The organism is Enterobacter sp. AN-K1 (assembly GCF_020971765.1).
Taxonomy (GTDB): domain Bacteria; phylum Pseudomonadota; class Gammaproteobacteria; order Enterobacterales; family Enterobacteriaceae; genus Enterobacter; species Enterobacter hormaechei_C.
Map to the genome: position 1 here is coordinate 114,065 of NZ_CP087390.1, position 57,671 is coordinate 171,735.

Annotated in this window: 47 protein-coding genes, 2 tRNA genes and 2 pseudogenes (2 of these 51 running past the window's edge); 17 read left to right on the forward strand and 34 right to left on the reverse strand. The window is 56.1% G+C overall.

Going from position 1 to position 57,671, the window contains the following annotated elements; translation table 11 throughout:
• The 3 genes from galU to rssA all read right to left on the reverse strand — a co-directional run.
• Positions 1–275: the 5' portion of a UTP--glucose-1-phosphate uridylyltransferase GalU gene (gene galU / locus LOC22_RS00570; RefSeq protein WP_003856723.1), read on the reverse strand. 631 nt of this gene lie to the left of the window's left edge; only the first 275 of its 906 coding nucleotides appear in the window; it begins with the start codon at positions 273–275; the stop codon falls past the left edge of the window.
• A 199-nt stretch (positions 276–474) separates the two neighbouring features.
• Positions 475–1,488: a two-component system response regulator RssB gene (gene rssB / locus LOC22_RS00575; RefSeq protein ID WP_003856721.1), complete on the reverse strand. Its 1,014-nt coding sequence runs from the start codon at positions 1,486–1,488 to the stop codon at positions 475–477.
• Positions 1,489–1,577: 89 nt separating this feature from the next.
• Positions 1,578–2,480, reverse strand: coding sequence for a patatin-like phospholipase RssA (gene rssA, locus LOC22_RS00580; RefSeq protein ID WP_045339903.1), 903 nt, complete (start codon positions 2,478–2,480; stop codon positions 1,578–1,580).
• 113 nt (positions 2,481–2,593) lie between these two features.
• Here rssA and LOC22_RS00585 point away from each other — a divergent pair, with 113 nt between their 5' ends.
• From LOC22_RS00585 to LOC22_RS00600, 4 genes are all read left to right on the forward strand, one after another.
• Positions 2,594–3,058, forward strand: coding sequence for a YchJ family protein (locus tag LOC22_RS00585; protein WP_023303849.1), 465 nt, complete (start codon positions 2,594–2,596; stop codon positions 3,056–3,058).
• Between the two features lie 41 nt (positions 3,059–3,099).
• The gene (gene purU, locus LOC22_RS00590) at positions 3,100–3,942 is read left to right on the forward strand and encodes a formyltetrahydrofolate deformylase (protein ID WP_003856715.1); all 843 of its coding nucleotides are present in this window, start codon (positions 3,100–3,102) and stop codon (positions 3,940–3,942) included.
• 157 nt (positions 3,943–4,099) lie between these two features.
• Positions 4,100–4,184 (forward strand) — tRNA-Tyr (locus tag LOC22_RS00595).
• Positions 4,185–4,218: 34 nt separating this feature from the next.
• A tRNA-Tyr gene (locus LOC22_RS00600) sits at positions 4,219–4,303 on the forward strand.
• A 225-nt stretch (positions 4,304–4,528) separates the two neighbouring features.
• On the opposite strand, the gene narI is transcribed toward LOC22_RS00600, so the two are convergent.
• From narI to LOC22_RS00625, 5 genes are all read right to left on the reverse strand, one after another.
• Positions 4,529–5,206: a respiratory nitrate reductase subunit gamma gene (gene narI, locus LOC22_RS00605; protein WP_017693307.1), complete on the reverse strand. Its 678-nt coding sequence runs from the start codon at positions 5,204–5,206 to the stop codon at positions 4,529–4,531.
• Complete coding sequence (narJ, locus tag LOC22_RS00610) at positions 5,206–5,916, reverse strand: nitrate reductase molybdenum cofactor assembly chaperone (protein ID WP_017384242.1); 711 nt, start codon at positions 5,914–5,916, stop codon at positions 5,206–5,208. Before narJ ends, narI begins: the two co-directional genes overlap by 1 nt.
• Positions 5,913–7,448: a nitrate reductase subunit beta gene (gene narH, locus LOC22_RS00615; protein WP_017384243.1), complete on the reverse strand. Its 1,536-nt coding sequence runs from the start codon at positions 7,446–7,448 to the stop codon at positions 5,913–5,915. The genes narJ and narH overlap by 4 nt, the downstream gene beginning before the upstream one ends.
• Positions 7,445–11,188, reverse strand: a complete 3,744-nt coding sequence (locus tag LOC22_RS00620) for a nitrate reductase subunit alpha (protein ID WP_230239251.1) — start codon at positions 11,186–11,188, stop codon at positions 7,445–7,447. Before LOC22_RS00620 ends, narH begins: the two co-directional genes overlap by 4 nt.
• A 381-nt stretch (positions 11,189–11,569) precedes the next feature.
• Entirely contained in the window at positions 11,570–12,967 is a 1,398-nt protein-coding gene (locus LOC22_RS00625) for a NarK family nitrate/nitrite MFS transporter (RefSeq protein ID WP_017693303.1), read from the reverse strand.
• Between the two features lie 309 nt (positions 12,968–13,276).
• Between LOC22_RS00625 and narX the strand changes: the two genes are divergently transcribed.
• Both narX and narL read left to right on the forward strand, forming a co-directional pair.
• On the forward strand, positions 13,277–15,073 hold the full coding sequence (gene narX, locus LOC22_RS00630) for a nitrate/nitrite two-component system sensor histidine kinase NarX (protein ID WP_032669674.1): 1,797 nt from the start codon (positions 13,277–13,279) through the stop codon (positions 15,071–15,073).
• Positions 15,066–15,716, forward strand: coding sequence for a two-component system response regulator NarL (narL, locus tag LOC22_RS00635; protein ID WP_003856701.1), 651 nt, complete (start codon positions 15,066–15,068; stop codon positions 15,714–15,716). The genes narX and narL overlap by 8 nt, the downstream gene beginning before the upstream one ends.
• A 1-nt stretch (position 15,717) precedes the next feature.
• Here the strand turns inward: narL and LOC22_RS00640 are convergent, their stop codons facing one another.
• The 7 genes from LOC22_RS00640 to nasR form a co-directional block, all read right to left on the reverse strand.
• A complete protein-coding gene (locus LOC22_RS00640) occupies positions 15,718–17,136 on the reverse strand; it encodes a YchO/YchP family invasin (RefSeq protein WP_319023527.1) in 1,419 nt (472 codons plus the stop codon).
• 171 nt (positions 17,137–17,307) lie between these two features.
• Positions 17,308–19,785 carry a nitrate reductase gene (locus LOC22_RS00645; protein ID WP_060460337.1) on the reverse strand — a complete coding sequence of 826 codons (2,478 nt, stop codon included), beginning with the start codon at positions 19,783–19,785 and terminating at the stop codon, positions 17,308–17,310.
• Positions 19,782–23,768 (reverse strand): nitrite reductase large subunit NirB, encoded by a 3,987-nt coding sequence (nirB, locus tag LOC22_RS00650; RefSeq protein WP_072134650.1) that lies wholly within the window; start codon positions 23,766–23,768, stop codon positions 19,782–19,784. Before nirB ends, LOC22_RS00645 begins: the two co-directional genes overlap by 4 nt.
• A gap of 12 nt (positions 23,769–23,780) precedes the next feature.
• Positions 23,781–24,569 carry an ABC transporter ATP-binding protein gene (locus LOC22_RS00655; protein WP_017693299.1) on the reverse strand — a complete coding sequence of 263 codons (789 nt, stop codon included), beginning with the start codon at positions 24,567–24,569 and terminating at the stop codon, positions 23,781–23,783.
• 9 nt (positions 24,570–24,578) lie between these two features.
• Complete coding sequence (gene ntrB / locus LOC22_RS00660) at positions 24,579–25,457, reverse strand: nitrate ABC transporter permease (protein WP_230239252.1); 879 nt, start codon at positions 25,455–25,457, stop codon at positions 24,579–24,581.
• Positions 25,458–25,459: 2 nt separating this feature from the next.
• The gene (locus tag LOC22_RS00665; RefSeq protein WP_230239253.1) at positions 25,460–26,707 is read right to left on the reverse strand and encodes a CmpA/NrtA family ABC transporter substrate-binding protein; all 1,248 of its coding nucleotides are present in this window, start codon (positions 26,705–26,707) and stop codon (positions 25,460–25,462) included.
• 227 nt (positions 26,708–26,934) lie between these two features.
• Positions 26,935–28,107 carry a nitrate regulatory protein NasR gene (gene nasR, locus LOC22_RS00670; protein WP_230239254.1) on the reverse strand — a complete coding sequence of 391 codons (1,173 nt, stop codon included), beginning with the start codon at positions 28,105–28,107 and terminating at the stop codon, positions 26,935–26,937.
• A 73-nt stretch (positions 28,108–28,180) separates the two neighbouring features.
• Between nasR and LOC22_RS00675 the strand changes: the two genes are divergently transcribed.
• The 3 genes from LOC22_RS00675 (at position 28,181) to LOC22_RS00685 (ending at position 30,859) form a co-directional block, all read left to right on the forward strand.
• Positions 28,181–28,534, forward strand: coding sequence for a DsrE/DsrF/TusD sulfur relay family protein (locus LOC22_RS00675; protein WP_015570354.1), 354 nt, complete (start codon positions 28,181–28,183; stop codon positions 28,532–28,534).
• Between the two features lie 106 nt (positions 28,535–28,640).
• The gene (locus LOC22_RS00680; protein WP_230239255.1) at positions 28,641–30,425 is read left to right on the forward strand and encodes a methyl-accepting chemotaxis protein; all 1,785 of its coding nucleotides are present in this window, start codon (positions 28,641–28,643) and stop codon (positions 30,423–30,425) included.
• 194 nt (positions 30,426–30,619) lie between these two features.
• Positions 30,620–30,859: a hypothetical protein gene (locus tag LOC22_RS00685; RefSeq protein ID WP_015570352.1), complete on the forward strand. Its 240-nt coding sequence runs from the start codon at positions 30,620–30,622 to the stop codon at positions 30,857–30,859.
• Between the two features lie 30 nt (positions 30,860–30,889).
• On the opposite strand, the gene LOC22_RS00690 is transcribed toward LOC22_RS00685, so the two are convergent.
• Together LOC22_RS00690 and chaB are read right to left on the reverse strand one after the other, a co-directional pair.
• Positions 30,890–31,585, reverse strand: a complete 696-nt coding sequence (locus LOC22_RS00690) for a gamma-glutamylcyclotransferase (protein WP_017384255.1) — start codon at positions 31,583–31,585, stop codon at positions 30,890–30,892.
• A 177-nt stretch (positions 31,586–31,762) separates the two neighbouring features.
• A complete protein-coding gene (gene chaB, locus LOC22_RS00695) occupies positions 31,763–31,993 on the reverse strand; it encodes a putative cation transport regulator ChaB (protein ID WP_003856674.1) in 231 nt (76 codons plus the stop codon).
• 268 nt (positions 31,994–32,261) lie between these two features.
• Here chaB and chaA point away from each other — a divergent pair, with 268 nt between their 5' ends.
• Positions 32,262–33,362: a sodium-potassium/proton antiporter ChaA gene (gene chaA, locus LOC22_RS00700; RefSeq protein ID WP_003856672.1), complete on the forward strand. Its 1,101-nt coding sequence runs from the start codon at positions 32,262–32,264 to the stop codon at positions 33,360–33,362.
• A gap of 115 nt (positions 33,363–33,477) precedes the next feature.
• On the opposite strand, the gene kdsA is transcribed toward chaA, so the two are convergent.
• The 6 genes from kdsA to hemA are packed head-to-tail and all read right to left on the reverse strand — an operon-like array spanning position 33,478 to position 38,781.
• A complete protein-coding gene (gene kdsA / locus LOC22_RS00705) occupies positions 33,478–34,332 on the reverse strand; it encodes a 3-deoxy-8-phosphooctulonate synthase (protein ID WP_003856671.1) in 855 nt (284 codons plus the stop codon).
• 36 nt (positions 34,333–34,368) lie between these two features.
• The gene (sirB1, locus tag LOC22_RS00710) at positions 34,369–35,178 is read right to left on the reverse strand and encodes an invasion regulator SirB1 (RefSeq protein WP_006810913.1); all 810 of its coding nucleotides are present in this window, start codon (positions 35,176–35,178) and stop codon (positions 34,369–34,371) included.
• Positions 35,179–35,181: 3 nt separating this feature from the next.
• Positions 35,182–35,574, reverse strand: coding sequence for an invasion regulator SirB2 (sirB2, locus tag LOC22_RS00715; RefSeq protein WP_017384257.1), 393 nt, complete (start codon positions 35,572–35,574; stop codon positions 35,182–35,184).
• Positions 35,571–36,401 carry a peptide chain release factor N(5)-glutamine methyltransferase gene (prmC, locus tag LOC22_RS00720; protein ID WP_230239256.1) on the reverse strand — a complete coding sequence of 277 codons (831 nt, stop codon included), beginning with the start codon at positions 36,399–36,401 and terminating at the stop codon, positions 35,571–35,573. The genes sirB2 and prmC overlap by 4 nt, the downstream gene beginning before the upstream one ends.
• The gene (gene prfA, locus LOC22_RS00725; protein WP_023296764.1) at positions 36,401–37,483 is read right to left on the reverse strand and encodes a peptide chain release factor 1; all 1,083 of its coding nucleotides are present in this window, start codon (positions 37,481–37,483) and stop codon (positions 36,401–36,403) included. Before prfA ends, prmC begins: the two co-directional genes overlap by 1 nt.
• 41 nt (positions 37,484–37,524) lie before the next feature.
• Positions 37,525–38,781 carry a glutamyl-tRNA reductase gene (gene hemA / locus LOC22_RS00730; RefSeq protein WP_003856666.1) on the reverse strand — a complete coding sequence of 419 codons (1,257 nt, stop codon included), beginning with the start codon at positions 38,779–38,781 and terminating at the stop codon, positions 37,525–37,527.
• A gap of 201 nt (positions 38,782–38,982) precedes the next feature.
• Between hemA and lolB the strand changes: the two genes are divergently transcribed.
• The 4 genes from lolB to dauA all read left to right on the forward strand — a co-directional run bounded on the left by lolB (position 38,983) and on the right by dauA (position 43,337).
• A complete protein-coding gene (gene lolB / locus LOC22_RS00735; protein WP_003856665.1) occupies positions 38,983–39,594 on the forward strand; it encodes a lipoprotein insertase outer membrane protein LolB in 612 nt (203 codons plus the stop codon).
• A complete protein-coding gene (gene ispE / locus LOC22_RS00740) occupies positions 39,591–40,460 on the forward strand; it encodes a 4-(cytidine 5'-diphospho)-2-C-methyl-D-erythritol kinase (protein ID WP_017693293.1) in 870 nt (289 codons plus the stop codon). Before lolB ends, ispE begins: the two co-directional genes overlap by 4 nt.
• Positions 40,461–40,585: 125 nt before the next feature.
• On the forward strand, positions 40,586–41,533 hold the full coding sequence (prs, locus tag LOC22_RS00745) for a ribose-phosphate diphosphokinase (RefSeq protein WP_003856663.1): 948 nt from the start codon (positions 40,586–40,588) through the stop codon (positions 41,531–41,533).
• Positions 41,534–41,657: 124 nt separating this feature from the next.
• The gene (gene dauA / locus LOC22_RS00750; RefSeq protein ID WP_230239257.1) at positions 41,658–43,337 is read left to right on the forward strand and encodes a C4-dicarboxylic acid transporter DauA; all 1,680 of its coding nucleotides are present in this window, start codon (positions 41,658–41,660) and stop codon (positions 43,335–43,337) included.
• Here the strand turns inward: dauA and LOC22_RS00755 are convergent.
• Complete coding sequence (locus LOC22_RS00755) at positions 43,323–44,381, reverse strand: MerR family transcriptional regulator (RefSeq protein WP_045142730.1); 1,059 nt, start codon at positions 44,379–44,381, stop codon at positions 43,323–43,325. The two genes, dauA and LOC22_RS00755, sit on opposite strands and share 15 nt — an antisense overlap.
• A 119-nt stretch (positions 44,382–44,500) precedes the next feature.
• The gene (gene ychH / locus LOC22_RS00760; RefSeq protein WP_003856655.1) at positions 44,501–44,776 is read right to left on the reverse strand and encodes a stress-induced protein YchH; all 276 of its coding nucleotides are present in this window, start codon (positions 44,774–44,776) and stop codon (positions 44,501–44,503) included.
• Positions 44,777–45,050: 274 nt separating this feature from the next.
• Between ychH and pth the strand changes: the two genes are divergently transcribed.
• Positions 45,051–45,635 carry an aminoacyl-tRNA hydrolase gene (pth, locus tag LOC22_RS00765; RefSeq protein WP_006810922.1) on the forward strand — a complete coding sequence of 195 codons (585 nt, stop codon included), beginning with the start codon at positions 45,051–45,053 and terminating at the stop codon, positions 45,633–45,635.
• A gap of 126 nt (positions 45,636–45,761) precedes the next feature.
• The gene (gene ychF, locus LOC22_RS00770; protein ID WP_003856650.1) at positions 45,762–46,856 is read left to right on the forward strand and encodes a redox-regulated ATPase YchF; all 1,095 of its coding nucleotides are present in this window, start codon (positions 45,762–45,764) and stop codon (positions 46,854–46,856) included.
• A 71-nt stretch (positions 46,857–46,927) separates the two neighbouring features.
• On the opposite strand, the gene comJ is transcribed toward ychF, so the two are convergent.
• The 3 genes and pseudogenes from comJ to LOC22_RS00785 form a co-directional block, all read right to left on the reverse strand.
• A complete protein-coding gene (gene comJ, locus LOC22_RS00775; protein ID WP_230239258.1) occupies positions 46,928–47,410 on the reverse strand; it encodes a competence protein ComJ in 483 nt (160 codons plus the stop codon).
• A 292-nt stretch (positions 47,411–47,702) separates the two neighbouring features.
• Entirely contained in the window at positions 47,703–48,068 is a 366-nt protein-coding gene (locus tag LOC22_RS00780; RefSeq protein ID WP_032634362.1) for a hypothetical protein, read from the reverse strand.
• Positions 48,069–48,087: 19 nt separating this feature from the next.
• A pseudogene (locus LOC22_RS00785) lies at positions 48,088–49,300 on the reverse strand (RHS repeat domain-containing protein); the annotation flags it as partial.
• Between the two features lie 7 nt (positions 49,301–49,307).
• Here LOC22_RS00785 and LOC22_RS00790 point away from each other — a divergent pair.
• Positions 49,308–49,696: pseudogene (locus tag LOC22_RS00790) on the forward strand (DUF933 domain-containing protein); the annotation flags it as partial.
• A 59-nt stretch (positions 49,697–49,755) separates the two neighbouring features.
• On the opposite strand, the gene LOC22_RS00795 reads toward LOC22_RS00790, so the two are convergent.
• From LOC22_RS00795 to LOC22_RS00820, 6 genes are all read right to left on the reverse strand, one after another.
• Positions 49,756–50,004: a hypothetical protein gene (locus LOC22_RS00795; RefSeq protein ID WP_198924011.1), complete on the reverse strand. Its 249-nt coding sequence runs from the start codon at positions 50,002–50,004 to the stop codon at positions 49,756–49,758.
• Between the two features lie 241 nt (positions 50,005–50,245).
• Positions 50,246–51,034 (reverse strand): macro domain-containing protein, encoded by a 789-nt coding sequence (locus tag LOC22_RS00800; protein WP_052683444.1) that lies wholly within the window; start codon positions 51,032–51,034, stop codon positions 50,246–50,248.
• Complete coding sequence (locus LOC22_RS00805; protein ID WP_230239259.1) at positions 50,991–55,349, reverse strand: RHS repeat-associated core domain-containing protein; 4,359 nt, start codon at positions 55,347–55,349, stop codon at positions 50,991–50,993. The genes LOC22_RS00800 and LOC22_RS00805 overlap by 44 nt, the downstream gene beginning before the upstream one ends.
• A 3-nt stretch (positions 55,350–55,352) precedes the next feature.
• Positions 55,353–55,793 carry a DcrB-related protein gene (locus LOC22_RS00810; protein WP_017384279.1) on the reverse strand — a complete coding sequence of 147 codons (441 nt, stop codon included), beginning with the start codon at positions 55,791–55,793 and terminating at the stop codon, positions 55,353–55,355.
• Between the two features lie 208 nt (positions 55,794–56,001).
• On the reverse strand, positions 56,002–56,508 hold the full coding sequence (locus LOC22_RS00815) for a hypothetical protein (RefSeq protein WP_223831766.1): 507 nt from the start codon (positions 56,506–56,508) through the stop codon (positions 56,002–56,004).
• 1 nt (position 56,509) lies between these two features.
• Positions 56,510–57,671, reverse strand: partial view of a type VI secretion system Vgr family protein gene (locus tag LOC22_RS00820; protein WP_230239260.1) — the 3' portion only. It continues 1,421 nt past the right edge of the window; the window shows 1,162 of its 2,583 coding nt (coding positions 1,422–2,583); its start codon lies beyond the right edge, outside the window; the stop codon is at positions 56,510–56,512.

The window sequence follows — 57,671 nt, forward strand, 5'->3', positions numbered from 1 at the left end:
TCCAGCAACTGGCGCTTAACGCGTTTTTCCAGCATTGCTTCGAGTTCGAAACTGGTATCGAAATGGTTTTCGATAGAGTTTTTAGATGAATGCGTCACCAGCACAATTTCGGTGATACCTGCTGCAATACATTCATTCACGACATACTGGATTAATGGCTTATCAACCAGAGGCAGCATCTCTTTTGGGATTGCCTTCGTCGCTGGCAACATCCTGGTACCCAATCCCGCCACCGGGATAACGGCCTTTCTGACTTTCGAATTAAGGGCAGCCATTGAAATTCTCCTGAACTGTTCAAGTTTTGAACTTTTATGCATTGAATAACGCGTTGAGTATACAGTCTCAGCCACTAATACGGGTCTGAAAAGAACGCGTTGCCGATCAATTAAGACAAATACGCATGAAACTTGCAGCGATAGTAGCACTGCCAGCAAAAACACAGGTAAAGCAATCTGAAAAATAAAATCTGACTGCTTACTCCGTGGACAACATTAAGCGTAACCGCCCTCCGGCACCCCAAATTTGGCACTGCCAGGAGGTGCAGCGATGGCTAATTTGATTAAGGTAAGTATTTCCCAGCGTACCCAACGGCACGCCGTTACTCACCTGAATATGGTGTTCGCCAGTATTCAGCGTGGCATTTAAACCCGCAGAGACCAGAATAAGGTTATTCAACCCGCTGTGATAATAGCCAACCAGAAGCGGGAACTGCCCCGGCAAATTGGCCTGGCGAAAAAGTTGGTTGACCTGTTTTAGTAAACTGCCTAACTCAGGAAGTCGTTGCCCCTGATGGGATAATTGTTCCTGTAGCAATCCATTAAACAGCGCACGGAGTAATAAGGCCGCCAGAACGCCGTTATCTCCCGCCCGGGTAACATCCAGGCAATAAAAAGCGAGGTCGGAATCTGATAGCGGCGCAATATCCAGCACCAGTCCAGGCTGGTCAGCCGCTACCAGCTGGCGATAATTTACTCTGCAATGAGAGATATTTTGCTGCACCGGCGGCTGAAGTTCCTGAAGCAGCTTCGCGGCCGCGAGCGGATTACTGACTAAAGCATCCCAGTCCTGGAAAAGACGTTCTTCTTCTTCCACCCGGGAATTAAACATATTGGGATACAGGCAGGCCAACACCGTTTCACGCAGACGGTTCAAATCTTTAACCGGTTTGAGCAGAATATCCTGCACACCTAAACGCAACGCCTTAGCAATATCCGCCATATTTTCGGTTGCCGAGATCACCAGTATCGGTGTCTGATAACCTTCATTACGCAGGTTTTCCACCAGCATTAATCCGTCCATGCGCGGCATCTCAAGGTCGCAGATCATCAGATCAGGCGCCATGCTGGCCATTTTTTCCAGTGCCTCGACGCCATCTTCGGCAAGGGACGTGGTTGCACCCAGTGAGGATAACCACGAATCCAGTAGCGATCGGAAAACGGGCTCGTCTTCTACTATCAAAATATGTTTTCCGGCCAATGGCTGTGTCATGGTTCCTCCCCTGGCTGACAGTTACTCAATAGTGGCATGCTATTGGTACTATCGCCTGTCAGATTTTGCTGAAGTAATCAAAAAAGTGCTCAACGTGCTGTACGCACAAAAGGCAACAGTTCATCTATTTTCTTTTCGACGGCTAACGAGCCCGCTGCTATGGCGGCCTCAGCCCGGTGGAAATCAAGGGTAGAGATTTGTGGACAATAGGGTTGAATAAGAATATCCGGAGGATCGCCAGCCATACGGTTTCGCTTCAGGCGATTCTCAAGGATCTGAATAGAGGTCGTCATGATTTCAATGGCGTTCGGCGCGGTCACCGCGCGACGGGCGGTCAGGCGCTCTATTCTGCCGCGTAATCGCGCATGCCAGGCAAGTTTCTCTTCTTCCGCATCATCGCTCTGAAGATTAACCGGCATCAAATCTTGCTGCATAAGGTGTGCGTCGTGCTGTAAATCCACGGCAATAACGATATCCGCCCCCATGGCGCGGGTCAGAGAGATGGGTACAGGATTCACTACGCCCCCATCAACGAGCCAGTAGCCGTTGTGAGGCACAGGCGCCATTAAGCCCGGCATGCTACAGGATGCGCGAACGGCAAGATGAATATCCCCTTCAGTGAGCCATAACTCCCTGCCCGTACTGAGGTTGGTTGCAACGGCACCGAAAGGCATTTGGCAGTGGCTGAAGTCAGCGAGGGGCATTATCTTACGAAACTGATTGAACACGCGTTCGCCGCGCAGCAGGCCGCCACGCTGCCAGGAGAGATCCATCAGGCGCAGCACATCCCAGTAACTGAAGGAGCGCACCCAGCTTTCAAGCTCCGGGAGCTTACCGCAGGCGTACGCGGATCCGACCAGCGACCCGATTGAACATCCTGCGACAATATCAACGTCAATCCCCATCTGGTTTAAGGTATTGATAACGCCAATATGTGACCAACCCCGGGCTGCACCTGAGCCCAACGCCAGTCCAATTTTTACCTTTCTCATTAGCCCTGTTTTACTTCCCCTGGATTCCCGACATAGCGTCAACGCACCTGCTCAGTTAACATATTGCTACCTTAAGCGTTTAACGCCTTATTTTTTGTTCCAGGAAGAGAATCGTGTCTCAACTCTGCCCCTGTGGTAGCGCTCTGGAGTATAGCCTATGTTGCCAGCGATATCTTTCTGGCGAGCAGGTTGCACCAGACCCGTCACACCTTATGCGCTCGCGGTATACTGCTTTTGTGATCAAAAACGCAGACTACCTGATTAAAACCTGGCATCCGTCCTGCCATGCTGCCGATTTTCGCCAAGAGATTGAAGCCGGATTTGCCAACACCGTCTGGCTGGGCCTCACCGTCTTTGAAGCCGCTCCCGGCCGCGATGCCAACGAGGGCTATGTCAGTTTTGTCGCCCGCTTTAGCGAACAAAACAAACCCGGCGCCATCATTGAACGCTCACGGTTCTTAAAGGACAGCGGGCAATGGTATTATATTGACGGCACACGTCCGCAATTCGGTCGTAACGATCCCTGCCCCTGTGGTTCAGGAAAAAAATTTAAAAAGTGTTGCGGCAGTAATGCCTGACAACTCAGACTTCGCAAATACATAAACAGGATTTCCCGGCGATGCAATCATTACAACGTAAAGTTCTGCGCACTATCTGTCCCGATCAAAAAGGGCTGATCGCACGAATTACCAACATTTGCTACAAGCATGAACTGAATATCGTGCAGAACAACGAGTTCGTTGACCACCGTACCGGTCGCTTCTTTATGCGTACCGAACTGGAAGGCATTTTCAACGACACAACCCTGCTTGCCGATCTGGACAGCGCCCTGCCGGAAGGCTCGGTGCGCGAGCTGAACCCGGCGGGCCGTCGCCGCATTGTCATTCTGGTCACCAAAGAGGCGCACTGCCTGGGCGATCTGCTGATGAAAGCCAACTACGGTGGCCTGGACGTCGAAATTGCCGCCGTCATTGGCAACCACGAGACGCTGCGTACGCTGGTAGAACGTTTCGACATTCCGTTTGAACTGGTCAGTCACGAAGGCCATACCCGTGAAGAGCACGACAACCTGATGGCAGCTGCGATTGAAGCGCATAACCCGGACTACGTGGTGCTGGCGAAATATATGCGCGTGCTGACGCCATCCTTTGTGGCGCGCTTCCCGAACAAGATTATCAACATCCACCACTCCTTCCTGCCAGCCTTTATTGGCGCGCGTCCGTATCACCAGGCATACGAGCGTGGGGTGAAGATCATTGGCGCAACCGCGCACTACGTGAATGACAATCTGGACGAAGGTCCAATCATCATGCAGGACGTGATCCACGTGGATCACACCTATACGGCAGAAGATATGATGCGTGCTGGCCGTGACGTTGAGAAGAACGTACTGAGCCGTGCGCTGTATCAGGTACTTGCTCAGCGCGTCTTTGTGTACGGCAACAGAACGATTATTCTTTAATCCCTCGGAAAATGAATTGATTAGCTTTACGCCTTTACGGATAAAAAGCAGGCAAACAGCTTCATTTTCCTAAAGGAATGCTTTACAGGGGCGTCTCATTTGATATGATGCGCCCCGCTTCCAACAGGAAGCAGGCCAGTTAAAAGCATTACCCCGTGGTGGGGTTCCCGAGCGGCCAAAGGGAGCAGACTGTAAATCTGCCGTCATCGACTTCGAAGGTTCGAATCCTTCCCCCACCACCATCTCCAGCTTTACCTCAAAATATGAATTACCCCTGGTGGGGTTCCCGAGCGGCCAAAGGGAGCAGACTGTAAATCTGCCGTCATCGACTTCGAAGGTTCGAATCCTTCCCCCACCACCATCACTTCCAGATTCTTAAGCACTCACTCAAGCACAATGCTCCATATTTCTCGATGCCGGGAGTAATCCTTCCCTGCCTGTTTTCCCCGGTGGCGCTTCGCTTACCGGGGCTACAAATAGGGTCTGTAGGCCGGGTAAGGCGCAGCCGCCACCCGGCATCCGCACGCCCCCCTGGATCGGGGACAAAAAAAACCCCGCAAATGCGGGGTTGTATTAATACAGCGAATCAGCGACGGGCACGCACAACCTGATATTTGCGCGTCAGGTACTCCACCGGCGCACTCCAGATGTGCACCAGGCGAGAGAACGGGAACAGCACAAACAGGGTCATACCCAGCACCAGGTGAACGCGGAAGATAAACGCCACACCGTCCAGATGCTCAGAAGCGCCCCCGCGGAAGGTCACGACAGACTGCGCCCATCCCACCAGCTTCATCATCTCGCTGCCGTCCATATGCTGCGCAGAGAATGGAATGGTCAGCAGACCAAGCGCACACTGCACCATCAGCAGGGAGAGGATCAGGATGTCCGCTCCGGTCGTGGTAGCCCGCACGCGTGGGCTGAACAGACGTCGTTTCAGCAGCAGCAGACCACCCACCAGGGTCATCACGCCACAGGTGCCGCCGGCAATCATCGCCATCTTCTGCTTCACTTCAATCGGCAGCCACGCTTCGTACATCCAGTGCGGGGTCAGCATCCCCAGGAAGTGGCCGGCGAAAATTCCCAAAATCCCGATGTGGAACAGGTTTGACGCCAGGTTCATCCCTTTACGATCCAGCATCTGGCTGGAGGCAGCACGCCAGGTGTACTGGCCATAGTCATAACGCAGCCAGCTTCCCACCAGGAACACGGTGCCCGCGATATACGGGTAAATGTCAAAGAAGAACATATTCAGGAAGTGCATTAGTGCTGTCCTCCGTTAGAGATATTCAAATATTGCGGAGCCACCGCTCCGGCAAAACGACGCTGATGCGCGGAGATTTCAGATTCGCCACAGCTCTGGTCAGCAAAGAATTTCACCTGCTCTTCTTCCCAGACGGCATCCAGTGCTTGTGGGGTATCGTCACGGGCTTCATCCGCAATTTTTTCCGCCACTTTTTGACTGTCAACCGAGGCGTTAGCCAGTTTCACCAGCAGATCGAACAGGACTGCATAGCTGCTCTCACGTTGCTGGAGACGCGCGCCGAGCAACGCCAGAATGGGAGCAATGTCCTGCAACCCGCCCAGCGCTTCCTCTTTCGGCAACTGCGCCAGATATTCCAGATACAGCGGCAGGTGATCCGGCAGCTCGCGGCTGTCGAGTTGCAAACCGTGCTGCTCGTACTGGCCCATCAGATCCACCATCGCCTGACCACGGTCGCGGGATTCACCGTGAACGTGTTCGAACAGCAGCAGAGACGTGGCACGGCCCCGGTCAAACAGCTGGCTGTAGTCCGCCTGCGCATCAAGAAGATCGCGTGCCAGCAGATCGCGGAGGAAAACGCCCAGCTTCTGGGCATCCTCTTTATCCAGGTTTTCAGATGACGCGAGTGCATCAAAGAGTTCCTGTTGATGCTGCACAAGCGCAGCATCAGGGTACTCGAGCAGACGCGAAACAATGACGAGTTCAATCATTGGTGCGGCTCCGTTTTGCTGGTCACATCCATCGCGTCAATGCGGCGGCTGTTGAACAGGTTGAATTTGCTGTCTGACCCGTGGCAACCGTCGCCAAAGGTAAAGCCACACCCACTTTTCTCCGGGAAGGCCTCGCGAGCCAGTTCACGGTGGCTGCTCGGCACCACGAAACGATCTTCGTAGTTAGCGATTGCCAGATAGCGGTACATCTCCTGCGCCTGCGCCTCGGTCAGGCCGACCTCCTCCAGCGCGCGGGTATCGTTAACGCCGTCAACGGTTTCCGCACGTTTGAAGTGACGCATCGCCAGCATACGTTTCAGCGCCAGCAGTACCGGCTGGGTATCCCCTGCGGTGAGCAGGTTGGCCAGATACTGAACCGGAATACGCAGGCTTTCCACGTCCGGCAGAATGCCGTTGCTACCCAGTTCACCCGCGTCCGCCGCAGACTGAATCGGAGACAGCGGCGGCACGTACCAGACCATCGGCAGCGTGCGGTATTCCGGGTGCAGCGGCAGGGCCAGCTTCCAGTCCATCGCCATTTTGTACACCGGGGACTGCTGTGCGGCGTCAATCACGCTCTGCGGAATACCGTCTTTCAGCGCCTGCTCAATAACCTTCGGATCGTTTGGATCGAGGAAGACGTCCAGCTGACGCTGATACAGATCTTTCTCGTTCTCGGTGCTTGCGGCATTTTCAATCGCGTCCGCGTCGTACAACAGCACGCCGAGGTAGCGGATACGACCTACGCAGCTCTCTGAGCAGACGGTCGGCATACCGGCTTCGATACGCGGGTAGCAGAAGATGCACTTCTCAGACTTACCGCTCTTCCAGTTGAAGTAGATTTTTTTGTACGGGCAGCCGGTGATGCACATACGCCAGCCGCGGCACTTGTCCTGGTCGATCAGCACAATGCCATCTTCTTCACGCTTGTAGATGGCGCCGCTTGGACAGGTCGCCACGCATGCCGGGTTAAGGCAGTGTTCGCACAAGCGCGGCAGATACATCATGAAGGTGTTTTCGAACTGGCCGTACATCGCCTTCTGCATGTTCTCGAAGTTCTGGTCTTTGGCGCGTTTTTCAAACTCGCCGCCCAGAATCTCTTCCCAGTTTGGACCGCTGGTAATTTTGTCCATGCGCTGACCGGTGATCAGCGAGCGAGGACGGGCGATCGGCTGGTGTTTGCTTTCCGGCGCGTTGTGCAGGTTCTGGTAGTCGTAATCAAACGGCTCGTAGTAATCATCAATGCCCGGCAGATGCGGGTTAGCAAAGATTTTACCCAGCAGCATGGCACGGTTACCCATGCGCGGTTGCAGTTTGCCGTTGATTTTACGGATCCAGCCGCCCTTCCACTTCTCCTGGTTTTCCCAGTCGGTCGGGAAGCCGGTGCCCGGCTTACTTTCCACGTTGTTGAACCAGGCGTACTCCATACCTTCACGGCTGGTCCAGACGTTTTTACAGGTGACTGAGCAGGTATGACAGCCGATGCATTTATCCAGATTCAGCACCATGCCGACTTGTGAACGAATTTTCATTTTACGCTCTCCTGTACCTGGTCATTACCTTCACCATCTAACCAGTTAATATTCTTCATCTTACGTACCACCACGAACTCATCGCGGTTCGATCCTACGGTGCCGTAGTAGTTAAAGCCGTAGGCCAGCTGGGCATAACCACCGATCATGTGGGTCGGCTTCGGCGTAATACGGGTCACGGAGTTGTGAATGCCGCCGCGCTGCTCGGTGATCTCAGACCCCGGCAGGTTAACGATACGTTCCTGCGCGTGGTACATCATGGTCATCCCGGCCGGTACGCGCTGGCTCACCACCGCACGCGCCGTCAGGGCACCGTTGCTGTTAAACACTTCGATCCAGTCGTTATCTTCGATACCCAGATCTTTGGCGTCCGCTTCGCTCATCCAGACGATTGGCCCCCCGCGCGACAGGGTCAGCATCAGCAGGTTGTCGCTGTAGGTGGAGTGGATACCCCACTTCTGGTGCGGCGTCAGGAAGTTAAGCGCCTTCTCAGGGTTACCGTTCGATTTCGCGCCCATCACCGCTTTCACGGAGCGGGTGTCGATTGGCGGACGGTAAACCAGCAGGCTTTCACCGAAGTCACGCATCCACTGGTGATCCTGATAGAGCGACTGACGGCCAGAAAGCGTGCGCCATGGGATCAGCTCGTGAACGTTGGTGTATCCGGCGTTATAGGACACATGTTCATCTTCGAGGCCAGACCAGGTCGGGCTGGAGATGATTTTGCGCGGCTGGGCCTGAATATCGCGGAAGCGGATTTTCTCTTCCTCTTTATTCTTCGCCAGGTGCGTATGGTCGCGGCCGGTAAACTCGCTCAGGGCCGCCCACGCTTTCACCGCCACGTGGCCGTTGGTTTCCGGGGCCAGGGTCAGGATCATCTCTGCCGCATCAATTGCCGTGTTCAGCATCGGCTGGCCTTTGGCCGGACCGTCTGCTTTGGTGTAATTGAGCTTGCGCAGCAGATCCATTTCGCTCTGGGTGTTCCAGGCGATGCCTTTACCGCCGTTACCGATCTTCTCCATCAGCGGGCCGATAGAGGTAAAGCGCTCGTAGGTTGCCGGGTAATCACGTTCAACCGGAATAATGTGCGGCGCGGTCACGCCCGGGATCAGGTCGCACTCGCCTTTTTTCCAGTCCTTCACGTCCAGCGGCTGCGCCAGTTCGGCAGCGGAGTCATGCTGGATTGGCAGCGTCACCACGTCGGTCTCTTTGCCCAGGTGCCCTACACAGACTTCGGAGAATTTCTTCGCGATGTCTTTGTAAATTTCCCAGTCGCTTTTTGATTCCCACGCCGGGTCAACGGCCGCAGACAGCGGATGAATAAACGGATGCATATCCGACGTATTCATGTCGTCTTTTTCGTACCAGGTGGCAGTAGGCAGCACGATGTCGGAGTACAGGCAGGTACTGGACAGGCGGAAGTCCAGCGTCACCACCAGATCCAGCTTGCCGTCCAGACCGTTGTCTTTCCACTCCACCTCTTCCGGCTTCACGCCGCCCTGCTTGCCGAGATCTTTACCCTGAATACCGTTTTCGGTACCGAGCAGGTATTTCAGCATGTACTCGTGGCCTTTACCGGACGAACCCAGCAGGTTAGAGCGCCAGATAAACAGGTTACGCGGATGGTTTTTACCGTTCTCCGGCTGTTCTGCCGCGAAGCGGATTGAGCCGTCTTTGAGGGATTTCACGGTGTAGTCCACCGGCGACATGCCCGCCTGCTTCGCCGCTTCCGCAATGCGCAGCGGGTTCGTGCCCAGCTGCGGCGCAGAGGGCAGCCAGCCCATACGTTCAGCGCGCACGTTGAAGTCAATCAGGTGGCCGCTGTAGCGGGATTTATCCGCCATCGGCGAAAGCAGCTCCTGCGCGGTGACCGTCTCGTAGCGCCACTGGCTGGAGTGGTTATAGAAGTAGGAGGTACTGTTCATGTGACGAGCCGGACGCTGCCAGTCAAGGGCAAACGCCAGCGGTTGCCAGCCGGTCTGCGGACGCAGTTTTTCCTGGCCCACGTAGTGCGCCCAGCCGCCGCCGCTCTGCCCGACGCAGCCGCAGAAGATCAGCATGTTGATCAGGCCGCGATAGTTCATGTCGAGGTGATACCAGTGGTTCAGACCGGCACCGACGATGATCATGGAGCGACCGTGGGTTTTGTCGGCGTTTTCCGCAAATTCGCGGGCGATACGGGTGATCTGGGCGCGTGGCACACCGGTGATCTGCTCTGCCCAGGCTGGGGTATAAGCCTTCACGTCGTCATAGCTGGTCGCGCAGTTTTCGTCGTTCAGGCCGCGCTCCAGGCCGTAGTTCGCCATGGTCAGATCGTAGACCGTAGTGACCAGAGCGGTAGAACCGTCCGCCAGTTGCAGGCGCTTCACCGGCAGCTTGTGCATCAGAACGTTTTGCAACTCAACCTTGTTGAAGTGCTCGGAACCTTCACCACCAAAGTACGGGAAGCCGACATCGGCGATCTCATCCTGGCTGCCCAGCATGCTGAGACGCAGCTCCGTCTCTTCACCCGTGGTGCCGTTACGCTGCTCCAGGTTCCATTTGCCTTTTTCGCCCCAGCGGAAGCCGATAGAACCGTTTGGCGCCACCAGCTCGCCGTTGCTGTTGCAGGCGACCGTTTTCCACTCCGGGTTGTTTTCCTGACCCAGCGCATCCACCAGATCCGCGGCACGCAGCATACGGCCTGCGGCGTAATAGCCGTCACGCTCTTCGAGCATCACCAGCATTGGCATGTCGGTATAGCGACGCACGTAATCGGTGAAATACTGGCTTGGCTTGTCGAGGTGGAATTCACGCAGCATGACGTGGCCCATCGCCAGCGCCATTGCGGCATCGGTACCCTGTTTCGGCGCCAGCCACAGGTCGCACAGTTTGGCGATTTCGGCGTAGTCCGGGGTCACGGCGACGGTTTTGGTCCCTTTGTAACGTACTTCGGTAAAGAAGTGCGCATCCGGGGTACGGGTCTGCGGAACGTTAGAGCCCCAGGCGATGATATAGCTGGAGTTGTACCAGTCAGCGGACTCCGGCACGTCGGTCTGCTCGCCCCAGGTCTGAGGCGACGCTGGCGGCAGGTCGCAGTACCAGTCGTAGAAGCTCAGGCAGGTACCGCCGATGAGTGACAGGTAGCGCGCGCCGGAGGCGTAAGAGACCATCGACATCGCCGGGATTGGCGAGAAGCCTGCCACACGGTCAGGACCGTAGGTTTTCACGGTGTAGACGTTGGAAGCCGCAATCAGCTCGTTCACCTCTTTCCAGGAAGAGCGAACGAAACCACCGCAACCACGCGCCTGCTTGAAGCTTTTCGCTTTGTCGGCATCTTCAATGATGGAGGCCCAGGCATCAACCGGATCGCTGTGCTGCACTTTCGCTTCACGCCACATTTTCATCAGGCGTTTACGCATCAGCGGGTATTTCAGACGGTTGGCGCTGTAGAGATACCAGGAGTAGCTGGCCCCACGCGGGCAGCCGCGCGGCTCGTGGTTCGGCATATCCGGACGGGTACGCGGATAATCGGTCTGCTGCATTTCCCAGGTCACCAGACCGTTTTTAACGAAAATCTTCCAGCTACATGAGCCAGTGCAGTTTACGCCGTGGGTAGAACGGACAACTTTGTCATGCTGCCAGCGTTGACGGTAACCGTCTTCCCAGTCCCGGTTGGTATCCAGAACCTGGCCGTGCCCATCGGCAAAAGTTTCACCCTTCTGTTTGAAGTAGCGAAACCGGTCCAAAAATTTGCTCATCGGGTATCTCCTGTGTGGAGCCTGTGGCTCTCTAAATCGACATTGCTGATTTGCAGCGAAGGTAACGCTATGAAAGATGGTGAGAATTGATAACGATCAAGACGAAGGGGGACTCTGAGGGGGGGTATTAGATCAAATACCACCAAAGCGGTAGCCGTTAATATTTTTTAACTTTATGATTTATATGGATATATTTTATTTATCGTACAATAAGCGAGGCAAAATTTAACATCTTAGGTATTAAGGGGTAGAAACACCTGTAAAGCGATGGCGATCACAGCGTTACCTGCGTATGACCACAGGAAAAGCTATTAGTATGTTGTAACTATTTAGCGATTAAAAAAAGCGCGGCACTCAGGCCGCGCAAACGGATAATCAAGCTTACTTGTTTTTCTTGGTATTACGGCCATATACCAGCCAGGTGATGACCACGCAGGCGATATAGAAGACGAGGAATATTTTCATCGCACCCGCCGGAGAGCCGGTCAGATCCAGTGAGATACCGAACGCTTTTGGAATAAAGAAGCCGCCAATCGCGCCAATCGCAGAGATAAACCCAAGCGCCGCAGCGGTATCGGTGGCGGCTTCACGCATTGCCTGCTCATCGCTCCCGCCCTGCGCTTTCACGCGGTCCATGGTCAGCTTGCGAAAGATGACAGAGATCATCTGGAAAGTAGACGCACTGCCCAGCCCGGCGGTCAGGAACAGCACCATGAATACGCCGAAGAAGGCAAAGAAGTTACCCCCCTCACCACCCGCAGGCAGCGTCAGGAACAGCAGCGCACAGAAGATGGCCATCACAACAAAGTTCACCAGCGTAACGCGCGTTCCCCCCAGACGGTCGGAGATCATCCCGCCCAGCGAACGTGCCAGCGCGCCGATAAACGGACCGAAGAAGGCAAACTGAAGGATCTGCACGTCCGGGAACTGGGTTTTAGACAGCATGGCAAAGCCTGCGGAGAAACCGATGAACGAGCCGAAGGTCGCCAGATACAGCAGCGCCATCACCCACAGGTGGCCACGCTTCAGCACTGGCAGCTGCTCGCTCAGTGACGCTTTGGACGCGGACAGATCGTTCATGAAGAACCACGCCGCCAGGGTAAAGACCACCAGGAACGGTACCCAAATCCAGGAGGCGTTTTGCAGGAACAGCACGGAACCGTCGGGCTGCGTCACACCGCCGCCGCCAAAGGCCGCAAAGATGGAGACAGAGATCGCCAGCGGGGCAATCAGCTGCATCACGCTCACGCCCATATTACCGAGGCCGCCGTTAATGCCCAGCGCACCACCCTGCTTCGCTTTCGGGAAGAAGAAGCTGATGTTTGCCATACTGGACGCAAAGTTCGCCCCCGCAAAACCGCACAGCAGAGAGATAATCACGAATACGCTAAACGGTGTGGAGGTATCCTGCACCGCAAAACCGAGCCACACGCACGGCACGATCATGATCCCGGTACTGAAAGCCGTCCAGCGACGACCGCCAAAGACCGGCACCATAAACGCGTAAGGAACGCGCAGCAGTGCGCCTGAAAGCGACGGCAACGCGGTCAACATAAACAGCTGATCGGTGGTAAAGGTAAAGCCCACTTTTGGCAGGTTAACCGCAACCGCACTAAACAACATCCAGACGCAAAACGCCAGTAACAGACATGGAACGGAAATCCACAGATTACGACTTGCTACACGGTGGCCGCGCTGTTGCCAGAACGCCGGATCCTCTGGACGCCAGTCTGTAATAACGGCACCAGTTTCCCTTTCGGGAGCGGAAGAGTGACTCATAGACACCTCTGATTCTCGAATGATGCTGCAAACATTAGGGCTTTAGGGCGGCGGTAAGTTGATATAAATCAAAGGAAAAGTGGGAGGTTTTGCGGCGAAAAAAAAGCCATCACTCTTAATGAGTAGATGCAAAACGTAAAAAAGGTGTGGTTTTTCACGGTGCTGACGCATCCCTGCTTCGTCCACCCACTAACCGTTACCCCTCTGGCAATTTAGAGGTAATCCTTTATTGGTATGGGTATACTCCAGGGTATGCACCAGAATAGCGCCATTCCTGCAATCAGGTCACGTCAGGAGCCCGGCAACTCTATGTTAAAAAGATGTTTATCTCCGCTGACGCTGGTTAACCAGCTGGCGCTTATTGTTCTGCTGTCCACCGCTATCGGCGTGACCGGCATGGCTATTTCTGGCTGGCTGGTACAGGGTGTACAGGGTAACGCGCATGCCATCAACGAGGCAGGCTCGCTACGTATGCAGAGTTACCGGCTGCTGGCGTCGGTGCCGCTGACGCAGGCTGACCAACCGCTTATCGACGAAATGGAGCGTACCGCATTCAGCCCTGAACTGGAAAGAGCCGCCATCCGTGACGGTCAGCAATCTCAGCTTAAGGCGCTTCAGGGCTACTGGCATACCCAACTGGAGCCCGGATTAAAGCGGGCGGAAGACCGGGAAACGGTCGCCCGGGACGTCGCCGGGTTTGTGTCACGCATCGATCATCTTGTCTCCTCATTCGATCGCACCACAGAGTTACGCATTGACCGTGTGGTGATGGTTCACCGCGCAATGGCGCTGTTTATGGGTTTGCTGCTGATTTTCACGGTTATCTGGCTACGCGCGCGGTTGCTTAATCCCTGGAAACAGCTCCTGGCGATGGCCCGCGCCGTCACACAGCGCGATTTTACCCAGCGCACGCACATCAGCGGGCGCAACGAAATGGCGATGCTCGGCGAGGCGCTCAACACCATGTCGGCAGAGCTATCAGAAAGCTACGCGGTACTGGAACAACGCGTCCAGGAGAAAACCGCCGGGCTTGAGCAGAAAAACGAGATCCTCTCTTTCCTCTGGCAGGCGAACCGTCGCCTGCATATGCAGGTCCCGCTTTGCGAACGTCTCTCGCCGGTACTGAACGGCCTGCAAAATCTGACTCTGCTCCGCGATCTTGAGCTTCGGGTTTACGACGTTGAAGATGAGGAAAACCATCAGGAATTTACCTGTCAGTCGGATATCTCCTGCGACGATAAAGGGTGTCATCTGTGCCCGCGCGGCTTGCCGCCGCTTACCACCAGCGGCACGACCCTCAAGTGGCGGCTGATGGACAGCCATACCCAGTACGGTATTTTGCTGGCCACCCTGCCCGCCGGACGTCACCTGAGCCACGACCAGCAGCAACTGGTCGATACGCTTGTTGAGCAGCTCACGGCCACGCTGGCGCTCGACCGCCACCAGGAGAAACAGCAGCAGCTGATCGTGATGGAGGAGCGTGCCACCATCGCCCGCGAGCTGCACGACTCCATCGCCCAGTCCCTCTCCTGCATGAAGATGCAGGTGAGCTGCCTGCAAATGCAGGATGAAGGCATGCCCGAGAGCAGCAAACAGCTGCTCAGCCAGATCCGCAACGAGCTTAACACCTCGTGGATTCAGCTTCGCGAGCTGCTGACCACCTTCCGTTTGCAGCTCACCGAGCCGGGGCTGCGCCCTGCGCTGGAATCCAGCTGTCAGGAGTTTAGCGCCCGGCTGGGCTTCCCGGTGAAGCTGGATTACCAGCTGCCACCGCGTTTTGTCCCCTCTCACCAGGCGATCCACTTGCTGCAAATTGCCCGCGAAGCCCTGAGCAACGTGCTCAAGCATGCCGAGGCGACGGCCGTCACGGTCACCGTCAGCTGCCAGGATAATCAGGTGAAGCTCAGGGTTCAGGATAACGGCCGCGGCGTGCCGGAAAATGCCGAACGAACGAACCACTATGGTTTAATTATCATGCGAGACCGCGCGCAAAGCCTGCGCGGTGATTGCCAGGTTCGCCGGGGAGAGTCAGGTGGCACCGAAGTTGTGGTCACCTTTATACCCGAAAAGCCCCTCATAACTGCTCAAGGAGAAAACCATGACTAATCAGGAACCGGCATCTATCCTGTTGATTGACGATCATCCGATGCTGCGCACTGGCGTTAAACAGCTTGTCAGCATGGCGCCAGATATCACCGTCGTCGGGGAAGCCAGTAACGGCGAACAGGGTATTGAACTTGCCGAATCGCTCGATCCTGATTTGATCTTGCTCGATCTCAACATGCCGGGCATGAATGGCCTGGAAACCCTCGACAAGCTGCGGGAGAAATCCCTCTCTGGCCGGGTGGTGGTCTTCAGCGTCTCAAACCATGAAGAAGACGTGGTCACCGCCCTCAAGCGAGGGGCAGACGGCTATCTGCTGAAAGATATGGAGCCGGAAGATCTGCTCAAGGCGCTGCAACAGGCTGCCGCAGGCGAGATGGTGCTGAGTGAAGCGTTAACGCCGGTACTGGCCGCCAGCCTGCGTGCGAACCGCGCCACGTCTGATCGTGACGTCAGCCAGTTGACCCCGCGCGAGCGTGACATTCTGAAGCTGATTGCCCAGGGGCTGCCGAACAAAATGATCGCCCGCCGTCTGGACATCACCGAGAGCACGGTCAAAGTGCATGTCAAACACATGCTGAAAAAAATGAAGTTAAAATCCCGCGTCGAAGCCGCCGTCTGGGTGCATCAGGAGCGCATTTTTTAACTTACTCATCCGGCAGCAACTTCCACCGTGGATCGTCGGCAGGCATTGCGACGAGCGGTTGCACCACGGAAAGCGTGATCTCATTGGAGGAGACACGCTGCCCATCCTTATCTTCCACCACGGCCGTAAGCCGCCATGTATTTTTCGCCCCTTCCGAATCATCCCATGCAGGCATGATCACACTCCAGCCATCGCTGCTGTTGCCGTTTGCCGGTGAGGTCAGGCTGAGTGCCTGGGTATCACCCAGCCAGTGGATCTGCCGGATACCGTGCTTGCTGCGAATTTGCAGCTTAAGCATCACCGTTTCGCCTGGCTTAAGATCCCACGGCGGCGTGGCAAGATATACCGAGAGGGTTTTGCGCTGACGAAATTCCATCACGGGCAGATTATCGCGCTCAGGTGAATCATAGCGGCTGCCCCGCAGCGAGCGCGTCGCCGCCACCTCCCCGGCGGAAAGCTGTTTCGCCAGCGGCACGCCAAAGCGATAGTTGAGCTTCAGCCCGAGGTTATTCTGGCTAACGCCGCTCTCCCCCTGCTTATGGGCAGCCGTCAGGGTGACCAGCGGAACGGGGGTATAGTTCAGCCCCAGGTTGACCGCAACCGGGTTGTGATACCCCGTACCGCTGTTAAACAGATCGACGTTATCGCCAAAATACTGTTCAAAGCTGACGCTGGTGTTCAGGTGATGAAACCAGGGAAGCCAGGCTTTGGCCGTCACGTCGTACCCGCGCGCCATGCGCTGCTCGCGGATGTCGGAACGCGGCTGCCAGCCAGCGAACGGCTGGTAGTAATTGGCCGACAGGCGCAGGTTTTCACCCCACGCCTCTGCGCCCAGCCCGGCACGTTGCAGGTTGTCTTCCAGCAGGTTGTCGTAAAAGGTGTTGTAGCCCAGCAGCCAGTTTCCGGCAACCCAGCGCTGCCCGATCCCGACGTTGCTCACCAGCCCGTCTGTCTGCTGCGTCAGACCAAGCTGGCTCCAGCTCAGATAACGGGTGTTGTCGTTCCAGGGGATAAACCAGCTTCCGCTGCTGCCGTTAAAGTTGCCGTCGTCATCCACCAGCACATTGACGTTGGCGTTTCCCCAGGGTGAAAGCCAGGATTCAATCTGCTCGTTGACTTCCCCGCTGACGGCATCCCGCACCTTGCCAAACGCGAACTGTCGCGCCTGCTGCCCGGCCGTCAGGCCGTTATCGGTCATACTGGCTTCACCGAAGGCCTTTGCCATTTCAGCCAGATGCTTTTCGCCTTCGGTGCTCGGCTGCGCCATACCGAGATCCGGCAGACTATCGCCGTTGTTATCAAAAGGATTTTGCGCCTGCTGCACGAAGGATTTCGGCGCACCGTGAACGGCTCCAGCCGTAAAAAGGGGGAGTAACAGCAAAAAACGGATGCGGGACGATACAGCCTTCAACGTCGTCAATCAGAACCTGTGTTTATGAACAAACACTTATTATGTTAACGCCATAAGCCCTGAAAACCAGTCTTAACAGAAATTTCAGGAATATCCTGAAAAGCATTGTCGCGTGGCGGCTTCCCCTTACCCGACCTACAAATTCGTACCGGTGCGAAGCCGCCACCCGACGCCCTTACCCTATCCCAACAGCCCTTTCAGCTCCGGCACGCAGGAGCCGCAGTTCGTACCGCAACGCAGCTTCACGCCCAGCGCTGCGGCAGAATCACAGCCTCCGGCTATCGCCTTACGTATCGTATTTTCACCCACGCTGAAGCAACTACAAATAATTCTCCCGGGATCGGCATCTTCGCCCGACCGTTGTCCGTGCAGCAGTGCATGGCGTTCAGCGAGTAGTACGGGCGCAGCAGCAAAGGCTTCTTCAATAAACGCATGCGCCAGCGCTGGCAGCGTATGGCCCTCCCAGTAGCCCAGCATCAGCTCGCCGTGATGCCAGGCGAGCACGCTGCTGCGTTCTCCCGTTTGTGCCACCTGTAACTGCCAGCCCCGACCGCTGGCGTACGCCATGACCCACGACAGTAACGGCTGCTCCGCCGCCACCGTCAGCCGTGAGGCTTTACGCCACCAGCAGACCGACGGCGGCAGCGCTGGCAGCTCCCGGGCATACAGTTCCCCCTGCCAGGCCGGTAGCCAGGGCAGGATCCTCACCGCGGTTTGTTTACTCTCCGGCTGGCCTGACCCGGCATCAACCCGCCCTTCCACCAGCGCGTTGACCTTTCCCTGCCTGGCAAATTGCGCGTTCCAGTGCATCGGCGCAAACAGCTCGCCCGCACGCTGCGCGGTGGAGATACGTACTCTGGCAACCATCACTCCGCGCGGGGAGCTTACCCGCGCCAGCTGGCCGTCAGTCAGCCCGGCGCGCGCCGCATCGGTTGCGTTCATCTCAACAAAAGGCTCATCGATATGCTGCATCAGGCGCGGAACATGCCCCGTGCGCGTCATGGTGTGCCACTGATCGCGGATCCGCCCGGTGTTCAGTATCAAGGGGTACAATTCGTCGACGCCTGCCCCATGTGGGGAGGGGTCAACCGGAACAAGCGTTCTTTGCGGAAAATCACCGGCATGCCACTGATACGGCGCCAGCGCGTCCCACGCCTCTCGCGACAGCGACGCCAGTTCGCGCAGGTTTAGCGCCCGTTCGCCGTTATTTTCAAACGCCGTCAGCGCCGCATGTTCACAAAATATCTCCTGAGGGTGTTCCCAGGCGAAGGCATCGCCATAACCGAGCTGCTCTGCGATCCGGGCGATGATCCACCAGTCCGGTCTGGCCTCGCCCGGCGCAGGCAGAAAGGCGCGCTGGCGGGAGATACGGCGTTCAGAATTGGTCACCGTGCCGTTTTTCTCGCCCCAGCCCAGGGCGGGAAAACGGATATGGGCAAACCGGCTGGTGTCCGTCTCCTGCATCACCTCAGATACCATGACCAGCGGGCAGGCCGCCAGAGCCTGGCACACCGCGTGGCTGTCGGGAAGTGACACGGCAGGGTTGGTGCCCATGATCCACACCGCCTTCACCTCGCCGCGGGCAATGGCGTCAAACAGTTCCACCGCCATCAGGCCCGGGGTCTGCGCCAGCCGTTCCGTTCCCCAGAAACGCGCCACGCGCGAAAGATCGTCCGGCTCGAAGTTCATGTGCGCCGCCAGCTGGTTCGCCAGCCCACCCACTTCCCGCCCGCCCATGGCGTTTGGCTGTCCGGTCAGCGAAAACGGGCCGCAGCCAGGACGGTTGAACTTTCCGCTGGCAAGATGCACGTTAATGATGGCGTTACACTTGTCACTGCCGCTGGAGGACTGGTTGATCCCCATGGTATAGAGCGTGATCGCGCGTGGCGCGGTGACAAACCAGTCGTAGAAGGTGCCAATCTCGTCTGAAGGCAGATCGCAAAACGCCGCCACGCGAGGGATCGGCCACTCGCCGCGCCCCTGGATCAGATTGAGCAACCCCACAAACAGCCCGGCGTCGCTGCCGGGTCTGAGCGCGAGGTGGAGATCGGCGATATCGCAGGTGGCGGTTTTACGCGGATCGATCACGACCACTTTCATCTGCGGATTGTTGTGTTTTGCCTGCACCAGCCGCTGATACAGCACCGGATGCGTCCAGGCCGCGTTCGAGCCAACGAGTACCACCAGATCGCTGTTTTCCACGTCCTCGTAGCTGCACGGCACCACGTCTTCACCGAAGGCGCGTTTGTAGCCCACCACCGCCGATGACATACACAGCCGCGAGTTGGTATCAATGTTCGCCGCCCCGATAAAGCCTTTCATCAGCTTGTTGGCGGCATAGTAATCCTCTGTCAACAGCTGGCCGGAGGCATAAAACGCCACCGCCTGCGGCCCCCATTCGTTGATGATGTTCCGCAGCCGCTCGCCCGCTTCGCCCAGCGCCTGCGGCCATGCCACCTCCCGGCCATCGACAACCGGGCGCAGCAGGCGTCCCTGTAGCCCCGTGGTTTCCCCAAGGGCAGATCCTTTTACGCACAGACGACCGAAATTCGCCGGATGAGTTTCATCCCCCCGAATGCTCACCTTTTCACCGTCTGCGCTGGCGACCACGCCGCAGCCCACCCCGCAGTAAGGGCACGTTGTCCGGGTTTCCGTCATGAGGCCTCCGCACGCATCACCAGCTCTTCATTTCCAACCCACACCTTGCCGTTTTCAATTTTTACCGGCCAGGCACGCACCGCAGGCGCCCCGCTCTCAGCCTGACACCCGTCGCGCAGACGAATACGTTGCTTGTAGAGCGGCGAGATCACCACCGGTTCCCCCGCCGCATCGCCGAGGATGCCGCGTGAAAGCACGTTCGCGCGGCTGCCCGGCTCCCGATCGTCGAGGGCATAAACGGTGTTGCCAAAGCGGAACAGCGCAATCGGTTTGCGCCCAAGATGCGCGCCAATGCCCGCCTGCTCCGGGATCTCGTCGATATTGCAAATTTCCTGCCAGCGCTTGTTCTCCTCCCCGGCGGGGACGTTCACCGCGGTGCGGAACAGCGCCAGGCGGTCAGGATCGTTAAGGGTGGTTTGCCATTCGCACTGGTAGGTCTCCACCACCCGGGCCATCTCCTGCTCCAGCTCGTGGACGATCCCCAGGCTGTCGTTGAGGATCACCTCGCGCAGATAGTCGAGGCCGCCTTCCAGGTTATCCATCCAGGTACTGGTGCGTTGCAGACGATCTGCCGTGCGAATGTAGAACATCAGGAAACGGTCAACGGTGCGGATCAGCGTTTCGTCGTCCAGATCGCTGGCGAAGAGATCCGCGTGGCGCGGCTTCATCCCGCCGTTGCCGCACAGATAGAGGTTCCAGCCTTTGTCCGTGGCAATCACCCCCACGTCTTTGCTCTGCGCCTCTGCGCACTCACGGGTACAGCCAGAGACCGCCATTTTGATTTTGTGCGGCGCGCGCAGCCCCTTATAGCGGTGCTCCAGCCTGACCGCGAGGCCGGTGGAATCCTGCACGCCGTAGCGGCACCAGGTCGACCCGACGCAGGATTTCACCGTGCGCAGGGATTTCCCGTAGGCATGTCCAGTCTCAAACCCGGCCTCCACCAGCGCCTGCCAGATTTCCGGCAACTGTTCGAGCGTAGCGCCAAACAGGTCAATACGCTGGCCTCCGGTGATTTTGCTGTAAAGGCTATAGCGTTTCGCAATCTGGCCGATGGCGATCAGCCCGTCGGCGGACACTTCACCCGCAGGCATCCGCGGGACGATGGAGTAGGTTCCGTCCTTCTGAATATTGGCGAAATAGCGGTCGTTGGTGTCCTGCAACGGCAGATGCGCCGGTTTCAGCAGATACTCGTTCCAGCAGGAAGCCAATACCGATCCCACCAGCGGCTTACAGATCTCGCATCCATGCCCCTGACCGTAGCGGCTGATAAGCTGGTCGAAGGTGCGGATATGGTTGACGCGCACCAGGTGGTAAATCTCCTGACGCGAGTACGGGAAGTGTTCGCAGATATCTTTTTTCACCTCCACGCCCTGCGCCGCAAGCTGGAACTCCATCACCTGCTTCACCAGCGCGCTACAGCCTCCGCAGCCGGTCGCCGCTTTGGTGCACTGCTTAATGGCGCCGATATCCGTTGCACCCGCGCTTACCGCCTGGCAGATATCCCCTTTGCTGACGTTATGACACGAACAGATCTGCGCGCTTTCCGGCAGTGCCGCCACGCCCAGCGCTTTCGGCGCGCCGCCTGACGACGCGGGTAAGATCAGCGTTTCCGGCTCTTTTGGCAGGCTGATGCCGTTGAGCATCATCTGCACCAGCGTGGCGTATTCGCTGGCATCGCCCACCAGCACGCCCCCCAGCAGGGTTTTGCTGTCGTGGCTGACCACAATTTTTTTGTAGATTTGCTGCGGCCCGTGCGTCCACTGGTAGCTCAGCGCGCCCGGCGTGCGCCCGTGGGCATCGCCAAACGACGCCACATCCACCCCCAGCAACTTGAGTTTGGTACTCATATCTGCGCCGGTGAAGCGCTTCTCCTCCCCCGCCAGCACAGCGGCGGCCACGCGCGCCATCTGGTAGCCTGGTGCCACCAGGCCAAAGATTTTCCCCTCCCACAGCGCGCATTCGCCGATGGCAATCACGTCCGGATCGGAGGTCCGGCAGCCGTCGTCAATGCAGATCCCGCCGCGCTCGCCGACAGCCAGCCCGCTGCTGCGCGCCAGCGCGTCCTGCGGCCGAATACCGGCAGAGAAGACCACCATGTCCGTTTCCAGCTGTTCACCATCGGCAAAACGCAGCACCAGCCCGTCGTCTGCGGTGGCAATCTCCGTCGTCGATTTACTGGTGTGTACTCCTACGCCCAGCGCCTCAATTTTCTTGCGCAGCATTGCCGCGCCGTCGCTGTCGAGCTGCACCGCCATCAGGTTCGGCGCAAACTCCACCACGTGAGTTTCCAGCCCGAGCTGCTTAAGCGCATTCGCCGCCTCCAGCCCCAGCAGGCCGCCGCCAATCACCACGCCGCGGCGAGAGCCTGCCGCATGGGCCGCAATGTTGTCCAGATCGTCGAGGGTGCGGTAGACAAAACAACCCGGCAGATCGTTGCCCGGAACGGGTGGTACGAACGGGTACGAGCCGGTCGCCAGCACCAGCTTGTCCCAGTGGGTCTCATGGCCACTGGCGGTACGCACTACGTGTGCATCACGATCGATAGCGACGATCTGCTGCGAGAGGCGCAGCTCAATGCCGTTATCGGCAAAGAACGCCCCCGCCACCAGCGAGAGCGAGTCCGCGCTGCGTCCGCCAAAATATTCCGACAGATGCACGCGGTCATAGGCGGCATAGCGCTCTTCGCCAAAAACAATAATCTGATACTGCTGATGTAAATTGCGGTTAACGCAGTCTTCGAGGAAATGATGGCCGACCATACCGTGCCCAACCACCACCAGAGTAGGTTTTGTCATAGCGTTCTGTCCTGCAACCTGCGGTTGCGTTGTGAAACGATCGAACAGCCAGTCCGCGTGGGCGGGCGCAGCCGTTGCCAGTAAATCGGTAAAGGTTGCCGCGCTGCGGCAGTCACCCAGCAGCAGCACGCCAGCCAGCGCCCCCTGATGGATGAGTAAACGTCGATAGTGACGGGTCAGCGGGTCCCATGAACTCCAGACCACATCGTCCGCCTGCGCCGTCGCGCGTCCGAGGCTGAACAGCTCCAGCCCGGTCACCTTAAGGCGCACGCCGTTGTCGACAAGGGTAAACGGCGCGGTGACCTCCCCGGCCAGCCGCGCGGCAAGAATATCCGCCTGCGCCAGACAGGGGGCGACCAGGCCAAACGTCTGGCCGTCAATTTCGCAGCACTCGCCGATGGCGTAGATATCCGGCACGGAGGTTTGCATCTGCGGATCCACCACGATGCCACGCGCGCAGCGAATGCCGCTGGCTTTTGCCAGCGCAACGTTGGGCTGCACGCCCGTGGCCAGCACCACGCGCGTGGCGGCGATGCGGCGTCCGTCGGTCAACGTCACGGCATCGTCAGCGATGGCGGTGATGCCGGAGGCGAGTTCACAGCGTACGCCCCGCGCCGCCAGCGCCTCGTCAAGCAGCAGTCCCGCCTGCTGATCCAGCTGCTGTTCCATAAGCCACGGACCGCGATGCACGAGCGTGACGTTGTCACCGTTGCGCGCCAGCGCTGCCGCGGCCTCCACGCCGAGTACGCCGCCGCCCAGCACTACCGCCGGTCCGGAGATATTCTGGATGGCGCGGGTCTCTGCCAGGGTGCGAAAGGTGAACACATGCGGCGCATCGACCCCGGGGATCGGCGGCACGACAGGGGTAGACCCGGTGGCAAACACCAGCGCATCCCAGCCCAGCGTGCGAGCAGAGGTATGCACTTCACGCGCGTTAACGTCTACTGCGAGCGCCGTTTCTCCTCGCAGCACCGTTACGCCTCGTGCCGTGTACCAGTCTTCATCGTGCAGACAGATGTGCTCCGCCTGCTTTTCGCCACCCAGCACCGGCGAAAGCTGGATGCGGTTGTATGCCTGCTCCGGCTCGTCACCGATGACGGTGACAGCGAAACGACCGGGAACACGCCCGGTGAGCGACGCAATCAGCCGGGCTGCCGCCATACCATTACCGATAATGACCAGTCGCATCGTGCCCCCTCATTACGCCGCTTTCGGCTGTTTTTCGTAGAGGAAATGGAGGATCTGCTGGCGCATGTGGTGATAGCGGCTGTCGTCCGCCAGCTGCACCCGGTTGCGCGGGCGCGGCAGATCGACGCGCAGGATCTCACCCACGGTGGCCGCCGGGCCGTTGGTCATCATCAGTACGCGGTCAGAGAGCAGTACCGCCTCGTCCACGTCGTGGGTAATGAGCACGATGGTGGTGTTCAGCGCCTGCTGGATCTGCATCACCGAGTCCTGAAGATGGGCGCGCGTCAGCGCATCGAGCGCGCCAAACGGCTCATCCATCAGCAGCACTTTCGGCTTCATTGCCAGCGCCCGGGCAATCCCGACGCGCTGCTTCATACCGCCGGAGATCTCCCCGGGGCGCTTATGCAGCGCGTGTCCCATCTGCACCCGGTCGAGGTTGTGCTCAATCCACGCTTTGCGCTCGACCTTACTCATGGTGTGACGGAAGACCTGATCCACCGCCAGCGCCACGTTGTCGAAGCAGGTTAACCACGGCAGCAGCGAATGGTTCTGGAACACCACCGCGCGCTCTGGCCCCGGCCCGGCGATTTCGCGGTTGTCGCAAATCAGCCCGCCTTCCGTCGGCAGCGTGATCCCGGCGATCAGGTTTAACAGCGTCGACTTGCCGCAGCCGGAGTGACCAATCAGACTGACGGTTTCGCCCTCGTGGATATCAAAAGAGACGTTTTGCAGCGCCAGAAACTCGCCGCTGGCGGTGGAAAAACGCTGGCTCACGGCCTGGACCTGAATTAACGGTTTCATCTTCACTCCTTATTTTCCCTGCCAGCTAAAGCGACGGGCGATCAGCATCAGCCCCTGCTCCAGCAGCAACCCGACCACGCCAATGATGACGATGGCGATGAGAATGTTTTCGACATTGAGGTTGTTCCACTCATTCCAGATCCAGAAGCCAATGCCTAAACCTCCGGTGAGCATCTCGGCGGCGACAATCACCAGCCAGGCAATGCCAATGGAAAGACGTACCCCGGTGAGCACCGCAGGCAGCACGGCGGGGAAAAGAATGCGGCGCATGATGGTCCACTCGGAGAGTTGCAGCACGCGGGCCACGTTGAGGTAGTCCTGCGGAATACGGCGCACCCCTTCGGCGGTGTTAATGACCATCGGCCAGATGGAGCAGATAAAAATGGTCCAGCTCGATGCAGGCTCCGCCTTCTGGAACAGCAGCAGGCCGATAGGCAGCCAGGCCAGTGGGCTGACCGGACGCAGGAGCGCGATCAGCGGGTTGAACATGCGGGAGAAAAAGGTGAAGCGGCCAATCAAAAAGCCCAGCGGAATGCCCGCCAGCGCCGCCAGACCAAAGCCGATGGCGACGCGCTGCAACGACGCCAGCACGTTCCAGCCAATGCCCATATCGTTTGGCCCGTCGCGATAAAACGGATCGGCAAACAGGGTCATGGCCGAATCAAGCGTGCTGAGCGGCGTCGGAAAGCCTTTACTGTTTATCGCCGCCAGCTGCCAGAGCAGCACCAGCAGGCCGAGACCGAGCAGCGCCGGGATGACGCGCTGTAAAAATTCATTCATCCGACGCGTAAAGGCTGGCGCACGACGGCGAACCTGTAGCGGAGGCAGGACAATCACTTCCCCGCTCTCTGACATCTCTTTTGGTTTTGTATTTTGCAGATGCTGCATATTCAGGCCCCTTTACGGTGAATGGCGAAGCGGTTGGCGTACCCTTCCGGATCGGTTCCGTTCCAGACGGTGCCGTCCATCAGGGTGCTGCTGCGATACGGTGATGACGGTGTGGACATGCCGCCCACGGCGGTCGCGGCATCCTGCCAGACCGCGGTCTGGTTAATGCGCTGTGCAATGCCCGCGTAATCCGGCGCGGCGTTGAGCAAGCCCCAGCGGCGGAACTGGGTTAGGAACCACATCCCGTCGGAGAGATACGGGTAGCTCACGGCTCCCTCGTTGAAGAAACGGATCGGGTGCGCATCCTGCCAGCGCTGACCGACCCCGTTGTCGTACTCGCCAAGCATACGTCCGGTGAGATACTGTTCCTTGCAGTTGAGCCAGGCGCGGCGCGAGAGGATCTGCGCGGTTTCGCGTTTGTTTTCCGCTGACGCCTCGATCCAGCGCGCGGCTTCCATCACCGCGCTCACCAGCGCCCGTGCGGTGTGCGGGTTTTTCGCCACCCAGTCACGTCGGGTGCCGAGGATCTTTTCCGGGTGATCGGCCCAGATGGACTGCGACGTGGCGGCGGTAAACCCGATGCGGTCGTTAATCGCCCGCGCGTTCCACGGCTCGCCAACGCAAAACCCGACCATGTTGCCAATGCGCATGTTCATCACCATCTGCGGCGGCGGCACCACCACAGTGCGCACATCGTCAAACGGGTTAATCCCCGCGCTGGCCAGCCAGTAGTAGAGCCACATGGCGTGCGTTCCCGTCGGGAAGGTATGCGCGAAGGTGTAGGTTCCCGGCGCCTGCTGCGCAATCAGCTTTTTCAGCCCGTCGAGGTCACGAGCGCCCTTCTCCGCCAGATCGCTGGAGAGCGTAATGGCCTGTCCGTTCTGATTGAGGGTCATCAGGTTCGCCATCTGCTGCGGCTTGCCCGCGATACCCAGCTCCAGACCGTACAGCAGGCCGTAAAGAATGTGTGCGGCGTCCAGCTCCCCCGCCACAAGCTTGTCGCGCACCGCCGCCCAACTCGCCTCTTTGGTCGGTACAATGGTAATACCGTGTTTTTTATCGAACCCCTTCAGGGCCGCGATAACCACGGGCGCGCAATCGGTCAGGGGGATAAACCCGATACGCACGGTATCCTGCTCCGGCTTATCTGACCCCGCCGCCCATGCGGCCTGCATGACACCCGGCAACAGCATCGCACCACTCGCCAGCATGCTGGCCTGCAATAACCGCCGTCTCGACAAATCCGCCATAGTTGCTCCTGAAAAAAGGCAAAAAAAAGCGCCCGACGGTGCTGAAGCACCGCTGGACGCCTTTATCCCGAAGACGCATGCACCGCCGTTGGCGCATCGTCGAAAATGGTTAATCTGTTAATGCAAAGGTAATGCCAGCTTTTCATCCCCGGCGTTACGGGGTTTCTGCAAGAAGAGCGCTGTTTTACGCACCTCAATCAGGCACAAAATGCCCACTGACTGTGCAACTACTCCCCAGGGGGTATCTTCCACAAATTTTTCACCGTCAGCAGCGCACGGGCGATATCCACCATGCGTTGGTTTTTATCCATCGCCATTTTGCGCAGGGTAGTCCACGCCTGCTCCTCGCTCAGGTTCTGGTGTGTCATCAGCACGCTTTTGGCTTTGTCGATGGTCTTACGCTCCTCCAGCGTGTCGCGCAGGGAAGCAAGCTGACGGGAGAGTTGCTCAATTTCACGCGCCTGCTGGCGCACCAGCGGCAGCAGCGGTCTGTCAGGAAATCGCGCCAGGATATCGTCGTGCTCATCGTCTGCGTGCAGGTTTTCGCTACAGCGACGTTCCTCAACTGCCGTCATCAGATCGGCAATTGCCACCTCCTCCAGCGTGCGCAGGTGCTCAAGGCGCGCGGTTTGCAGGGCAAACCATTTGAGGGCGGTATCGCCGTTATCTGCCGGAGGCTGGCGGGTGCACGCTTCACGCCTGAGTTTTTCAGTCTCCAGACCCGGCAGGCAGTTGAGGGTAAATGACTCCTGCACGTCTGGAGTGCAATGGGAGATAAAAACCTCAAAGCAGGCCTGCTGGCCATCAATGCGATCCACCAGCCGCTGGCGGGTTTCATCGTCAAAGAATCCCTGGGTGAAACCAATAGCCCCCAGCGCCCGCTCTTGTCCCACAAGTTCTTTGCCCTGCATCAGGCTGTAAAGGGCCACAAATCGGCCCGCGATGTGCGGATCGTCAATGCTGTCGCTGAGTTGAGGTACGATACTGAGCAGATGACGCAGTATGCGGCTGTAGTGTTCCATCGCCTGCGGCGCGGTGACTCGTTGACCTGTAACGCCATCACGCAGCACCGTTAGCGTCTCAAGGCCGTGCAGTGCGCTGGCAATGCGTTCGCAGAGGGCGCTGCCCGGCAGCGGTTCGTTAAACTGAAGGTGCAATACAGCAAGGTTTTCATCCACCAGGGCCCTGCTGGCCTTGCATTCAGGCGCGTACAATTTGCCCTGCGAGCAGAGCCAGACATTTGACGCACCGCGCTCGCACTGTAGCATATGCACCAGTCGACTGATGCCGTTCACCAGTGCGCCCAGCTGCGCCAGTCTGCCGAGCTGTTCCTCACGCAACATTTTCGCACGCTGGAACCATTCGGTTGCGCCAGGGGAACTGCCAGCCACTATCGTCATCGTTTCTCTCCCCGATACGTATTCTTCGGTACGAGAAGCAATATTCGTGCCTTTTCAAAGAACAGGAGTCAACATGCAGAAGATTGTGATCGTCGCCAACGGTGCGGCCTACGGCAGTGAATCCCTTTTTAACAGCCTGCGCCTGGCAATCGCGCTGCGCGATAAGGAGAGTGAGCTGGAGCTGCGCCTCTTTTTGATGTCCGACGCCGTCACGGCCGGGCTGAAAGGGCAGAAACCCGCAGAGGGCTACAACATTCAACAAATGCTGGAGATCCTGACCGCGCAAAACGTTCCGGTCAAACTGTGCAAAACCTGTACCGACGGGCGCGGCATTACCGGGCTGCCGCTGATTGATGGCGTGGAAATTGGCACGCTGGTGGAGCTGGCTGAATGGACGCTTTCCGCCGATAAAGTATTAACTTTTTAATAATAACCCGCCAAAAATATTATTTTCTTATGGACGCGGTTTCAGCATCAAGTTTACCTGCACCGTTGCCGATAGGCATGGAAACAACACAGCAGGTATTACACTTATGTTCAGATCCATTCGCGCCCGCATCATTGCCGCGACGACAGGCTGTCTGGTCGTCGCCCTTCTTCTTAATACTATTATTAACTTTCAGGTCACGCGCCAGGATAACCAGCAGTCGCAGCGCGATATTCTGACCAGCACCAGCGCCAGCCACAACATGGCGATTGCCGACTGGGTGAACAGCAAAATGACCGTCATTACCTCGGCGCAGCCGGTCGCGCTCAGCGACGATCCGGTTCCGGTGTTTAAACAGCTTGCGCTGGCGGGTGGATTCACCAACGTCTACGTGGGTTATGCCAGCAAAACGGCTAAATTTTCTGACCCAACCGGGGTACCCGCTGATTACGATCCCACCCTTCGCCCGTGGTATCAGCAGGTCGTCAGCGCTGATGGCCCGGTAGTGACTGCACCCTATGTGGACGCGGGCACCGGGAAACTGGTGGTGACGTTCGCGGTACCGGTTAAAGAGCAAGGCGCCCTGAAAGCGGTGGTGGCGGGCGATGTGGCGATGGACAGCGTGGTGGCTAACGTGCGCGGTATTCACCCGACCCCGGCCAGCAGCGGACTGCTTCTGGACAGCAACGGCACCGTTATTGCCGGCAGCGATCCTGCGCTGACGCTTAAGCCTTTTACGGAGACGATCAAAGGGACCGATTTTGCCGCCCTGAAAAGCGGCAACCTGGTTGACGGAACATTTAACGGACGCGAAAAAACGTTCCTGGCCACCGCCGTACCGGGGACGCACTGGCTGCTGGTTGTGGCGCTTGATAATGGCGATGCCACCGCCGGGATGCGGTCATTGCTTAAAGCATCTGCACTGTCTCTGGCGATCCTCGCCCTGCTGAGCGGTGCCCTCATGCATCTCCTGATTGCTCGCCTGCTTAAGCGGCTGTCAGGTATCCGTGACGCGATGAACAGCATTGCCAACGGTACTAACGATCTGTCGCAGCGTCTGCCGGATAAGGGGGGCGATGAAGTGGCGCAAATCGCGCAGGCATTTAACGCCTTCAGCGATAAGCTTTCTGTGGTGATGATCCAGCTGCGTGATGCCAGCGCCTCAGTGAAAAACGCCGCGCATGAGATTGCGGCAGGTAATCAGGATCTTTCCGGGCGTACCGAGCAGGCGGCATCAAGCCTTCGCGAAACCGCCAGCGCCGTGGAAGAGATCACGGCCTCCGTCACGCAGTCAAACGAGTCGGCAGCAGAAGCGAACGAACAGGCGAGCAAGGCCTCTGCCGCCGCATCCCGTGGAGGCGACGTCGTCGCTCAGGCCATCAGCACCATGCAGTCCATTGAACTGGCTTCCGCGAAAATCGGCGATATCACCAGCGTCATTGACGGCATTGCCTTCCAGACCAATATTCTGGCGCTTAACGCCTCGGTGGAAGCGGCGCGTGCCGGGGAGCAAGGCCGTGGGTTCGCGGTCGTTGCGGGGGAAGTACGTAACCTGGCCAGCCGCAGCGCTCAGGCGGCGAAAGAGATCAAATCCCTTATTGACTCCACCACCGAAAGCGTAGCAATCGGCTCCCGGTTTGTGCACCTTGCGGGCGACAGCATGGATGAGATCCGCGCCAGCGTCGGGAGCGTGTCTGGCATTATGCGTGAGATATCCATTGCCACCCGGGAGCAGATGAAAGGGATCCATGAGATTAACCACGCGGTGACTCACCTGGATCGCATGGTGCAGCAGAACGCCGAGCTTGTTGTACAGTCTGCTGCGGCGGCCAGCGCCCTGCAAAGCCAGGCGGGCGACCTTGCTGAGACCGCTGGCCATTTCCGCATATAATTTTTCCCGGACGCGCGTAAAGCAGGGAAAACGCGCGTCCGCTGAAAGGTTTCAGGGATTTTGTCATTTTTGTTTAATCGTTGCGCCATTTTTTGATCGAAATCAGCATCCCACCCCTGCCCCTTTGGTGTTATGCAATGAGTAAATTGTGAACAACATCACGCTCGGGATGGGCAAAAACGACGGGGTATAAAATGGCACGAGTTAAAACAAGTCTGAAACTGTTTGGCGGGGATACGGTAGTGGTGCGTTGCTCAGAGCGTTGCCGCATCCATCTGATGAGTACAAAAGGACAGAAGCAATCGCAGGCAGATATCCTTACCGTCCAGGACGATAAGGCCTGGCTGACGGTGCCTTACACCGGCACCTGGGATGTGCTGATCGACAGCCACAGCCAGTCGCTCGAACATTCCGTAAGTTACGTGGCGGCATAACCGTAAACGCCCGGCCAGCCGGGCGTATTATCAGGCAAAACCCGGCCGCAGCGTATTGCTGAGCGGGTTCCCTTCCAGCAGCGCTTTCACCTTCACCACCAGCTCACTCAGACAGTCGTCCTGCATACCGAGACGCGTCAGCTCCTGATCGAGCGAGAAAAGGTACTGGGCGTTAGTACCCAGCGGTCCACTGGCGGCGGCAATCAGCGGGGCAATCACCTGGGTACGGGTGTCGGCTTCATACAGCGGATGGCGCGGATCCATAATGAACACCAGCGCGTTGACGGTGCGCCCGTCATCCAGTTCCAGCTTGCACCAGCTGGGCATATAGCAGCCGGTGATCATCTCGCGCTTCCACAGCAGCGTCAGCTCATCTTCCAGCGTGGTATCCGGCAGCCGGTATGCCACGCCCGTGGTGCGCCCGCCCTCTTTTAGTGCAAGCATGCGGCCAGGCTGGCACGCGCTGCCGCGTCCGGCGGTCAGGCGCAAACAGAAGGCGCGGTGCCAGCCAGGCAGCGTTCCGGTTGCCGATTCAACAAATTCGAGTGCCGGGTTCCACATCAGCGAGCCGTAACCAAAGATCCAGACCGGGCCATCATCCGGGCGGCAGGCCAGCGTTGCCGCAAGCGACGCCGCACGTTGTTCAGCCGACCACAGAAGCGATTCCTCAATAGCACCAAATGCCGTCTTACAATCTGCCTTCATCAAGAAATCACGCGTTAACACATTCCACCTCCGCCACTGCATGCTTCCTTGCGACATCTTTAAAGCGCCTTCCCGGCATTCTGTGCTGTTCATTTTAACAGCAGTTGAGCAACGATAAGCAATTCGCGGGCCAGATGCAATACAGCGGCAGGTCAACCGCCTGAAATGTCAAAATGGAGGTAGCGTATTATTCGACGGCTATTTCTTTTTGTGCCATTTATCATCGTCCCCTTTCTCATAGTCATTTTTCACGGCGGCCCAGGCCACCTTATGCGCCGTCTCTTCACGGCTGGCATCGTCCCGCCGATCTTCTTTATCTTTGTACTGATCCCAGGCGCTGTTAAAGGCTTCTTTGTAGATATCCTGGGCGTGGGCAGGCAATACGTTTTGCACGTTATCCGGTAATTCGCTTTTCGATTTGTATGGCATCGTTAACCTCTCTTTTGGCTAAAAGATAAGTGTGGACGACGATACGCGAGGGTGCCACTCGCCAGTAAGAAATGAACAATTTAAAAATACAACGCATTGTTATTAAACCATTATTTAATGGAGACAAGGCATTATAAGCATCAGACATAAAAATTATCACAAAGGGTAAAATTAAGTAAAAAACACAGGGTATTTAACAAATTTCTGTTAAATTAATACCCTCAAAATCTATCTATAATTACAAGCACCTGCACTGTTGGAGAAACACATGACAGCAACACACGAGGCGGTAAAAACCCGCCACAAGGAGACCTCTCTCATTTTCCCGGTTCTGGCACTGGCTGTGCTGCTCTTCTGGGGAAGCAGTCAGTCATTGCCAGTGGTTGTGGGGATCAATATTCTGGCTCTGGTGGGTATTTTAACCAGTGCATTTAGTGTGGTACGCCATGCGGATGTTTTAGCCCACCGTCTTGGCGAGCCGTATGGGTCATTAATTTTAAGCCTTTCGGTTGTGATTCTTGAGGTCAGTCTCATTTCCGCATTAATGGCCACCGGCGACGCCGCGCCAACGCTAATGCGCGATACGCTCTACTCCATCATTATGATTGTCACCGGCGGCCTGGTCGGTTTTTCACTTTTATTAGGTGGTCGCAAATTTGCCACCCAGTACATGAACCTCTTTGGCATTAAACAGTACCTGATCGCCCTGTTCCCGCTGGCGATTATTGTGCTGGTCTTCCCGATGGCGCTGCCGGGTGCCAATTTCACCACCGGCCAGGCGCTGCTGGTGGCGCTGATTTCCGCGGCGATGTACGGCGTGTTCCTGCTGATCCAGACCAAAACGCACCAGAGCCTGTTTGTTTACGAGCATGAAGACGACGGCGACGACGATGACCCGCATCACGGTAAGCCGTCGGCCCACAGCAGCGCGTGGCATACGGTTTGGCTGATCGTGCATCTGATTGCCGTTATTGCGGTCACCAAGATGAATGCGAACCCGCTGGAGGCGCTGTTAACTGAACTGAACGCGCCGGTCGCCTTTACCGGTTTCCTGGTGGCCCTGTTGATCCTGTCGCCAGAAGGTCTGGGAGCGCTGAAAGCGGTGCTCAATAATCAGGTGCAGCGGGCGATGAATCTGTTCTTCGGCTCCGTTCTGGCGACCATCTCTCTTACCGTTCCGGTGGTGACGCTGATTGCCTTTATGACGGGGAATGAATTGCAGTTTGCGCTGGGTGCGCCGGAGATGATTGTGATGGTGGCATCCTTGCTGCTGTGCCAGATTTCCTTCTCCACCGGCCGCACCAATGTGCTGAACGGCGCGGCGCATATGGCGCTGTTTATTGCGTATCTGATGACGATATTTGCGTAGCCTTTTTGCCCAGCGGCGCTTCGCTTGCAGGGCCTACGGGTTTTGTAGGCCGGGTAAGCGCAGCGCCACCCGGCAATATGCCCCATAAAAAAACCCGCCGAAGCGGGTTTTTTTATTAGTTGCTGGTATCCAGCTCGTCGAAGCTCTTCACCAGATCGTCAATCGCTTTGATCTGTTTCAGGAACGGCTCCAGCTTATCCAGCGGCAGCGCGGATGGACCGTCGCATTTCGCGTTAGCCGGATCCGGGTGCGCTTCAATAAACAGACCCGCCAGGCCGGTTGCCATACCGGCGCGCGCCAGTTCGGTCACCTGCGCACGACGCCCGCCAGACGCGGCGCCAAACGGGTCGCGGCATTGCAGGGAGTGGGTCACGTCGAAAATCACCGGGGACTGGTTAGAAACGTTCTTCATCACGCTGAAGCCCAGCATATCCACAACCAGGTTGTCATAACCGAAGTTTGAACCACGGTCGCAGAGGATCACCTGGTCGTTACCGCCTTCGATAAACTTGTCGACGATGTTACCCATCTGGCCAGGGCTCACGAACTGCGGTTTTTTCACGTTAATCACGGCACCGGTTTTCGCCATCGCTTCTACCAGGTCAGTCTGGCGAGCGAGGAACGCCGGAAGCTGAATCACGTCTACCACATCAGCCACGGGCTGTGCCTGAGACGCTTCGTGCACGTCGGTGATCACTTTCACGCCAAACGTCTGTTTCAGCTCCTGGAAAATCTTCATCCCCTCTTCCAGGCCCGGGCCACGGTAGGAGTGAATGGAGGAGCGGTTGGCTTTGTCAAAAGAGGCTTTAAACACGTACGGGATGCCCAGCTTTTGGGTCACGGTCACGTAGTGTTCGCAGATGCGCATAGCGAGATCGCGGGATTCCAGCACGTTCATACCGCCAAACAGCACGAACGGCAGGTCGTTTGCCACGTTGATATCACCAATGCTAACCACTTTTTGTTTCATAGGATCGCCTTATTCAGGTGTGAATCGGAATTAAGATTAATGCAGTGTAATGTGCTTATGCGCGATCGCGTTAATCTGCGCGCGGATCATCTCGCTGATCGGGTCTTCCGGACATTGCTCGACGAAATAATTCAAATCATTCAGCGCCACGTGCTCGCAGTCGAGCTGCGCATAAATCAGGCCGCGGTCGCGGATTTCGTACGGATCTTCCGGATTGAACTGCAACAGCACTTCGCTTGCGCGCAGGGCCAGCTCCATCTGACGCTCTTCCATCAGCGCAGACTTCAGCGTATCCAGGAGCTTGCGGATCACTTCGGCGTTATCGGCTTCATCAAGATCTTCATTGAACAGCTCAGCTATCGGGCTGATGTTGCCTTTCAGCCAGACGTCCAGCGTATGCTCATCCAGCGTGTCGCCGTTAAACGGATTGATTAACCACATCTCACCGTCCAGCCACTCCGCCCGCAAAATCATCTGCGTCGGGAAAATGACCGGCACCAGTGGAATATCCAGCTCGTGCGCAACCCACAGTAAAATGGCGCCCAACGCGACGGCGCTGCCCTGACGATTTTTCAACACCTGGTCCAGCCACAGTGCGTCAGACAGGCGGTACACGCCTCGCGTGTCGCAGAAACCCCATTCGCCGTAGAAAAGCTCAATCAGCTTCTCTAATTGCCAGTCCTGCGGACGTGCCTGATTGATCTCTTCGCGCGCCAGGCTGACCAGATTCTCCAGTTCAGCGTAAACGTACTGTGACGTAAAATCGTCGCGGATCATCTCTGAAATCAGGATCATACCATCGCAGAGCGGCACTTTGTTAAATTCGAAATCGGCTAAGGACCTCATGACTTACCCCAGTAACGGTATTCTTGTGGTGGCGAGTTTAATGATGATGTACAGCACCACCAGACCCAGCAAAAAGGCGATAAACCCTGTCTGCTGGCTGCGCGGACGATGACGCCCAAGCGCGATAAAACCCAAAACGATGTAGATGATAACGCCAAACAGCTTTTCAGTCAGCCATGCGCCTTTATCAGTAAATGGCAGATAGCCGGTTTTCCACATTAACCCGGCTCCGGAAAGGAACAGCACCGTATCGATACAGTGCGGGGCGATGCGTACCCAGCGGGCGTTAATCAGCGGATTGTTGCTGTAGCGCCACCAGTAGCGGGCAATGAAAAAGCCGATGGTCAGGGCAACGGAAACCAGGTGAACGGAGATCAGCAGCGTAAACAGGCTCATGACCACTGCCCCAGCGTCAGACGTTCATTGCCGCCGTAATCCCGGCAGGTTTCCACGGCAACATATCCGGCACGCGTAAACAGCGCTCGCACCGCCTCTCCCTGCGTCCAGCCATGTTCCACCAGCAGCCAGCCACCGGGAAGCAAATGTTGCCGTGACGTTGTCACAATGTGATCGAGATCCGCAAGTCCCTGATTCGCAGCGACCAGCGCGGTCAACGGTTCAAAACGCACGTCGCCCTGCGCGAGATGCGGATCGTCTTCGTCGATGTAGGGCGGATTGCTGACAATCATTTCGAACATGCGGCTTTCAAGCGCGGCAAACCAGCTGCTTTGCAGAACGGAAACATTGTTCAGCCCCAGCCGTTCAACGTTGCGCCGCGCGAGGGCGACCGCATCCGGCATCACGTCTACCGCCGTCACGGTGCAGTCCGGCCGCTCGCTGGCAAGCGCCAGCGCAATCGCCCCGGTGCCGGTGCCGAGATCGAGGATCTGACACGGCTGCGCCGGTAACCGCGCCAGCGCCTGCTCCACCAGACACTCGGTGTCCGGGCGCGGGATCAGCGTGGCCGCTGAAACGTACAGCGGAAGTGACCAGAACTCGCGTTCGCCAACCAGATGCGCCACCGGCTCGCCGGTTTTACGGCGGGCAAGCAGCGTCTCCAGCTGCGATAGCTGTTCAGCGGTTAGCGCGGTTTCGCCGAAAGCCAGCAGATACGTGCGGGCTTTACCCGTCACATGCTCAAGCAGAATTTCGGCGTCGCGCTTCGGGCTTTCACTTGCAGAAAGCTCACTGGCGGCATGGCGTAACCAGCGCTGAAAATCCATTAATCCTGCTCGGACAGTGCCGCCAGCTGGTCGGCCTGGTATTCCTGCACGATAGGCTCAATCAGCATATCGAGCTTGCCTTCCATCGCCTCATCCAGACGGTAGAGCGTCAGGTTGATGCGATGGTCGGTTACGCGACCCTGCGGGAAGTTATAGGTACGGTTACGGTCGCTACGATCGCCGCTGCCCAGCAGGTTACGGCGGGTAGAGGCTTCCGCCTGCTGGCGTTTCGCCATTTCCGCCGCGTGAATACGGGCGCCCAGCACGGATAACGCTTTAGCTTTGTTCTTGTGCTGGGAACGTTCATCCTGACACTCAACCACAATCCCGGTGGGCAGGTGAGTAATACGGATAGCGGAGTCGGTGGTGTTAACGTGCTGACCACCTGCCCCTGAAGAGCGGAAGGTGTCGATGCGCAGATCCGCCGGGTTGATATCCGGCAGTTCCGCTTCCGGCAGCTCCGGCATCACCGCCACCGTACAGGCTGACGTATGAATGCGTCCCTGAGATTCTGTCGCAGGCACGCGCTGCACGCGGTGACCGCCGGATTCAAATTTCAGTCGACCGTACACGCCGTCACCGCTGATTTTGGCGATAACCTCTTTGTAGCCGCCATGCTCGCCTTCGTTGGCGCTCATGATCTCCACGCGCCAGCGACGGGATTCGGCATAACGGCTGTACATTCGGAACAGATCCCCGGCGAACAGCGCCGCTTCGTCGCCGCCGGTACCGGCGCGGACTTCCACAAAGGCGTTACGCTCATCATCCGGATCTTTCGGCAGCAGAAGCACCTGAAGCTGCTGCTCCATCTCTTCTGAACGCGCTTTTGCGTCCTGCAACTCTTCCTGCGCCATCTCGCGCATCTCAGGATCGTCGAGCATCATCTGCGCGGTTTCGATATCTTCCTGGACCTGTCGCCAGTCGGTAAAGCATTTTGAAACATCACTTAACTGCGCGTATTCACGCGACAGCGCGCGAAAACGTTCCTGGTCGGCAATGATCCCGGCATCGCCGAGCAGCGCCTGGACTTCTTCATGGCGCTCGTGCAGAGCTTCCAGTTTAGCGACGATAGAAGGCTTCATAGGCGTAAATGCACCTTGTCTTAGAAAATGGGTATAGGGCGCTATTCCAGCCCGAGGCTGTTGCGCAGAATTGTCAGGCGTTCATCGTCCCCGTCACGGGCAGCCTGCTGAAGAGATTTGGTTGGGGCATGGATCAGGCGGTTGGTCAGTTTCCAGGCCAGATCCTGCATAATCGCCTGCGCGTCGCCGCCCTGTTCAAGGGCCGCTAACGCTTTGGCCGTCAGGTCATCACGCACCTGCTCCGCCTGACCGCGGTATTCGCGGATGGTCTCGCTGACGCTTTGCGCGCGCAGCCAGGCCATAAATTCGCTGGTTTCCTGTTCAACGATGGTTTCCGCCTGCACAGCCGCCGCCTTACGCTGGGCAAGGTTGTGCGAAATGATGCTTTGCAGATCATCCACGCTGTACAGGTAGGCGTTCGCCAGTTTGCCCACTTCCGGTTCGACATCACGCGGAACGGCGATATCCACCAGCAGCATCGGCTGATTGCGGCGGGATTTCAGCGCACGCTCGACCATCCCTTTCCCGATAATCGGCAGCGGGCTGGCGGTAGAACTGATAATAATGTCCGCCTCTTTCAGACGTTCATCGATGTCGCTCAGCGCAATCACCTCAGCGCCCACTTCATCTGCCAGCACCTGGGCACGTTCGCGGGTGCGGTTGGCGATGATCATCTTCTTCACCTTGTGTTCGCGAAGATGGCGCGCCACCAGCTCGATGGTTTCGCCCGCCCCCACCAGCAGTACGGTGACGGTCGACAGGGATTCAAAAATTTGACGGGCAAGGGTACAGGCCGCGAAAGCAACCGAAACCGCACTGGCGCCAATGTCGGTTTCGGTTCGCACACGCTTCGCCACGGAGAATGACTTCTGGAACATTCGCTCCAGTTCGCTGGCTTTCAGATGCCCTTTCTGGGAATCCGCGAAGGCTTTTTTCACCTGGCCGAGGATCTGCGGCTCGCCCAGCACCAGCGAATCCAGACCGCTGGCCACGCGCATCAGATGGCTGACCGCATCGTTATCCTGATGCCAGTACAGACTGTTGCGCAGCTCTTCTTCGTTGAGGTTGTGGTAGTCACACAGCCAGCGGATCAGCGCCTCGTGCAGGTTGTCCTGCTCTTCTACGCTCAAATACAGCTCGGTACGGTTGCACGTCGACAGCACCACGCCACCCTGCACCATCGGCTGTGCAAGCAGGCTGTCCAGCGCCAGGTCGAGCGTATCCGGCGAAAACGTAACGCGTTCTCGCAGTGAAACCGGGGCTGTTTTGTGGTTAATACCGAGTGCTAATAGGGTCATGTTGAGCGGGAGTAGTACCAGCGTTAATAAGGTTAGCAGGACGCATCATACAGGATGCGCGAGATCAATAAAAGAGACTGCCCCCTTTCGGAGTAATAGCTTACGCCACGCTTTGAGATAATTTGAACGTAGACGGTGGCACCCTTCAACGCTAGCATTAACAGTTATAACTGCAACGTATCTCAAGGATTTGTCATCATTATGACCCGAATGATTCGCCTGCTGCCTCTGGCGGCCCTGGTTCTGACCGCCTGTTCCGTTCATCAGCCGAAAGGCCCGGGCAAAAGCCCTGACTCACCGCAGTGGCGTCAGCACCAGCAGGACGTGCTGAAATTAAGCCAGTATCAGACCCGCGGTGCATTTGCTTATCTCTCTGACGAACAAAAAGTTTACGCTCGCTTCTTCTGGCAGCAAACGGGTCAGGACAACTATCGCCTGCTGCTGCTGAACCCGCTGGGCAGCACCGAACTGGAGCTGAACGCGAAGCCTGGCGAAGCGCAGATCACCGATAACAAAGGCCAGCACTACACGGCAACCGACGCCGAAGAGATGATTGGCAAGCTGACCGGAATGCCGATTCCGCTCAATAGTCTGCGTCAGTGGATCCTTGGCCTGCCGGGTGACGCAACCGACTATACGCTCGACGATCAATACCGTCTGAGCCAGGTGAACTACACCCAGGGCGGTAAAACCTGGAAAGTGGTGTACAGCGCGTATGACAGCAAGACGCAACCGTCGCTGCCGTCCAATATGGAGCTGACGCAGGGTAGCCAGCGTATCAAGCTGAAAATGGACAACTGGATCGTTAAATGATGACCCACTGGCCCTCTCCCGCAAAACTGAACCTGTTTCTCTACATTACCGGGCAGCGCGCTGACGGCTATCACACCCTGCAAACGCTGTTTCAGTTTGTCGATTACGGCGACACCATCTCCATCGAACCGCGTCAGGACGGGCAGATTTGCCTGCTGACGCCGGTCGACGGCGTGGCGCATGACGATAACCTGATCGTGCGCGCTGCCCGCCTGCTGATGAAAACGGCGTCGACGTCGGGTCGTCTGCCGGCGGGAAGCGGTGCGGATATCCGTATCGACAAACGCCTGCCGATGGGCGGCGGACTTGGCGGCGGCTCATCAAACGCCGCGACTGTACTGGTGGCGCTTAACCACCTCTGGGGCTGCGGTCTGACGACGGACGAACTGGCAGCGTTAGGGTTGACGCTGGGCGCCGATGTACCGGTGTTTGTGCGCGGCCACGCGGCGTTCGCTGAAGGTGTCGGTGAAATCCTCACGCCGGTCGATCCGCCGGAAAAATGGTATCTGATCGTTCACCCCGGCGTGAGCATTCCTACCCCGGTCATCTTTAAAGATCCTGACCTGAAAAGAAATACCCCGGCACGGTCAATAAAAACGTTATTAAATTGTGAATTCAGCAACGATTGCGAGGATATCGCAAGAAAACGTTTTCGCGAGGTTGATGCGGTGCTTTCCTGGCTGTTAGAATACGCGCCGTCGCGCCTGACCGGTACAGGGGCCTGTGTCTTTGCTGAATTTGACACCGAAACCGCCGCCCGTCAGGTGCTTGAGCAAGCGCCGGTTTGGCTGCATGGTTTTGTAGCACGCGGGATGAACACCTCCCCCCTACAGCAGGCCATTCTGGCGCAGACTGAGTTTCGGTGACAACGTCACCCTGTTCCAGACGTTGCATCGCGCTCTTTAATACACCGCCTGGATAGCGTTTGCTTAGGCCCCGCAGTTTGCGGCGAACGCTATCCACCACTGGACGCATGCCTGAGGTTCTTCTCGTGCCTGATATGAAGCTTTTTGCTGGTAACGCCACCCCGGAACTAGCACAACGTATTGCCAACCGCCTGTACACTTCCCTCGGCGACGCCGCTGTAGGTCGCTTTAGCGACGGCGAAGTCAGCGTACAAATTAACGAAAATGTACGCGGTGGTGATATTTTCATCATCCAGTCCACCTGTGCTCCAACGAATGACAACCTGATGGAATTGGTTGTTATGGTCGACGCGCTGCGTCGTGCTTCTGCTGGCCGTATCACTGCTGTTATTCCTTACTTTGGCTATGCACGTCAGGACCGTCGCGTCCGTTCCGCGCGTGTGCCAATCACCGCTAAAGTTGTCGCTGACTTCCTGTCCAGCGTCGGCGTTGACCGCGTACTGACGGTCGACCTGCACGCAGAGCAGATCCAGGGCTTCTTCGACGTGCCGGTTGATAACGTATTCGGCAGCCCAATCCTGCTGGAAGACATGCTGCAACTGAATCTTGACAACCCGATTGTGGTTTCTCCGGATATCGGCGGCGTGGTACGTGCGCGTGCTATCGCGAAGCTGCTGAACGATACCGACATGGCGATCATCGACAAACGCCGTCCGCGCGCTAACGTTTCTCAGGTGATGCACATCATCGGTGACGTGGCTGGCCGCGACTGCGTGTTGGTGGACGACATGATCGATACCGGCGGTACGCTGTGTAAAGCCGCTGAAGCGCTGAAAGAGCGTGGTGCGAAACGCGTATTCGCTTACGCCACTCACCCGATCTTCTCCGGCAATGCGGTAAACAACCTCCGTAACTCCGTCATTGACGAAGTTGTGGTCTGCGATACCATTCCACTGAGCGACGAGATCAAAGCGCTGCCAAACGTGCGTACGTTGACTCTGTCCGGGATGCTGGCCGAAGCGATTCGTCGTATCAGCAACGAAGAATCCATCTCTGCAATGTTCGAACACTGATCGAACACGGCCAAAAAACCCGCTACGGCGGGTTTTTTTGTTTATAGTATTTATTTGTATGACTTATGCCTCCTTCACCTGCCATTCACATGACAGATGATGCGCACACGGATGATAGATAATTGTGAAAAACGTAACCTCCTCACATGTTCTGCCCTTTCGCGCCCTCATCGACGCCTGCTGGAAAGAGAAATACACATCGTCACGCTTTGTTCGTGACCTGATAGCCGGGATCACCGTCGGGATTATTGCCATCCCGCTGGCGATGGCGCTGGCGATTGGTAGCGGCGTCGCGCCGCAGTACGGGCTGTACACCTCGGCCGTTGCGGGGATTGTGATTGCGCTGACGGGCGGGTCCCGCTTCAGCGTCTCCGGCCCGACTGCCGCCTTTGTGGTGATCCTCTACCCGGTTTCCCAACAGTTTGGTCTGGCAGGCCTGCTGGTTGCCACCCTGATGTCCGGCATCTTTTTAATTCTGTTTGGTCTGGCCCGCTTTGGTCGCCTGATTGAATATATTCCCCTTTCCGTAACGCTGGGGTTCACCTCGGGGATTGGGATTACCATCGGGACCATGCAGATTAAGGATTTCCTCGGCCTGCAAATGGCCCATGTTCCGGAGCACTATTTACAGAAAGTGGGCGCGCTGTTTATGGCGTTGCCGACGGCCAACCTGGGCGATGCAGCCATTGGCATCGTTACCCTCGGCACACTTATCGTCTGGCCTCGCTTAGGCATTCGTCTCCCGGGGCATCTGCCCGCTCTGCTGCTGGGCTGCGCGGTGATGGGCGTTGTCAACCTGCTCGGTGGACAGGTCGCCACCATTGGCTCCCAGTTCCACTATGTTCTGGCGGACGGCTCAAAGGGCAGCGGCATTCCGCAGCTGCTGCCGCAGCTGGTTCTGCCGTGGGACATGCCGGGCTCAAGCTTCACCCTAAGCTGGGATTCCCTTCGCGCTCTGCTGCCTGCCGCGTTCTCCATGGCAATGCTGGGCGCGATTGAATCCCTGCTCTGCGCCGTCGTGCTCGACGGCATGACCGGCACTAAGCACAAAGCCAACAGCGAGCTGGTCGGCCAGGGCTTAGGGAACATCGTTGCACCGTTCTTCGGCGGTATTACCGCTACGGCTGCGATTGCCCGTTCCGCCGCGAACGTACGTGCGGGCGCGACATCACCGGTTTCGGCGGTCATTCACTCCCTGCTGGTGATCATGGCGCTGCTTATCCTTGCCCCGCTGCTTTCATGGCTTCCGCTCTCGGCCATGGCTGCGCTGCTGCTGATGGTGGCCTGGAACATGAGTGAGGCGCATAAGGTGGTTAACCTGCTGCGCCGTGCGCCGAAAGACGACATTATCGTGATGCTGATCTGCATGTCGCTGACCGTGCTGTTCGATATGGTTATCGCCATCAGCGTCGGCATTGTGCTGGCCTCGCTGCTGTTTATGCGCCGCATCGCGCAGATGACGCGTCTCTCCCCGGTTAACGTTGAGGTGCCTGACGATGTGCTGGTGCTGCGCGTGATTGGTCCGCTGTTCTTCGCCGCAGCGGAAGGTTTGTTCAGCGATTTGGAATCCCGCATCGCGGGCAAACGGATTGTGGTGCTGAAGTGGGATGCCGTCCCGGTGCTGGATGCCGGCGGTCTGGATGCCTTCCAGCGCTTTGTTGCCCGCCTGCCGGAAGGCTGCGAGCTGCGGATAAGTAACCTTGAATTCCAGCCCCTGCGCACCATGGCGCGCGCGGGCGTGCAGCCGATCCCTGGCCGATTGTCCTTCTACCCTAACCGTGAAGCTGCGTTAGCGGATCTGTGAGTCATCTGATGCAGAGACTCGTCTTTGCATCATCACCCCGATCGCCTGCTGGAGCCATTCAAGCACGGCAGGCGTCATCCACGTGCCTTTCATCAGATGCGGCTCCTGCTGCATGGCGAGGCGAAATTTTTGCTGGGTCTGCGGGTTTGTTCCTGCATAGGACTGGAATAAAACCAGCCACTTTTCTGCCAGCTTTTGCGCATCGTCAGAAGCGGGACTGAGATTATCCTGCTGCGCCTGATGCAGCTTCGCCACCAGCGGCGGCCACTCCATCATCCGGTCAAAGTAGTGCGCCCGGGTAAAGGCCATCTCTTCGGCAGTGAGATATTTCTCCCAGATGCTGAGCTTTGATTCGGCAAACGCCCGCGTGATGTAATCAGTTATCTCCGGCGTAATGCCGGTTTGCTCCTGCATCTGCGGCTCCACGCTGTGCATCTCGTTCAGACGGGTCAAAAATTCCGGTTTGCCTGCGGTATCCTGCTCCAGGCGTTCCATCCACCGTGAAGCCAAATCGGTCGCCCGCGCGTCCGTGACGCTGACGTTCTGTTCCAGCAAGTGTTTAACTTCCGTCACCAGACCCGCCCAGATATCCGCCAGCGCCTCTTTCTCTACCGCAAACGGCAGTTGCTGCAACTCTTCTTTGCTAAACCAGCGATCGTACATATTCATTAACTCCAGAGTCTGTAGCCAGGATTCCAGATCCGGCGTCGCATCGTCGGTCAGCCCGGTTCGCAATTCCACCAGCCGGTTGCGCAGCGTATGGATGCTACGCAGTTGCTTGTCCAGCAGAGTGATTTGCCCGTCGAGTAATTCGGCTAATGACAGCGAACGCTGTTCCAGAAAATCCCTGATTTCGGCAAGCTCCAGTCCGGCTTTTGCCAGCGCCTGGATCATATGCAGACGCTGCACATCCGCCAGGTTATAAAGCCGGTAGCCTGCCGCGCTTCTGGCAGAAGGTAACAACAGCCCTGTTTGCTCGTAGTGATGCAAAGTCCGCACGGTGATCCCGGCACGTTTCGCCAGTTCACCCACCTGTATCAACATAACGGCTCCTTTTGTTCTGCCAGTGTCGTTACTCTGAAGCCTTACGTTACGTGAGGGTCAATGCGTCATGCAAAAAAAACGACTTCAGATGAAGTCGTTTCGGTGTTCTTTATGGGGCACTAGCTATGCTTGCGCTGGTCGCGGCGGCATCGTTTATCGTAATGGCGCACCCACCAGTATTTATCGCAGACTTCCTCATGTCCGCTCACGCGCGCCCCGGCGAGCCACAATACCGCACCAAGGAAGATACTCAGCACCGCGCCATGCGCAAAGTATTGTGGGAGGTCAAGCTGCGGTAATTGGTTTAAGATTGAATAACCGACACCGGCGACCATCACGAACAGTCCCAACCCCATTAGCACGTTACCGAGCATTGAAGCGTTTTTGCGTTTCATATGTCACCTCCGGAACTTTGGGTTGTCAGGGGAAAAGCCCCTTCTCCTTGTGTGTAAAGTATAGACAACGCCTCTTATATGAGTTGCGTGAATGATCACATTTACTGATCACTCCCGGACAAAAATTTACAAATAAGACATTGAACAGCTTGAAATTCTAATTGTTCAAAGAGGAAATTATTCGCATTTCGGTGTACAGCAGGCAGAACTTTGTCAAGCGGCGCGCCAGACAGTAAACTACGCGCCAGATCTGGAACCCATTAGGAAGTAAATCGTGACGATTAAACTGATTGTCGGCCTCGCCAATCCGGGCGCAGAGTATGCCGCAACCCGCCATAACGCCGGTGCCTGGTATGTTGATCTGCTGGCGGAGCGTTTGCGCGCTCCCCTGCGTGAAGAACCCAAGTTTTACGGGTATACCTCACGCATCAATCTTGCGGGTGCTGACGTGCGGTTGCTGGTGCCAACCACCTTTATGAACCTGAGCGGCAAAGCCGTGGCGGCCATGGCAACGTTTTATCGCATCAATCCGGATGAGATCCTGGTGGCCCACGACGAACTGGACCTGCCGCCAGGCGTGGCGAAGTTCAAACTGGGCGGCGGTCATGGCGGCCATAATGGTCTGAAAGACATCATCAGCAAACTGGGTAATAACCCTAATTTCCACCGTTTGCGCGTGGGAATCGGCCATCCGGGCGATAAAAACAAAGTTGTTGGTTTCGTATTGGGTAAACCCCCGGTTTCTGAGCAGAAGCTGATTGACGAAGCGGTGGACGAAGCGGCCCGCTGCACCGAGATTTGGCTTCAGGATGGCCTGACAAAAGCCACCAATCGACTGCACGCTTTCAAAGCGCAATAATCGGCGCCCCGGGGCTTTTTTACCGCGCGTCGCGCGGGTTACGTGTATAATAGGCGTAGTTATTTACTTTTCTTCAATCGGTTATCGTTAACGGATTGATTATCAAGATATTAAGGTGATTTAGAAATGGGATTCAAATGCGGTATCGTCGGTCTGCCAAACGTGGGCAAATCCACCCTGTTCAACGCGCTCACCAAAGCAGGTATTGAAGCGGCGAACTTCCCGTTCTGTACCATCGAGCCGAACACTGGCGTTGTGCCTATGCCCGATCCGCGTCTGGACCAGCTCGCGGAAATCGTGAAGCCGCAGCGCATTTTGCCAACCACCATGGAGTTCGTGGACATCGCGGGCCTGGTAAAAGGCGCATCCAAAGGTGAAGGCCTGGGCAACCAGTTCCTGACCAACATCCGTGAAACCGAAGCGATCGGCCATGTTGTGCGCTGCTTCGAGAACGACAACATTATCCACGTTAACAACAAAGTGGATCCAGCTGACGACATCGACGTCATCAACACCGAGCTGGCCCTCTCTGACCTCGACACCTGCGAGCGCGCCATTCACCGCGTGCAGAAGAAAGCCAAAGGCGGCGACAAAGACGCGAAAGCGGAACTGGCTGCGCTGGAAAAATGTCTGCCACAGCTGGAAAACGCGGGCATGCTGCGCGCGCTGAAAAACCTGACTGACGAAGACAAAGCGGCGATCAAATACCTGAGCTTCCTGACCCTGAAGCCTACCATGTACATCGCCAACGTTAACGAAGACGGTTTCGAGAACAACCCGTATCTGGACAAAGTGCGTGAAATCGCTGCGGCTGAAGGCTCTGTAGTGGTAGCGGTTTGCGCTGCCGTTGAATCTGATATTGCAGAGCTGGACGACGCCGACCGCGAAGAGTTCATGGCCGAGCTGGGTCTGGAAGAGCCGGGCCTGAACCGCGTGATCCGCGCGGGCTATGAGCTGCTGAACCTGCAAACCTACTTCACCGCTGGTGTAAAAGAAGTGCGTGCGTGGACCATCCCTGTCGGTGCGACCGCGCCTCAGGCGGCCGGTAAGATCCACACCGACTTCGAGAAAGGCTTCATTCGTGCGCAGACTATCGCGTTTGAAGACTTCATAACCTACAAGGGTGAGCAAGGCGCGAAAGAAGCAGGCAAGATGCGTGCGGAAGGGAAAGATTACATCGTTAAAGATGGCGACGTGATGAACTTCTTGTTTAATGTTTGATTTGTTTTGAATGAAAAAAATCCACGCTTTGGCGTGGATTTTTTTTCGTTCTTATTTAGTTATTATTAACGTTAAAAAACACCTTCTTTGAGTGGATTATCTTTTTTTCCGCCCCAAGGGTCGTCTAATAAAAACTTAGCTGTGACAGTGTCTTTTTCCGGCACAAGAGTGAAATTGTAATAAATTTCATCCCCTTCACAAATCTCATAATAGAGCGAATACGTTTTGTTGGTTACATTTATGTTTATGTTAAATTTCTCTGTCGCAGAAGCCACCTGAAGCTTATTTTTATCTGTAATAAAAAATGGCACTACAATGCAGCGTTGAGCATTTTCATCTAAATTAAAAGTATTTTCTATTTTAATATTTACGTTTGCTCCAAATGCGTCCTCAGGTAAAGGATCAAAAATAACATAATCTTTATGAATCACAGCGCCTTGAGATACATTACCTTTGCCCCACTGGCTCAGTTTTTCATCATAGTCTCGTGATCGTAGCAATATTTGACTATGTGTGATAAGTAGATCAACTGTTTGTATGTTTTTATTATTCATTATTTTACCTTGACTTTTATTCTTGTAACATCTGGCAATTCTGATAAAACATTACCAATATAATATTTGAAGCCGCACCAGAGTTACTGCCTTTCTACATAAGTTATCAGCTCCAGCGTACCGCTGGGCAAACCGTGGAATCAGAAGTTCTCCGTCGCTTCAAGGCTGACAATACGGGCCAGCAAAGTTTATTATCTGGATAGCTATGGCTAAGAATATGATGAGCCTCGTGTTTAGTGTTATGATTGTATTAAGCCACAAAAACTTTACTTTAAAATGGCTTTATCAGATTCTAATAAGATGGCGCCATTCTTGTTATCACTTTTTTATCCAAGTCTAAAGAATAATGCCAATCATACCAACCATTTATTTTTTCCGAAAAGGAGCAGACAATCAAAACCTCTTTTTTATCGTTTAATGTCAAATAAGAAAAAGACGCACCTTCTGGAGGCGCAAATGTTGAAAGCAAAGTCCCATCAATATTTAAAACAGTTAATAACACGGGTAAGGGTAATGGTTTACTCAATACAAAAATTAATTTTCTCTTTTCATCTATCATTGCCAGATCTAAATCATCTATAACGATAGCTACTTGGTGTGTATTATATATCCAATGCAATTCATTCTTTTCTTTATCACAGGTAAAATTATTAATCATTTTAATCTCATTTTATAACTTAGGGCTTGAGCAACGACTCGTCAATAACTTCCAAATAATTCATGCGTTCTGCAGGTGGCACAGCCATTTCGACTTGTGAACCGCCGCCAGGCAGATATACATTCGCACCTTTATCAACTTGAGGTCCAACTGCACCAATTTTAACTGGTAATGGTTTCTTAACTTCATAAGTTATTACTCTATCAATATCCGGTTTCCATTCCATCTTCACAGCGAGCTCATTTCTAACATATGAAGCATTAGGAATATCGTCAAATGTAGCAAACCCTCCAGGTCTCGTCGCTGGCTGGCCTGGAGATACGGCCATTTTTACTCGAGTCCCTGGGACTAATGTTGCATCTAAAGGAGGCTCATTTAATGGCCAAGGTGATTGTTCATTCACTAATTTGTTATAAGCAGAAGCCGCTTCAGTTGATGATTTGAAACGACCTTTATGCTGCCGCTGAAAATCATTCCAAGTATTAGTTCGCCCACATCGTAAACCTAATGGATCCACCCAACCCAGCGCATTCGGCGCATACTGGTAAAGGTTTATCCCCCCCGCCAGCCCTATCGGGTCCTGCTGCGTAAACCTTCCGCAGTCCGGGTCATAATACCGGAACAGATTGTAGTGCAGCCCTGTCTCACGATCCAGGTATTGCCCCTGCATACGCAGGTTCTGGGAATATCCTGATACCTGCGTCTCGCTTTCCCGCAGCAGTTTGCTCCAGGCGCTGTTCACCCCTTCCCAGCGCACCTGCCCTTCGCTATCCGTCATCCGCTCCGGCGTGCCGTTGGGCTGGCAGTGGAACCAGAAGATTTCCGGGGCATCAACGCCGTCAATACGTGCCAGCGGATCGTAGCTGTCCTGATCGCTGTAGACGTAGGTCAGCGGCACATCCCCGTGCACCTCCTGCAACAGCCGGAACCCTTCCCAGACAAACCGGGTGGTGACTGGGTTACCGGTTGGCTGTCCACCCACCATCTGGCGACGCGTTTTGCTGAACGCGTCGTCCGAGTGGGTCATAGCGGAAGCTGACCTGCGTCTGCGGCCTGTTGCGGTCCCGCGGCTGGCTGATGACCTCCGTCAGGCGGTGCTCGCCGTCGTAGCGGTAGTGCCATCGGGTCTGGCCGTTATCCTTCTCCACGGTGCGGCCATGGATGTCATAGCGCCAGCGAATGCCATTCAGCTGCGTCAGGCGGTTGTGCGTGACCTTCTCAGCAGACTCTTCAGGCGATAAAGGTTCTGTAGTGGTAGCGTTTTGGAACGCGGTTGAATCCGATATCGCTGAAATGAACGACGCCGATCGTGAAAATTTCATGGCCGAGCAGGGTCTGAACCGCGTGATCCGCGCGAGCCATGAGATGCTCAGCCTGCAAACCTACTTCACCGCGGGCGTAAAAGAAGTGCGTGGACCATCCCTGTGGGTGCGACTGCGCCTCAGGCGGCTGGTAAGATCCACACCGACTTCGAGAAAGGCTTCATTCGTGCGCAGACTATCGCGTTTGAAGACTTCATAACCTACAAGGGTGAGCAAGGCGCGAAAGAAGCAGGCAAGATGCGTGCGGAAGGGAAAGATTACATCGTTAAAGATGGCGACGTGATGAACTTCTTGTTTAATGTTTGATTTGTTTTGAATTAAAAAAATCCACGCTTTGGCGTGGATTTTTTTATAGAGTAACGAACTTATCCCCTTTTGCGCAGATAGAACTCCAGATATTTTTTAGGTCTATCCTGAAACGCACGCTCTTTGCTGTAGTTATAAGCATCGTTAAAATATTTATACGCTTCCTCGAATTGATTCAACTCATAACAGACCATGCCGAGATCGATTAAGGGTGCAGTGTCTATATCCGATCCACGTGTCCGTAATGTCGTCTCTCCCCATTTCTCTGCCTCAGCGTAATCCGCGAGATCAAAATATGCGCTGTACATGCAAGCAGAGATCCAGTTGGCGAGCTCCCATTGGAGCTTTGGCTCAGGAAGAGCTTGCCAGGCTTTTTGGTATTGCTCTAAAGCCTCGACGTATTTTTTATCATCGTGAAACTCGTTTCCTTGTCCAATAGTATATTATTATAGATATTATCATACTTAAGCTCTTGCCCTTTTAAATAAAAAACCTTGCCTAAGAAACCGCCAGAAATACCATAATATATGGTTAAATTTTTATTTAAAATTATAAAGTTATTACATTGCAATCAATCATTTTATAGCAAATATTTTTTAGTATTAATGACTCTATGACATTCCAATCACCACCACCGAGGCCAGCTCCTATCCTTGGCATTTGTACAGAAAGGCGATTCACTAAAGCAAAGTCAGATAATTTTTCAAGACAAACTTCCAGAGAGTCATAACAAACGTATTGTTTTTTGTCGTTGATATTTTTCTTTATACCATCCTGCGCATACATATTAGCAATAAATATCTTCTCCTGAGCATCAACCATAACAAAATCAACCATCCCTAATTCTGGGAAGTTATTTTCTTTGAAGCTACTAAGATAGCTTTTTTTTGCCGCAGGATATTTATTTGAAAGGGACAGAACAAAACCTTTACCCCACTTCCCTTTATTATTCACAATATGAGCAATAACTGTGGATTTTTTCAAAGGTTCCACAGCATCTCCAAACAAGTATTTTATTCGCTTTTTTTCTTGCAATGAACTCGTTGATGTTTGCCAGAAAACTTCAAATTCCTCATTCGAAATTTCTTCGGCGTCACTTAAGTCCAGGTCGCTTTTCTTACCATCATACAGCAGGAAGCCAACTTTTTCATTTTTATCTAGCAAAGAGGAAGAAGCATAATAATTACCATCTATAATATTTATTTGTCGCGTGGCTACCTCTCCTATGAACTCATTGAGAATAGTCCCTTCACCTGCAATAAAATCAACACTTCCTTTATAATATTTTTTCACCTCAACCACAACTCCTCCCACTTTTAACAATTCTTTTAGAGACATCAAGATCTTTTGTGTTTAAGATCAAAAATGTATTTTTCCGGGGTTCAATTACATCTAAGCCAGTAACATCTATTTCGACAAAATGGCTTATACCTTTTAATTTCCTCGCATCACCATATATATCAGCTGCTAATTGACCCAGAGACATTTTTCCAGTTCCTCCAACATCTTTGAGTGTTCGTCCGCCAATCATTTCAGGTCTGATATTAGTGAAGTATTGTCCATCCCCGAAACGGGCGTGTATATCTCCTGATGAAGGTCTTATTACACCACTTTCCGTGATACCTTTCATCCCTTCTTCAGTCGTGTAGTGAATTAATGTTTTAGGAGTCAACCCCCACGGATCCAGCCACCCCAGCGCATTCGGCGCATACTGGTAAAGGTTAATCCCTCCCGCCAGCCCTATCGGGTCCTGCTGCGTAAATCGTCCGCAGTCCGGGTCATAATACCGGAACAGATTGTAGTGCAGCCCTGTCTCACGGTCCAGGTATTGCCCCTGCATACGCAGGTTCTGGGAATATCCTGATACCTGCGTCTCGCTTTCCCGCAGCAGTTTGCCCCAGGCGCTGTTCACGCCTTCCCAGCGCACCTGCCCTTCGATATCCGTCATCCGCTCCGGCGTGCCGTTGGGCTGGCAGTGGAACCAGAAGATTTCCGGGGCATCAACGCCGTCAATACGCGCCAGCGGATCGTAGCTGTCCTGATCGCTGTAGACGTAGGTCAGCGGCACATCCCCGTGCACCTCCTGCAACAGCCGGAACCCTTCCCAGACAAACCGGGTGGTGACTGGCTTACCGGTTGGCTGCCCAAACAGCATCTGGCGGCGCGTTTTGCTGATGCGTCGCCCGAGCGGATCGTAGCGGAAGCTGACCTGCGTCTGCGGCCTGTTGCGGTCCCGCGGCTGGCTGATGACCTCCGTCAGGCGGTGCTCGCCGTCGTAGCGGTAGTGCCAGCGGGTCTGGCCGTTATCCTTCTCCACGGTGCGACCATGGATGTCATAGCGCCAGCGAATGCCATTCAGCTGCGTCAGGCGGTTGTGCGTGACCTTCTCAGCCGAGCCTTCGAGCGGGTTACCGGCTGCATCCCAGCGCCACTGCTCCTGGCCGGGCAGCGTGCCGTCCTGAACCAGCAACCGGCCTGCGCTGTCGTACTGCCAGCGGTACCAGCTGAACGGGTTATCGTCACGCTCTTCGCGGACCAGGTTATTGCGATAGTCGTAATCCCAGCGGCGGGACCAGCGGCGCGGCGACGGGCGCTGGGCATTGCCGGTAAAGACGTCCCGGCGATGCAGTCGGCCAAGGCGGTCGTATTCGCTGCGGGTGGTCAGCAGCCCCTGCGTACGGCTGGTTTCACGGTGGAGTTCGTCGCGGGTAAAGTCGGAGACCGACAGCTTATCAAGGGCAATGCTGAGCAGATGCCCGCTACCGTAGTAGAACTGTTTCAGCTCCCGGCCATCAGGCAGCGTGACGGAAGTGCGGTTGCCCAGCGCATCATACTCCCACGCCAGCTCTCCGTGTTCGCCCGTTTCGCGCGTGACGCGCCCGAGCGCGTCATACTCAAACACAAGCTCCTGCTCGGCCTCGGCGCTCCAGGCATCTTCTGAAAGCGCGGGATGCAGCCCAATCCGGCTCAGAAGGCCGGACGGGGTGTAGTGGTAGCGCGTCTGCCCCTCCGGCGTGGTGCGGGCGACCAGCTGGCCGCTCGCGCTCCAGGCGAAGGCATGGGTAATGGCCTCCGGATGTCCGGCGGCAAAGGTGCGCGCTATCGTACGCCCGCAGGCATCGTAGCGATACTGCGAGGCCACGCCATCCAGCCCCACCTCTTCCAGCAGCAGCGAGTCTGCGCCCCAGCGGAACTGGTACGCTTCGCCGTTTTCGTTTTCCAGGGCAATCAGACGCCCGCGGCTGTCCCAGCGGCGGCGCACCTCTTCACCCTGCGTATTGCGGGTGGCGGTTAAGCGCCCTGCCTCGTCGTATCTGAACTCGCTCTCTTTCCCGTCGGCGCCCGCATGTTTCACCGGCAGACCACGTTCGTTCCATTTGAGCGACTCGGTCCAGCCTTCTGGTCGGTCGAGCTGCACCGGACGCCCCGCGGCGTCGTAGCGGTAACGCGTCTCTTCGCCGTCGGCGCTTATCTCAGCCACCAGCCAGCCCAGCGGATGATAACGGTATTGTGTCACACGGCCCGAACAGTCCGTCGCACGCACCATCTGCCCGGCCTCGTTGTACTCCTGGTAACGGCTGTTCCCGGCGGCATCGACTTCTTCCACAACCTGACCAAACTCGTCCCGACGCAGCAGCGAGGTCTGCCCCATCGGATCCACCACGCGTTTCAGCCCGTGATGTTCGTCATACAGGAACCGGGTGGCGCTACCGTCGGCTTCGATGATGGACGCCGGAAGCGCACGGTGCTCCAGCCAGGTGGTGGTGCGGGTATTGCCGTCGGCGTCAATCTCCTGCACCCGGTTGCCCATCTCGTCATAGACGAAGGTAACGGCATTACCCAGCGGATCGATGCGACGCGTGAGGAGTTCGTTGTCATCCCACTCGTAGCGCCAGTTCTCACCGCGCTCGTCAACGTAGCGAACAATCAGGTTTTGCGCGTTCCAGTAATGCTTTCGCGTCTGACCGTCGTAGTGATCGACGGTCGTCAGCCCGGCGGCTAAATCGTAGGTAAAGCGACAGCCGTCGCCGGTGCTGGTGCGATTTTCCACCACGCGCCAGTGGTCGAATTTTTGCCAGCGGTATTCGCTCTCCAGCCCGCCCGGCAGACGGTGCCAGACCATCAGGCCATCATCGTTATAACGGTATTCACGGGTAACCACGCCGGAGGCATCCGTTGCGCTGGCCAGCTGGCCGCGCGCGTCGTACCCCCACTGCATCAGCGGCCATGTCTGGTTGCCGTCAAAATGGCTGGCAGCGGTAACGCGCTGCGGGAAACGTTCATCTTCATAGCGCAGGGTGACGTCGATTGCCCGCGGCTCATCATGGATACCACTCAGCCTGCCGTGTTCATCCCACTCCGTCAGCAACGCGTTGCCGTACTCGTCGCTGAGGGAGGCCAGGCGCAGGATGGAGGGGTTAGCGCGGGTCGGTTTATACAGACGCCACACCGCGCCGTCATCGTCAGCTATCGCCACGTCTCCGCTCTCATTGCGGCGGATGATAATGCCTTCGCTAATGCTGTAAAACGCGCGGTCGACCGGCGGCAGCTCAAAGCTCAGCTCGCGCCCGGTTTCATCGAACCAGGTGGCGTTGTTTTCTTCCAGCGTCAGATAGCTGTCAAAGGTGGTAGCCCAGCCCAGACCAAACAGCCCTTCGCGGGTGGTCAGGCTGTTGTAGCTGCGCTGCCAGCGCAGTGGAAAGCGCCCCGGCAGCGAGAAATCGAGTTCGTCGTCGTCATTCAGTACCTTCACGCCGGTAGCGGCATGAACCGGGTGCGAGGAGCCGAACACGGCGTTGACGGCCATATCAGCCAGCATCCCGCCACCGGCAGCAGCCAGCGCGCAGGGCATGTTTTTCAGGATCTTGCCCGGACGCCCGCGCAGCAGGGAGAGCGCAATCATCCCCAGCGCCAGACCCGGCGTTTTGCCGCTTTTGATATCGCGGACCGTGAGCGTGTCGCCGCCTATGATCACGTTCGGGGAGACGTCGTCGGAAACGGTGCCCTCGCAGGTGGTGCGATCTTTTGCGCGCACCGCAGGCTGTCCGTTGATGAAGACGCTTTTCGAGCCTTCCGCCAGATACTGCGGCCCGGAGTGTTTATCACACGCCACCTTGTCTTCTTCCAGCGGCGAGGTCCCTGCGGCGGCAGAGGCGACGCTGGGCTGCCACATCTCGCTGCCGAACTGTCCGGCAGCGGAGAGCAGCATGCCCGCGTAGTCGGCAAAGCTGCCCGGCGACTGCGGCTCAGGGGACGGGGTATCGGCAGGCGTTAACGTCCCGGCGGCGCGCGCAGCGGGAAGTTTATTTGTCAGAACATTGCTCGAACCGGTGGTGATTTTGCCCGCGGGCGACGGCGGGAAAAGCGCGTTACCCAGCCCTTCAGCGGCGTTGCTGATATCGTCGGTGATCCCGGCGACGTTCGCCAGAACCCCACCAATAATGCCGCTCAACAGACAGCTGGAGCCAATTGCCGCCACGCCTGCTGCTGCTGCCCCGGCTCCCAGCAGTGGGGCCGCGACGGTCGCTGCCGCGCCCACCGCCGCGCCAATCACCGCATAGGCAGCGCCTTCCGCCACAATGCTGGTAATATCAGCAAAAATGCTGGAGTGAATAATCTCGTCGCCCTTACGGGCCGCGTTGTTATCGCTCATGCCTTACACATTCCGGTTGTCGTTTAGCGTCAGACTCTGCTTCAGTGCGCTCCAGCGCGCCTCGTCCTCTTCCGTAAAGGCTTTTAAGGCCGAGAGGGTAAAAATCATCAGTACCGGTTTGCCTGGCGTCTGCACGGCCAGCTGTTTTTGCCACAGGCGCTGGCCGTTACGGTCAAAGGTGGTCTCAACTTCAACCCCATCAATGTTGCCGGCAGACCCGGCTTTTACGTGCTGAAATTCGCTCTGGGCGATCTCACCCATCTGAGGACGCAGCACGTCCCATTGGCGGTGAAACTCTTGTTCGTAGTCGCTGCCATCCGGGATAACGCCGCGGCTGACCACCACGGACAGCCCGCTTTCGTCATCGCGAATGATGTTCATGCTGTTGTCCTGCCAGGCGGCAGGAAAAAGGGTAAAGGAACCTTCCTGGAGGGTGTATTTCATAAGTGAACTCGGGATGATTTATTAGAAAAATAAAATTAAAAGCGCTAAAATTTATACCGCCAATATTAATTACTGCTTAGCGACTCAGAGAAATATGAACATTAGAACGTTAGCACTTTCTTTTTTTCCGCAAAAACTTTAGGGGGAGCGATATTATTGGCCGTTTGATAATTATCTTCTTTCACAGCCCGTAAAGTTGCCTCGCAACTTATTGTTCGTAGCGTGACATAACTACCCTGCCCAGGCATTCCTGATTCAGAACTGGAAAGCTAAATGCCCATGCCAGCCCGCGTTCATCGGTAGGGGTGCGATATCCAACTGATTGTCCCGGCGTGTTTCCGCGAGGGATATTAGACAATTTCAGATCCGGAAAGTGAGATTTGACTTGATCAAGAGTAATACATGGTTGATTAACTACGAAAGAAACCAAAGATACGCTGTTATCACCATTTCCCCATAAACGAACATCCACATTGCTGATCCGTGTGCCATCAGTTAACGTAAAGGGAGCTGAAGTATAACGGTCTTCTTTCTCCTGCGTATTATTAATCAGCGGTTGGTTAAACAGTTTACTGACATCCTCAACTTGTTTACCCCACACTGATTTCATTTCTTTAATCATTTGCCACAACGAATCTTGATTCATTTTATTATGCCCTGCATAGGTAAATATTGAAAATAGTGGAAGAACAATGAGGAATGTAGCTTTAATCATCCTACTTTCCATAGAATCCTCCATAGTAATCATTATAATTTAGATTAGTCCCTGAGGCTATTTCGCCTTTACCATACACTTTTCCTATTGCTTTGGCTGCATCAATGCGAGATAACTCACCACTTACCATTTTATCATAGGCAGAATTATATGCTTTTAGGTTTTCGGCACTTCCCGCTATATCAATATCAATACCGCCGTTTGCAAGGATCTCGCGTTGTATTTTAATGTTATTCAGCGTTGCTCCACCTTCATCCATAAGCTGGCTGTTGATGAAGCTTTCCTTACTCGAAGAATCTACCGCAACAGGATAAGTTGCATGCCCTGCCTCATGTGCCAGAGTTTGCACCGTTGTGGCTGTATCCTCCATGTGTTCAGGGTCCATGACAATCAATTTGTTATTCGTATCAGCGTAACTCCCCCCTCCTGCTGCTCCCGGCTGAATAGCCCACCCTTTATCTTTTAGATCTTTTAATTGTGTCTGAAGCGTTGGTGACTTATTGATTTCCTTAACTACATCTTCACTGAAGGGCATCACATCAGAGTTGTAGGAATTATTTTGATAAACGTAACTCCCTTTTAATGGTGGCGCTGATGCAAATTTTGTTGTTGGTTTTGGTCTGGTTGCTGCTGGCGCTGAAGCTGCGGGAGCCGGATTCTTAGCACTTTTATTCGGAGAAAACTTCTCCTGCACCGCCGCATCAATATCCCCTTTATGCCCCGATCCCGGCGCCGTTGTGCCCGGCTTGGTGCCCGACGTATTCAGGTGCAGCTTGCCGCCCGTGGTGATATAGCCGTCCCCTTCAACGAAGAAGTTGAACTCTTTGCCGATCAGGTTAATTTTGCCGTTAGCGTTAAGCTCAATAGCACTCTCGCCCGAGACCAGCCGCAGCTTCGTCCCGGAAGCAATAACATACTGCTCTACCGCCGCATCCAGCTTGCCTTTACCCGTCAGGATCTCGGTTCCGCCTTTCACGGCCTGGATCTGATTAGCCTCCACGCGATGCAGCTCATTTTTCTTCACGTAATGGCTGCGTGCGCCGCCAACGCTGTGCGTTTCATCATTCTTGACGCTGGTGTCCAGATTCCGCTCGGCCTGGATCCACACCTGTTCCGCGCCCGCCTTGTCCTCAAAGCGCAGGGCGTTGGCATTGTCGACTGAA

Bases quoted from the DNA above. Each gene is read 5' to 3' on its own strand.
- rssB (WP_003856721.1), bottom strand. From the start codon at position 1,488: ATGACACAGCCATTGGCCGGAAAACATATTTTGATAGTAGAAGACGAG.
- rssA (WP_045339903.1), bottom strand. From the start codon at position 2,480: ATGAGAAAGGTAAAAATTGGACTGGCGTTGGGCTCAGGTGCAGCCCGG.
- purU (WP_003856715.1), top strand. From the start codon at position 3,100: ATGCAATCATTACAACGTAAAGTTCTGCGCACTATCTGTCCCGATCAA.
- narI (WP_017693307.1), bottom strand. From the start codon at position 5,206: ATGCACTTCCTGAATATGTTCTTCTTTGACATTTACCCGTATATCGCG.
- narJ (WP_017384242.1), bottom strand. From the start codon at position 5,916: ATGATTGAACTCGTCATTGTTTCGCGTCTGCTCGAGTACCCTGATGCT.
- narH (WP_017384243.1), bottom strand. From the start codon at position 7,448: ATGAAAATTCGTTCACAAGTCGGCATGGTGCTGAATCTGGATAAATGC.
- LOC22_RS00620 (WP_230239251.1), bottom strand. From the start codon at position 11,188: ATGAGCAAATTTTTGGACCGGTTTCGCTACTTCAAACAGAAGGGTGAA.
- LOC22_RS00625 (WP_017693303.1), bottom strand. From the start codon at position 12,967: ATGAGTCACTCTTCCGCTCCCGAAAGGGAAACTGGTGCCGTTATTACA.
- narX (WP_032669674.1), top strand. From the start codon at position 13,277: ATGTTAAAAAGATGTTTATCTCCGCTGACGCTGGTTAACCAGCTGGCG.
- narL (WP_003856701.1), top strand. From the start codon at position 15,066: ATGACTAATCAGGAACCGGCATCTATCCTGTTGATTGACGATCATCCG.
- LOC22_RS00645 (WP_060460337.1), bottom strand. From the start codon at position 19,785: ATGACGGAAACCCGGACAACGTGCCCTTACTGCGGGGTGGGCTGCGGC.
- nirB (WP_072134650.1), bottom strand. From the start codon at position 23,768: ATGCGACTGGTCATTATCGGTAATGGTATGGCGGCAGCCCGGCTGATT.
- LOC22_RS00655 (WP_017693299.1), bottom strand. From the start codon at position 24,569: ATGAAACCGTTAATTCAGGTCCAGGCCGTGAGCCAGCGTTTTTCCACC.
- ntrB (WP_230239252.1), bottom strand. From the start codon at position 25,457: ATGCAGCATCTGCAAAATACAAAACCAAAAGAGATGTCAGAGAGCGGG.
- LOC22_RS00665 (WP_230239253.1), bottom strand. From the start codon at position 26,707: ATGGCGGATTTGTCGAGACGGCGGTTATTGCAGGCCAGCATGCTGGCG.
- nasR (WP_230239254.1), bottom strand. From the start codon at position 28,107: ATGACGATAGTGGCTGGCAGTTCCCCTGGCGCAACCGAATGGTTCCAG.
- LOC22_RS00675 (WP_015570354.1), top strand. From the start codon at position 28,181: ATGCAGAAGATTGTGATCGTCGCCAACGGTGCGGCCTACGGCAGTGAA.
- LOC22_RS00680 (WP_230239255.1), top strand. From the start codon at position 28,641: ATGTTCAGATCCATTCGCGCCCGCATCATTGCCGCGACGACAGGCTGT.
- LOC22_RS00685 (WP_015570352.1), top strand. From the start codon at position 30,620: ATGGCACGAGTTAAAACAAGTCTGAAACTGTTTGGCGGGGATACGGTA.
- chaB (WP_003856674.1), bottom strand. From the start codon at position 31,993: ATGCCATACAAATCGAAAAGCGAATTACCGGATAACGTGCAAAACGTA.
- chaA (WP_003856672.1), top strand. From the start codon at position 32,262: ATGACAGCAACACACGAGGCGGTAAAAACCCGCCACAAGGAGACCTCT.
- kdsA (WP_003856671.1), bottom strand. From the start codon at position 34,332: ATGAAACAAAAAGTGGTTAGCATTGGTGATATCAACGTGGCAAACGAC.
- sirB1 (WP_006810913.1), bottom strand. From the start codon at position 35,178: ATGAGGTCCTTAGCCGATTTCGAATTTAACAAAGTGCCGCTCTGCGAT.
- sirB2 (WP_017384257.1), bottom strand. From the start codon at position 35,574: ATGAGCCTGTTTACGCTGCTGATCTCCGTTCACCTGGTTTCCGTTGCC.
- prmC (WP_230239256.1), bottom strand. From the start codon at position 36,401: ATGGATTTTCAGCGCTGGTTACGCCATGCCGCCAGTGAGCTTTCTGCA.
- prfA (WP_023296764.1), bottom strand. From the start codon at position 37,483: ATGAAGCCTTCTATCGTCGCTAAACTGGAAGCTCTGCACGAGCGCCAT.
- hemA (WP_003856666.1), bottom strand. From the start codon at position 38,781: ATGACCCTATTAGCACTCGGTATTAACCACAAAACAGCCCCGGTTTCA.
- lolB (WP_003856665.1), top strand. From the start codon at position 38,983: ATGACCCGAATGATTCGCCTGCTGCCTCTGGCGGCCCTGGTTCTGACC.
- ispE (WP_017693293.1), top strand. From the start codon at position 39,591: ATGATGACCCACTGGCCCTCTCCCGCAAAACTGAACCTGTTTCTCTAC.
- LOC22_RS00755 (WP_045142730.1), bottom strand. From the start codon at position 44,381: ATGTTGATACAGGTGGGTGAACTGGCGAAACGTGCCGGGATCACCGTG.
- ychH (WP_003856655.1), bottom strand. From the start codon at position 44,776: ATGAAACGCAAAAACGCTTCAATGCTCGGTAACGTGCTAATGGGGTTG.
- ychF (WP_003856650.1), top strand. From the start codon at position 45,762: ATGGGATTCAAATGCGGTATCGTCGGTCTGCCAAACGTGGGCAAATCC.
- comJ (WP_230239258.1), bottom strand. From the start codon at position 47,410: ATGAATAATAAAAACATACAAACAGTTGATCTACTTATCACACATAGT.
- LOC22_RS00780 (WP_032634362.1), bottom strand. From the start codon at position 48,068: ATGATTAATAATTTTACCTGTGATAAAGAAAAGAATGAATTGCATTGG.
- LOC22_RS00795 (WP_198924011.1), bottom strand. From the start codon at position 50,004: ATGTACAGCGCATATTTTGATCTCGCGGATTACGCTGAGGCAGAGAAA.
- LOC22_RS00800 (WP_052683444.1), bottom strand. From the start codon at position 51,034: ATGTCTCTAAAAGAATTGTTAAAAGTGGGAGGAGTTGTGGTTGAGGTG.
- LOC22_RS00805 (WP_230239259.1), bottom strand. From the start codon at position 55,349: ATGAGCGATAACAACGCGGCCCGTAAGGGCGACGAGATTATTCACTCC.
- LOC22_RS00810 (WP_017384279.1), bottom strand. From the start codon at position 55,793: ATGAAATACACCCTCCAGGAAGGTTCCTTTACCCTTTTTCCTGCCGCC.
- LOC22_RS00815 (WP_223831766.1), bottom strand. From the start codon at position 56,508: ATGATTAAAGCTACATTCCTCATTGTTCTTCCACTATTTTCAATATTT.